At 65.5% G+C, this 40,466-nt stretch carries 38 protein-coding genes; 19 read left to right on the top strand and 19 right to left on the bottom strand.

What is annotated here, in order from left to right; genetic code table 11:
• From N5D48_RS12745 to N5D48_RS12735, 3 genes are all read right to left on the bottom strand, one after another.
• Positions 1-760, bottom strand: a 760-nt coding sequence (locus N5D48_RS12745) for a MetQ/NlpA family ABC transporter substrate-binding protein (protein ID WP_279884662.1), incomplete at its 3' end; no start/stop codon positions are given.
• A 64-nt stretch (positions 761-824) separates the two neighbouring features.
• Positions 825-1,496, bottom strand: coding sequence for an ABC transporter permease (locus N5D48_RS12740; RefSeq protein ID WP_279884659.1), 672 nt, complete (start codon positions 1,494-1,496; stop codon positions 825-827).
• Entirely contained in the window at positions 1,496-2,503 is a 1,008-nt protein-coding gene (locus tag N5D48_RS12735) for a methionine ABC transporter ATP-binding protein (protein WP_279884657.1), read from the bottom strand. The genes N5D48_RS12740 and N5D48_RS12735 overlap by 1 nt, the downstream gene beginning before the upstream one ends.
• 224 nt (positions 2,504-2,727) lie before the next feature.
• On the opposite strand from N5D48_RS12735, the gene katE reads away from it, so the two are divergent.
• Positions 2,728-4,872 carry a catalase HPII gene (gene katE / locus N5D48_RS12730; RefSeq protein WP_279884655.1) on the top strand — a complete coding sequence of 715 codons (2,145 nt, stop codon included), beginning with the start codon at positions 2,728-2,730 and terminating at the stop codon, positions 4,870-4,872.
• Between the two features lie 75 nt (positions 4,873-4,947).
• On the opposite strand, the gene N5D48_RS12725 is transcribed toward katE, so the two are convergent.
• The 4 genes from N5D48_RS12725 to zur all read right to left on the bottom strand — a co-directional run bounded on the left by N5D48_RS12725 (position 4,948) and on the right by zur (position 7,815).
• The gene (locus N5D48_RS12725; protein WP_279884652.1) at positions 4,948-5,655 is read right to left on the bottom strand and encodes a PA5502 family lipoprotein; all 708 of its coding nucleotides are present in this window, start codon (positions 5,653-5,655) and stop codon (positions 4,948-4,950) included.
• A gap of 129 nt (positions 5,656-5,784) precedes the next feature.
• Positions 5,785-6,567 carry a zinc ABC transporter permease subunit ZnuB gene (znuB, locus tag N5D48_RS12720; protein WP_279884649.1) on the bottom strand — a complete coding sequence of 261 codons (783 nt, stop codon included), beginning with the start codon at positions 6,565-6,567 and terminating at the stop codon, positions 5,785-5,787.
• Positions 6,560-7,333 (bottom strand): zinc ABC transporter ATP-binding protein ZnuC, encoded by a 774-nt coding sequence (gene znuC, locus N5D48_RS12715; protein ID WP_279884647.1) that lies wholly within the window; start codon positions 7,331-7,333, stop codon positions 6,560-6,562. Before znuC ends, znuB begins: the two co-directional genes overlap by 8 nt.
• Entirely contained in the window at positions 7,330-7,815 is a 486-nt protein-coding gene (zur, locus tag N5D48_RS12710) for a zinc uptake transcriptional repressor Zur (RefSeq protein ID WP_279884645.1), read from the bottom strand. The genes znuC and zur overlap by 4 nt, the downstream gene beginning before the upstream one ends.
• Before the next feature lie 18 nt (positions 7,816-7,833).
• Here zur and N5D48_RS12705 point away from each other — a divergent pair, with 18 nt between their 5' ends.
• On the top strand, positions 7,834-8,790 hold the full coding sequence (locus N5D48_RS12705; protein ID WP_279884642.1) for a zinc ABC transporter substrate-binding protein: 957 nt from the start codon (positions 7,834-7,836) through the stop codon (positions 8,788-8,790).
• A gap of 146 nt (positions 8,791-8,936) precedes the next feature.
• On the opposite strand, the gene N5D48_RS12700 is transcribed toward N5D48_RS12705, so the two are convergent.
• Both N5D48_RS12700 and N5D48_RS12695 read right to left on the bottom strand, forming a co-directional pair.
• The gene (locus N5D48_RS12700; protein ID WP_279884639.1) at positions 8,937-9,887 is read right to left on the bottom strand and encodes a homoserine kinase; all 951 of its coding nucleotides are present in this window, start codon (positions 9,885-9,887) and stop codon (positions 8,937-8,939) included.
• Between the two features lie 72 nt (positions 9,888-9,959).
• Positions 9,960-10,247 (bottom strand): DUF2782 domain-containing protein, encoded by a 288-nt coding sequence (locus N5D48_RS12695; protein ID WP_279884637.1) that lies wholly within the window; start codon positions 10,245-10,247, stop codon positions 9,960-9,962.
• A gap of 74 nt (positions 10,248-10,321) precedes the next feature.
• Here N5D48_RS12695 and polA point away from each other — a divergent pair, with 74 nt between their 5' ends.
• The gene (gene polA / locus N5D48_RS12690) at positions 10,322-13,072 is read left to right on the top strand and encodes a DNA polymerase I (protein WP_279884635.1); all 2,751 of its coding nucleotides are present in this window, start codon (positions 10,322-10,324) and stop codon (positions 13,070-13,072) included.
• Between the two features lie 370 nt (positions 13,073-13,442).
• On the opposite strand, the gene yihA is transcribed toward polA, so the two are convergent.
• Positions 13,443-14,075: a ribosome biogenesis GTP-binding protein YihA/YsxC gene (gene yihA, locus N5D48_RS12685; RefSeq protein WP_279884633.1), complete on the bottom strand. Its 633-nt coding sequence runs from the start codon at positions 14,073-14,075 to the stop codon at positions 13,443-13,445.
• Between the two features lie 208 nt (positions 14,076-14,283).
• On the opposite strand from yihA, the gene N5D48_RS12680 reads away from it, so the two are divergent.
• From N5D48_RS12680 to N5D48_RS12645, 8 genes are all read left to right on the top strand, one after another.
• Positions 14,284-14,586, top strand: a complete 303-nt coding sequence (locus N5D48_RS12680; RefSeq protein WP_279808597.1) for a c-type cytochrome — start codon at positions 14,284-14,286, stop codon at positions 14,584-14,586.
• Between the two features lie 31 nt (positions 14,587-14,617).
• Positions 14,618-15,235 (top strand): c-type cytochrome, encoded by a 618-nt coding sequence (locus N5D48_RS12675; protein WP_279884631.1) that lies wholly within the window; start codon positions 14,618-14,620, stop codon positions 15,233-15,235.
• 210 nt (positions 15,236-15,445) lie between these two features.
• Entirely contained in the window at positions 15,446-16,081 is a 636-nt protein-coding gene (gene dsbA / locus N5D48_RS12670; protein WP_279884628.1) for a thiol:disulfide interchange protein DsbA, read from the top strand.
• A 12-nt stretch (positions 16,082-16,093) separates the two neighbouring features.
• A complete protein-coding gene (locus N5D48_RS12665) occupies positions 16,094-16,945 on the top strand; it encodes an endonuclease/exonuclease/phosphatase family protein (RefSeq protein WP_279884626.1) in 852 nt (283 codons plus the stop codon).
• A gap of 96 nt (positions 16,946-17,041) precedes the next feature.
• Positions 17,042-19,021 carry a diguanylate cyclase gene (locus N5D48_RS12660; RefSeq protein ID WP_279884624.1) on the top strand — a complete coding sequence of 660 codons (1,980 nt, stop codon included), beginning with the start codon at positions 17,042-17,044 and terminating at the stop codon, positions 19,019-19,021.
• A gap of 99 nt (positions 19,022-19,120) precedes the next feature.
• Positions 19,121-19,516 carry a hypothetical protein gene (locus N5D48_RS12655; protein ID WP_279884622.1) on the top strand — a complete coding sequence of 132 codons (396 nt, stop codon included), beginning with the start codon at positions 19,121-19,123 and terminating at the stop codon, positions 19,514-19,516.
• A gap of 84 nt (positions 19,517-19,600) precedes the next feature.
• Positions 19,601-20,377 (top strand): N-acetylmuramoyl-L-alanine amidase, encoded by a 777-nt coding sequence (locus tag N5D48_RS12650; protein ID WP_279884619.1) that lies wholly within the window; start codon positions 19,601-19,603, stop codon positions 20,375-20,377.
• A 94-nt stretch (positions 20,378-20,471) separates the two neighbouring features.
• On the top strand, positions 20,472-22,091 hold the full coding sequence (locus N5D48_RS12645) for an EAL domain-containing protein (protein ID WP_279884616.1): 1,620 nt from the start codon (positions 20,472-20,474) through the stop codon (positions 22,089-22,091).
• Between the two features lie 22 nt (positions 22,092-22,113).
• Here N5D48_RS12645 and N5D48_RS12640 read toward each other — a convergent pair whose 3' ends face one another.
• Both N5D48_RS12640 and algB read right to left on the bottom strand, forming a co-directional pair.
• The gene (locus N5D48_RS12640) at positions 22,114-23,880 is read right to left on the bottom strand and encodes a KinB sensor domain-containing domain (RefSeq protein WP_279884614.1); all 1,767 of its coding nucleotides are present in this window, start codon (positions 23,878-23,880) and stop codon (positions 22,114-22,116) included.
• 8 nt (positions 23,881-23,888) lie between these two features.
• Complete coding sequence (gene algB, locus N5D48_RS12635) at positions 23,889-25,235, bottom strand: sigma-54-dependent response regulator transcription factor AlgB (protein WP_279884611.1); 1,347 nt, start codon at positions 25,233-25,235, stop codon at positions 23,889-23,891.
• 335 nt (positions 25,236-25,570) lie between these two features.
• On the opposite strand from algB, the gene N5D48_RS12630 reads away from it, so the two are divergent.
• The 5 genes from N5D48_RS12630 to N5D48_RS12610 all read left to right on the top strand — a co-directional run bounded on the left by N5D48_RS12630 (position 25,571) and on the right by N5D48_RS12610 (position 30,099).
• A complete protein-coding gene (locus N5D48_RS12630) occupies positions 25,571-25,855 on the top strand; it encodes a hypothetical protein (protein ID WP_279884609.1) in 285 nt (94 codons plus the stop codon).
• 45 nt (positions 25,856-25,900) lie between these two features.
• Positions 25,901-26,062 carry a DUF1328 domain-containing protein gene (locus N5D48_RS12625; protein ID WP_028688664.1) on the top strand — a complete coding sequence of 54 codons (162 nt, stop codon included), beginning with the start codon at positions 25,901-25,903 and terminating at the stop codon, positions 26,060-26,062.
• A gap of 5 nt (positions 26,063-26,067) precedes the next feature.
• Positions 26,068-26,538 (top strand): inhibitor of vertebrate lysozyme family protein, encoded by a 471-nt coding sequence (locus tag N5D48_RS12620; RefSeq protein WP_279884607.1) that lies wholly within the window; start codon positions 26,068-26,070, stop codon positions 26,536-26,538.
• A 731-nt stretch (positions 26,539-27,269) separates the two neighbouring features.
• Positions 27,270-28,604, top strand: coding sequence for a glutamate/aspartate:proton symporter GltP (gene gltP / locus N5D48_RS12615; protein ID WP_186732102.1), 1,335 nt, complete (start codon positions 27,270-27,272; stop codon positions 28,602-28,604).
• A 265-nt stretch (positions 28,605-28,869) separates the two neighbouring features.
• A complete protein-coding gene (locus N5D48_RS12610; RefSeq protein ID WP_279884605.1) occupies positions 28,870-30,099 on the top strand; it encodes a spore maturation protein in 1,230 nt (409 codons plus the stop codon).
• Here N5D48_RS12610 and N5D48_RS12605 read toward each other — a convergent pair.
• From N5D48_RS12605 to N5D48_RS12585, 5 genes are all read right to left on the bottom strand, one after another.
• Positions 30,081-30,695 (bottom strand): ABC-type transport auxiliary lipoprotein family protein, encoded by a 615-nt coding sequence (locus N5D48_RS12605; protein WP_279884603.1) that lies wholly within the window; start codon positions 30,693-30,695, stop codon positions 30,081-30,083. The genes N5D48_RS12610 and N5D48_RS12605 overlap by 19 nt on opposite strands.
• Positions 30,692-31,630 (bottom strand): MlaD family protein, encoded by a 939-nt coding sequence (locus N5D48_RS12600; RefSeq protein WP_279884602.1) that lies wholly within the window; start codon positions 31,628-31,630, stop codon positions 30,692-30,694. Before N5D48_RS12600 ends, N5D48_RS12605 begins: the two co-directional genes overlap by 4 nt.
• 3 nt (positions 31,631-31,633) lie before the next feature.
• Positions 31,634-32,425: an ABC transporter ATP-binding protein gene (locus N5D48_RS12595; RefSeq protein WP_279884600.1), complete on the bottom strand. Its 792-nt coding sequence runs from the start codon at positions 32,423-32,425 to the stop codon at positions 31,634-31,636.
• The gene (locus N5D48_RS12590) at positions 32,422-33,555 is read right to left on the bottom strand and encodes an MlaE family lipid ABC transporter permease subunit (protein WP_279884598.1); all 1,134 of its coding nucleotides are present in this window, start codon (positions 33,553-33,555) and stop codon (positions 32,422-32,424) included. The genes N5D48_RS12595 and N5D48_RS12590 overlap by 4 nt, the downstream gene beginning before the upstream one ends.
• Positions 33,556-33,645: 90 nt before the next feature.
• Positions 33,646-34,164, bottom strand: coding sequence for a dihydrofolate reductase (locus tag N5D48_RS12585; protein ID WP_279884596.1), 519 nt, complete (start codon positions 34,162-34,164; stop codon positions 33,646-33,648).
• Between the two features lie 54 nt (positions 34,165-34,218).
• Here N5D48_RS12585 and N5D48_RS12580 point away from each other — a divergent pair, with 54 nt between their 5' ends.
• Both N5D48_RS12580 and N5D48_RS12575 read left to right on the top strand, forming a co-directional pair.
• A complete protein-coding gene (locus N5D48_RS12580) occupies positions 34,219-35,610 on the top strand; it encodes a DUF2868 domain-containing protein (RefSeq protein ID WP_279884594.1) in 1,392 nt (463 codons plus the stop codon).
• Positions 35,603-36,967: a GTPase/DUF3482 domain-containing protein gene (locus N5D48_RS12575; protein WP_279884592.1), complete on the top strand. Its 1,365-nt coding sequence runs from the start codon at positions 35,603-35,605 to the stop codon at positions 36,965-36,967. Before N5D48_RS12580 ends, N5D48_RS12575 begins: the two co-directional genes overlap by 8 nt.
• Positions 36,968-37,011: 44 nt before the next feature.
• On the opposite strand, the gene N5D48_RS12570 is transcribed toward N5D48_RS12575, so the two are convergent.
• Together N5D48_RS12570 and N5D48_RS12565 are read right to left on the bottom strand one after the other, a co-directional pair.
• Complete coding sequence (locus N5D48_RS12570) at positions 37,012-38,562, bottom strand: phospholipase D family protein (RefSeq protein ID WP_279884591.1); 1,551 nt, start codon at positions 38,560-38,562, stop codon at positions 37,012-37,014.
• 52 nt (positions 38,563-38,614) lie between these two features.
• Entirely contained in the window at positions 38,615-40,045 is a 1,431-nt protein-coding gene (locus N5D48_RS12565) for a PLP-dependent aminotransferase family protein (RefSeq protein WP_279884589.1), read from the bottom strand.
• Between the two features lie 178 nt (positions 40,046-40,223).
• On the opposite strand from N5D48_RS12565, the gene N5D48_RS12560 reads away from it, so the two are divergent.
• Positions 40,224-40,454, top strand: coding sequence for a DUF1127 domain-containing protein (locus tag N5D48_RS12560; RefSeq protein ID WP_279884586.1), 231 nt, complete (start codon positions 40,224-40,226; stop codon positions 40,452-40,454).
• The last annotated feature ends 12 nt before the right edge of the window (positions 40,455-40,466 follow it).

Below are 40,466 nucleotides of genomic sequence, written 5' to 3'. Positions count from 1 at the left end.
TCACCGCGCCCTTGTACTTCTCGGTGATGAACTGCTTCACCTCAGGCGAATGCAGGGCCGCAGCCAGCTTCTTCATGGCATCGGCGTCCTTGTTGTCCGGACGGGCCACCAGGATGTTCACGTAAGGCGAATCGCTGCCTTCGATCACCAGGGCGTCCTTCTCCGGATTCAGCTTGGCTTCCAGCGCATAGTTGGTGTTGATCAGCGCCAGGTCGACCTGGGTCAGCACGCGCGGGATGGTGGCCGCTTCCAGTTCGCGGAATTTCAGCTTCTTGTCGTTGCCGGTGATGTCCTTCACGGTCGACAGGATATTCTTGCTGTCCTTGAGCTTGATCACGCCAGCCTTGTCCAGCAGCAGCAGGGCACGGCCGCCGTTGGTGGCGTCGTTGGGGATGACCACGGTGGCGCCGGATGGCAGTTCGTCGAGCTTCTTGTACTTGCTCGAGTAGGCGCCCAGCGGCTCCAGGTGCACGCCGGCAACACTGACCAGCTGCGTGCCCTTGGCCTTGTTGAACTCATCCAGGTACGGCTGGTGCTGGAAGAAGTTGGCGTCCAGGCGCTTTTCGGCTACCTGCACGTTGGGCTGGATGTAATCGGTGAATTCCTTGACCTTCAGCTCCACGCCTTCCTTGGCCAGTTGCGGCTTGACGAAGTTGAGGATCTCGGCGTGCGGCACCGGGGTGGCGGCGACGGTCAGGGTCTCGGCGGCGTTGGCCGAGAAGGCCGCGACGGCGGCGACAACAGCAAGCAGCTTCTTCATTGATCACTCCTTGTGAGGGCCGCGACGGCCCCCGAACGGGTCGGCTGGGCCGACCCCATTGGGGTTACTTACGGGAAAAATGCACCACCAGCTTGTCGCCGACGCTTTGCAGCACTTGCACCAGCACCAGCAACAGGACCACGGTGACCACCATCACGTCGGTCTGGAAGCGCTGGTAGCCGAAGCGGATGGCCAGGTCGCCCAGGCCGCCCGCGCCGACCACGCCGGCCATGGCGGTGTACGAGACCAGGGTGATGGCGGTGACGGTGATGGCGGCGAAGATGCCCGGACGGGCTTCCGGCAGCAAGGCATTGGTGATGATCTGGCGCGTGGTGGCGCCCATCGACTGGGTGGCTTCGATGATGCCGCGATCCACCTCGCGCAGGGCGGTTTCCACCAGGCGGGCGAAGAACGGCGTGGCACCGACCACCAGCGGCGGAATGGCGCCGGCCACGCCCAGCGAGGTGCCGGTGATCAGCACGGTGACCGGGATCATCACGATCAGCAGGATGATGAACGGCAGCGAACGCAGGATGTTCACCAGCAGCGACAGCAAGGCGTACACGCCCTTCTGCTCGAACATCTGCCGTGGTCCGCAGAGGAACAGCAGCACGCCCAGCGGCAGGCCCAGCAGCACGGTGAAGAACAGCGAGCCGAACAGCATGATCAGGGTGTCGACGCTGGCCAGCCAGATTTCGGCCCAGTCGACGTTGGCGAAGAAATTCAGGGCGTCCATCAACGCAGTACCTCCATATGTACGTCAGCTGCCTTGAAGCGGGCGAACGCCGCTTCCATGTCTCCGCCGATCAGGGCGAGGGTGAGCTGGCCATAGGGGACGTCCTTGATGCGGTCGATGCGCCCGGCGAGGATGCTGTAGTCCACGCCGGTCTCGCGGGCCACGGTGCCCAGCAGCGGCGCGTAGGTGGCGTCGCCCTGGAAGGTCAGGCGCACGATGCGGCCCGGCACGTGGGCGAAGTCGTCACGTTGCTCGTTCTCGTCGACCTGCTCGTCTTCCTGGACGAAACGCTTGGTGGTGGCGTGCTGCGGATGCAGGAACACGTCGGCCACCGGGCCCTGCTCGACGATCTGCCCGGCGTCCATCACCGCCACGCAGTCGCAGACCCGACGGATCACGTCCATCTCGTGGGTGATCAGCACGATGGTCAGCTTCAGTTCGCGGTTGATCTCGGCCAGCAGCTGCAGGACCGAGGCGGTGGTCTGCGGGTCGAGGGCGCTGGTGGCCTCGTCGCACAGCAGGATCTTCGGGTTGGTGGCCAGGGCGCGGGCGATGCCGACGCGCTGCTTCTGCCCGCCCGACAGCTGGGCCGGGTACTTCTTCGCGTGCTCGGCCAGGCCGACACGGGCCAGCAGCTCGCTGACGCGCTTGTCGATCGCGGCGCGGGACAACTCGCCGGCCAGCACCAGCGGCAGGGCGACGTTGTCGGCGACGGTCTTGGAGGCCAGCAGGTTGAAGTGCTGGAAGATCATCCCGACCTGCTGGCGGAAGCGGCGCAACTGGTTGGCGTCGAAGGCGGTGACGTCTTCGCCGTCGACGATGATCTTGCCGCCGGACGGCTCCTCGAGACGGTTGATCAGGCGCAGCATGGTGCTCTTGCCGGCACCGGAGTGGCCGATCAGGCCGAACACCTGGCCATCTTCGATGGTCAGGCTGGTCGGGTTCAGGGCCGGGATATCCCTACCGGCGACGCGGTAGGTCTTGTGGACGTTTTGAAACTCGATCACTGAGCGAACCTTGTGGGGCGCATGGAATTTGGGCTGGCTGTTAGCCGGGGTCGCGCATTTTAGCCTTTTCCCCTGAGGGTTCTTAGCATTTATTTCGTATGGGTCCAATCCGATGGGCATAACGCGACGGTCGGCAATCCCGATTGAACGCTGGCAACGGCCTCCCAGTCACTTGTTGAACAAGCCCCAACGGGCAGCCTGAAGACTGATGAGGAGAGCCGAAGATGCCCAGCAACAAGCCCCAGGCGCCGCAGCCGAGCCCGGTCGCCGGCACCGACACCCCCGACAAGGCCAACACCAACGCCAAGTTACAGAGCCTGGAAACCTTTCGCAGCGACGCCAGTGGCCAGGCGCTGCGCACCAACCAGGGGGTGAAGATCGCCGACAACCAGAACAGCCTCAAGGCCGGCGCGCGCGGGCCGTCGCTGCTCGAAGACTTCATCATGCGCGAGAAGATCACCCACTTCGACCATGAGCGCATCCCTGAACGCATCGTCCATGCCCGGGGGTGCGGGGCGCACGGCTACTTCCAGAGCTACGGCTGCCATGCCGGGCTGACCAAGGCCGGCTTCCTGCAGGACCCGGAAAAGGTCACCCCGGTATTCGTGCGCTTCTCCACCGTGCAGGGTCCGCGTGGTTCGGGCGACACGGTGCGCGATGTGCGCGGCTTTGCGGTGAAGTTCTATACCGACGAAGGCAACTTCGACCTGGTCGGCAACAACATGCCGGTGTTCTTCATTCAGGATGCGATCAAGTTTCCCGATTTCGTCCACGCGGTGAAGCCCGAGCCGCACAACGAGATGCCTACCGGCGGCTCGGCCCACGACACTTTCTGGGACTTCGTCTCGCTGGTGCCGGAGTCGGCGCACATGGTCATGTGGGCCATGTCCGACCGCGCCATCCCACGCAGTTTGCGCATGATGGAAGGCTTCGGCGTGCACACCTTCCGCCTGATCAACGCCGAGGGCGTGGCCAGCTTCGTCAAGTTCCACTGGAAGCCGCGCCAGGGCGTGCATTCGCTGCTGTGGGACGAAGCCCAGAAGCTGGCGGGCAAGGATACCGACTACCACCGTCGCGACCTGTGGGAGGCCATCGAGACCGGGCATTACCCGGAGTGGGAGCTGGGTGTGCAGGTCGTGCCCGAGGCCGACGAGCACACGTTCGACTTCGACCTGCTCGACCCGACCAAGCTCATCCCCGAGGAACTGGTGCCGGTCACGCCGCTGGGCAGGATGGTGCTCGACCGCAACCCGGACAATTTCTTCGCCGAAGTGGAGCAGGTCGCTTTCTGTCCGGGGCATATCGTGCCAGGCATCGACTTCAGCAACGACCCGTTGCTGCAAGGGCGGTTGTTCTCCTATACCGATACCCAGATCAGCCGCCTGGGCGGGCCGAACTTCCACGAGATCCCGATCAACCGGCCCGTCGCGCCCAATCACAGCAGCCAGCGCGACGCCATGCACCGGATGACCCTGGACAAGGGCCGTGCGGCGTACGAGCCCAACTCGATCGATGGCGGTTGGCCGAAGGAAACGCCGCCGGCCGCGCGGGACGGCGGTTTCGAGAGCTACCAGGAGCGCATCGACGCGGACAAGATCCGCCAGCGCAGCGAGTCGTTCGGCGACCACTTCTCCCAGGCGCGGCTGTTCTTCCAGAGCATGAGCCCCAGCGAACAGCAGCACATCGTCAAGGCCTACAGTTTCGAGCTGGGCAAGGTCGAGCGCGAGGCGATCCGGGCGCGGGAGGTGGACGAAATCCTCGCCAACATCGACCTGAAGCTGGCGGCGGCGGTGGCGGCCAACCTCGGACTGCCGGCGCCCAAGGCCGGCACGGTCAAGGTCAAGGGCAGCAAACCCGCGCAATCAAAAGCCTTGAGCCAGATGAACCATTCCGCTGAGATCGGCATCAGCGGACGCAAGGTCGCCATTCTGCTGGCCGATGGTGTGGAGGCCGGGAGTGTCGACAAGGTAGTCAAGGCGCTGGAGGCACAACGCGCGCGGCCCATGTTGCTGGGGCCGACCTCGGCGCCGGTGAAGACCGTCGACGGCAAGCCACTGGCGGTGGATGCGTCGATGGAAGGCATGCCGTCGGTGATGTTCGACGGGGTGTGGGTGCCGGCGGGCAAGGCGTCGCTGGAGGCGCTGGAGAAAAGCGGCGTGGCCAGGCACTTCCTGCTGGAGGCTTATAAGCACCTCAAGCCCATTGGGCTGAGCCAGGACGGCAAACCGTTGCTGGAAACGCTTGGGCTGAAGAAGGATGAGGGGGTGCTGCTGGGGGATGCGCAGAAAGTCTTCGATGCCTTTTTCAAGGCCGTCGAGGCGCATCGGATATGGGCTCGGGAGGCGGCCGCCGAGGCGATACCGGCCTAACCATGCATCGCGGGGCAAGCCCGCTCCCACGAGCCATTACCCGGCTTCGTGGGAGCGGGCTTGCCCCGCGATCGTTCACTGCTGATGGGGGACCAGTACCACCTGGGCCGGCAGCGCGCGCTGAATCTCATGCTTTTGCTGTAGCGCGAACCCGCTGTCGAGCTTGCGCACCCGTTTCTCCAGCAGGGTCTTGAGCCATGGTGCGTCCTGGGTGCGCGGCACCTGGAATACCACTTCACACTGGTAATTGACCACGTCGGCGGCGATGTCATCGAGCTGTCGGCGCAGGGCGCGGCTGTCGGTGGTCTTCAAGGCCACCACGGTATTCGGCGCGGTCGGGTCGATCAGCCGGGCCTTGGGCTTGGCTTCAGCCGCCTTCAGCGCCGCCTCGGCCTTTTCCAGCTCGGCCTTGCGCGCCTGGGCCATGGCATCGCCACCGGTCAGCGCCGGGGCCTGGGGCATCAGTGCGCGGGCGCGGGCCAGGGCGGTGGCGGCGGCATTCACGTCGCCCTTCTGCAGGACGATCTGGCTGCGCCGCAGGTAAGCTTCGGCGAGTTGGCGCTGGTGCGCTTCCACCCGTGCATCGTCAGGCGCCTGGGCCTGCAAGGCGGCCAGTTGGTCCTCGGCGGTGGCCAGCTCGTTGCTGGCGATGCTTTGCTCCAGTTGCTGCCAGGCGTCCGGCTGGGCAGGCGCCGACGGCTGCTCGACCGGCTTGCCGGAGCAGGCGGCCAGGAACAGGGAAAACGCGGCAACAAGCAGATAACGTGAGGCGAACGGCTTCATTCCTGCGACTCTCTAATTGCGCAAAAAGCGAGCAAGTCTACACCCAGGGGCGCCCGCTCGAAAACTGGTCCTTTATGACCCGAAAGCGACGCAAAGGTTGCAGGATGCGCCTGCGCGCACCCTGAAAATTCAGCGTTTCGGCAACGCCAGGCTCAGCAAGAATAGCACCGCCGCGCAGACCACGATCGACGGCCCGGCCGGGGTGTCCTTGAACCAGGACAGGGCCAGCCCGCCGCAGACCGCGGTCACGCCCAGCAAACTGGCGCCCAGCGCCATCTGCTCCGGCGAGCGGGCGTGACGCTGTGCCGCGGCTGCCGGGATGATCAGCAGCGAGGTGATCAGCAGCACGCCGACGATCTTCATCGCCACCGCGATCACCACGGCGATCAACAGCATCAGCGCCAGGCGCAGGCCGGTCACCGGCAGGCCCTCGACCATCGCCAGCTCCTCGTGCACGGTGACCGCCAGCAGCGGTCGCCAGAACATCGCCAGCAGTACCAGCACCAAGGCACTGCCGCCGAGGATCCAGGCAAGGTCGGTGGTGCTGATCGCCAGCAGGTCGCCGAACAGGTAGGCCATCAGGTCGATGCGCACATCGTGCATGAAGCTCAGCACCACCAGGCCCAGCGACAGGGTGCTGGGGGCGAGGATGCCGAGCAGGGTGTCCGAGGCCAGCGGCTGGCGCTGTTGCAGGGTCACCAGCAGGATCGCCAGCAGCAGGCAGCCGATGGTCACCGCCAGCGCCGGGCTGACGTCCAGGGCGAAGCCCAGGGCCACGCCCAGCAGCGCGGCATGGGACAGGGTGTCGCCGAAGTAGGCCATGCGCCGCCACACCACGAACGAGCCCAGCGGGCCGGCGACGAGCGCCAGCGACAGGCCGGCAAGCAGGGCGTAGAGAAGAAAATCAGCCATGCTTGCAGTGCTCTCCATGAACATGGGTGCCCGGGGCGATCACCGAGCCATGCAGGTCGTGGCTGTGATCGTGATGGTGGTGGTAGATGGCCAGGCTCGGCGCGTTCTGGCCGAACAGCTCGACGAACGCCGGGTCGTTGCTGACCTGTTCCGGATGGCCCGAACAGCACACGTGACGGTTGAGGCAGACGACCTGGTCGGTGGCGCTCATCACCAGGTGCAGGTCGTGGGAGACCATCAGCACGCCGCAGCCATGGCGATCGCGCAGGCGGGTGATCAGGTTGTACAGCTCGGTCTGACCGACCACGTCGACACCCTGCACCGGCTCATCCAGCACCAGCAGCTCGGGTTCGCGCAGCAGCGCGCGAGCCAGCAGCACGCGCTGCATTTCGCCGCCGGAGATGGTCTGGATCGGGCTGTCGATCACCTGCTCGGCGCCGACTTCCTGCAGCGCCGCCAAGGCCGCCGCGCGGTCCACCCCGGGCACCAGGCGCAGGAAGCGCAGCACCGACAGCGGCAGCGTGGCGTCCACCTGGATCTTCTGCGGCATGTAGCCGATGCGTAGCTTGGGCTTGCGCCACACCTTGCCCTGGTGCGGCTTGAGCAGGCCGAGCACGGCGCGTACCAGGGTGGTCTTGCCGGCGCCGTTGGGGCCGATCAGGGTGACGATCTGGCCCGGCGCGACCGACAGGTCGATGTTGTCGAGCACCGCCTCGCCAGCGAAGCTGACACCGACCTGCTCGAGGCGGATCAGGGCTTCGCTCATGCCTTGCCCCGGCAGTTGCCGCACAGGCCGACCACCTCGACCGTCTGCGTCTCGACGGCGAAGCCGACGGCCTTGGCGCTGCTGACGATGGCGTCGCTGATGCTGTTCTGCTCCAGCTCGATGGCCACGTGGCATGCCCGGCAGATCAGGAATTGGCCCTGGTGCGCATGTTCGGGGTGGCTGCAGCCGATGAAGGCGTTGAGCGAGGCGATGCGGTGCACCAGGCCGTTTTCCAGCAGGAAGTCCAAGGCCCGATAGACGGTGGGCGGCGCGGCGCGGCGGCCATCCTGCTCGCTGAGCACGGCAAGGATGTCGTAGGCGCCCAGCGGCTTGTGGCTCTGCCACACCAGCTCCAGCACGCGGCGGCGCAGGGCGGTCAGGCGCAGGCCCTGACGGTTGCACAGCGCGTCGGCCTCGGCCAGCGCGCTGTGGACGCAATGGGAATGATCGTGGGGGCGGTTGGCCAGCGGCGTGATGGACATGGGCAGCGACGGTTCAGGATGGAGACGTTATTATGTTACCTGTTTCTGACGACCCGAGTATCCACCGTGTCCCGATTCCTTGTCCTCTTTGTCGCTTTCATCGCGTTCTCGGCCCACGCCGACGTGCGCGTGCTGACCAGCATCAAGCCCCTGCAACAGATCGCCGCCGCCGTTCAGGACGGTGTCGGCAGCCCCGATGTGCTGCTGCCGCCGGGCGCCTCCCCGCACAACTACGCGTTGCGCCCGTCCGATGTGCGCAAGGTCGGCGATGCCGACCTGCTGTACTGGATCGGCCCGGACATGGAAGGCTTCCTGCCCCGTGTGCTGAACAGCCGCGCCAAGCCGACCGTGGCCGTGCAGTCGCTGCCGGGCCTGCAGTTGCGTCACTTCGGCGAGGACAGCCATTCCCACGACGAAGAAGACCATGACGATCACGACCATGATCACCGTCCAGGCAGCCTCGATGCGCACCTGTGGCTGTCGTCGGTGAATGCCCGGGTGATCGCGACGAAGATGGCCGGTGACCTGGCGGCTGCGGATCCGGCCAATGCGCCGCGCTACCAGGCCAACCTCAAGCTGTTCGTCGAGCGCATGGATGCCCTGGATGGGCGCATCAAGCAGCGGGTGGCGGGGATCGCCGGCAAGCCGTACTTCGTGTTCCACGAAGCCTTCGACTACTTCGAGGCCGCCTATGGCCTGAAGCACGCCGGCGTGTTCAGCGTCGCCTCGGAAGTGCAGCCGGGGGCGCAGCATGTCGCCGCCATGCGCAAGCGCCTGCAGGCGGTGGGCAAGACCTGTGTGTTCAGCGAGCCGCCGCTGCGCCCGCGCCTGGCCGAGACGCTGACTGCCGGCTTGCCGGTGCGCCTGGCCGAGCTGGATGCGCTGGGGGGCAGCGATGCGGTGGATTCCAGGGGCTATGAGCGCTTGCTGGAGAAGCTTGGCAGCGACCTGACCGGCTGCCTGGAACAGCTCTAACGCCTGGGCTGGTTTCTTCGCGGGTAAACCCGCTCCCACAGGAGTGGACTGCCCCCAAGAAGTTGGACACCAATCCAACCCTTGGGGCAGTCCAGGAGCATGCCATCCCTGTGGGAGCGGGTTTACCCGCGAAGAAGCCGGCGCGGTTACAAGGCGAACGGCAGGTGCAACGCTACCTGCTGGCGCTGTGCCAGGCGCACCTCGAACTCGCTCGGGTCATGGATCATCACATCCATCCCGGCAAAATCCCGCGCCGCGATCAGCCGCGACAGCCAGAAGCGCACGCAGGCCACCCGCAGCATCACCGGCCACAGCTCGGCCTCGGCGGCGGTGAACGGTCGCAGCTTCGCATAGGCGCCCAGCAGGGCCTGGGCGTGCGGCAGGTCGATACCGCCCTGCTCGTCCAGGCACCAGTCGTTCACGGTGATGGCGATGTCATACAGCATCGGCCCGGAGCAGGCGTTGTAGAAGTCGATCAGCCCGGCCAGGTGAGTGCCTTCGAACATCACGTTGTCGCGGAACAGGTCGGCGTGCAGGTTGGCCTTGGGCAGGGCGAGGATCTGCGCCTTGTGCGCGCGGATTTCGTCCAGCGCCGGAGTCAGCAGCGCGGCCTGTTCGGCGTTCAGCCCCGGCAGCAGCTCGGCGCCCGATTGCAGCATCCAGTCCAGGCCTCGGTCGGTGCGGCGCTCGATGATGCGTTCGCGGGTGGCCAGGTGGATGTGCGCCTGCAGCTCGCCGACCTGGGCGCAGTGCTGGTTGTTCGGCTGCTTGACGTGCTTGCCCGACAGCCTTGGTTGCAGCAGCGCCGGCTTGCCGCATAGCTCGCGCAGGCCGTTACCGTCGCGATCGCGCACGGCATAGGGCACCGGCATCTCGGCCTCGTGCAGCACGTCGAGCAGCTCGATGAAGAACGGCATGTCTTCGGCCGGTCCGCGCTCGATCAGCGTGAGGACGAACTCCCCTTTTTCCAGGCTGACGAAGAAATTGCTGTTTTCGGTACCGGCGGCGATGCCCTGGAAGTCGAGCAGGCGGCCCAGCTCGTACGGCGCCAGAAAGGTTTCCAGCTCAGGCCGGGTCACAGGGGTGAAGACTGACATGTTGAGAAGTTGCCCATGCGGGCACTTCCGCCGGGAAGTGCCTGGTTGATAAGAACGATACGCGCTATTGCATTACCACTCGAAGATCTTCCACGACGGAATCAGCATGTCCGGCTGGTCGGATCGAATGAAGTTGCCTTCGGAGCCATCGGCGCGTACCAGGAAATAAGGCTTTCCGCCCTTCGGCGTGACCTTGATCGCATACAGGAAGCCGTTTTGCCGGTACTCCTGGATGGTCTTGTCGCCTTCCGTGCGAATGGTTACATCGGGATCGGCCGATGGGGCTTCGTCCGCCGCCAGGGTGACGACTGGCATGGTGGCCAGCAGACCGAGCAGTAACAGGCGATTGAGTGTGCGCATGATAACCTAGTCCCTTTGTCGTCATTGATCCGGCTATTCTAGCGCCGGACCCGCCGAAAAGGTTGATTCTCCTCATGAGCCAAGCGCCCCTCGTCCTGGTGGACGGTTCCTCCTACCTCTACCGCGCCTTCCACGCGCTGCCGCCGCTGACCACCTCCAAAGGCATGCCCACCGGCGCGGTCAAGGGCGTGCTGAACATGCTCAAGAGCCTGCGCAAGCAGTACCCGGACAGCCTGTTCGCGGTGGTCTTCGACGCCAAGGGCGGGACCTTCCGCGACGCCATGTTCGCCGAATACAAGGCCAACCGCCCGAGCATGCCCGACGACCTGCGGGTGCAGGTCGAGCCGCTGCACGCCAGCGTCCGCGCCCTTGGCTACCCACTGCTGTGCGTCGAAGGCGTGGAGGCCGACGATGTCATCGGCACCCTGGCGCGCAGCAGCGCGGCGAACGGCCGGCCGGTGATCATCTCGACTGGCGACAAGGACATGGCCCAGTTGGTGGATGGCCACGTCACGTTGGTCAACACCATGACCGGGAGCGTGCTGGACGTTGCTGGCGTGCACGAGAAATTCGGCGTCGGCCCGGAGCACATCATCGATTTTCTCGCCCTGATGGGCGACAAGGTCGACAACATCCCCGGCGTGCCGGGTGTCGGCGAAAAGACCGCCGTCGGTCTGCTGACCGGCATCGGCGGTGGTCTGAGCGACCTGTACCAGAACCTCGACAAAGTGCCGAGCCTGGCCATTCGCGGTGCCAAGACCCTGCCGGCCAAGCTGGAGGAACACCGCGACGCGGCCTTCCTGTCCTACGAGCTGGCGACCATCAAGTGCGATGTGGAGCTGGATGTCGAGGTCGACGCGCTGGTCTGCGGCGAGCCCGACCGTGAAACCTTGCTGGCGCTGTACACCGAGATGGAGTTCAAGAGCTGGATCGCCGACGTGCAGCGCGATGCCGCCCAGGCGGGCGCCAGCGTCGCGGCCAGCGACACGCCTGCAGCCGTCCAGGCCGAGCCGAAGTACGAGACCATCCTCGACCAGGCCCGTTTCGACGCCTGGCTGGAAAAGCTGCGCCAGGCGCCGCTGTTCGCCTTCGACACCGAGACCACCGGCCTCGACGCGCAGCAGGCGCAACTGGTCGGCCTGTCGTTCGCGGTCGAGCCCCATGAGGCGGCCTACGTGCCGCTGGCCCACGACTACGAAGGCGCCCCCGCCCAGTTGGACCGTGACGCCGTGCTGCTGGCCCTGAAGCCTCTGCTGGAGGACCCGGCCAAGGGCAAGATCGGCCAGAATGCCAAGTACGACATCAATATCCTGGCCAACGGCAGCCCGGCCATCGACATGCGCGGCGTGGCCTACGACACCATGCTCGAGTCCTACGTGCTCGACTCCACCGCCACCCGTCACGACATGGACAGCCTGGCGCAGAAGTACCTGGATCACACCACCATCGGCTTCGAGGACATTGCTGGCAAGGGCGCCAAGCAACTGACCTTCAACCAGATCGCCCTGGAAAAGGCCGGCCCCTACGCGGCCGAGGACGCCGACATCACCCTGCGCCTGCACCAGGCGCTGCAGGCGCGATTGGCGAAGACACCGAGTGTGCTGCCGGTGCTGATGGAAATCGAAATGCCACTGGTGCCGGTGCTGGCCAAGATCGAGCGCCAGGGCGCGCTGGTCGATGCCGCGCTGCTGGGCGTGCAGAGTGGCGAGCTGGGGGCCAAGCTGGTCGAACTGGAGCGCGAGGCGTTCGCGCTGGCCGGCGAGGCGTTCAACCTCGGCTCGCCCAAGCAGCTCGGCGCGATTCTCTACGACAAGCTGGGCATGCCGGTGCTGAGCAAGACCGCCAAGGGCCAGCCGTCCACCGCCGAGGCGGTGCTCGACGACCTGGCCGAACAAGGCTACCCGCTGCCCAAGGTGCTGATGCAGTACCGCAGCCTGAGCAAGCTCAAGAGCACCTATACCGACAAGCTGCCGGGGCAGATCAACCCGCGCACCGGACGTATCCACACCTCGTACCAGCAGGCCGTGGCCGCCACCGGCCGGCTGTCGTCCAGCGACCCGAACCTGCAGAACATCCCGATTCGCACCGCCGAAGGCCGCCGTATTCGCCAGGCCTTCGTCGCCAGCCCCGGTTATAAGCTGCTGGCGGCGGACTACTCGCAGATCGAGCTGCGTATCATGGCTCATTTGGCCAAGGACGAAGGCCTGCTGCATGCCTTCCGCAACGATCTCGACGTGCACCGCGCCACCGCCGCCGAAGTGTTCGGCGTGGCCTTGGAGGCCGTCACCCTTGACCAGCGTCGCAGCGCCAAGGCGATCAACTTCGGCCTGATCTACGGCATGAGCGCGTTCGGCCTGGCCAAGCAGATCGGCGTCGATCGCAAGCAATCGCAGGACTACATCGACCGCTACTTCGCCCGCTACCCCGGCGTGCTGGCATACATGGAGCGCACCCGTGCCCAGGCCGCCGAGCAGGGCTTCGTCGAAACCCTGTTCGGTCGGCGTCTGTACCTGCCGGACATCAACGCCAAGAACCCGGCCCTGCGCAAGGGCGCCGAGCGTACGGCGATCAACGCGCCGATGCAGGGCACGGCGGCGGACATCATCAAGCGCGCCATGGTCGCGGTGGACAACTGGCTGAACCAGAGCGGGCTGGATGCGCGGGTGATCCTGCAGGTCCATGACGAACTGGTGCTGGAAGTGCGCGAGGACCTGGTCGAACAGGTCAAGGATGAAATTCGCGCGCACATGAGCAATGCCGCCCAGCTGGATGTGCCGCTGCTGGTGGAAGTGGGTGTTGGCTCGAATTGGGACGAAGCTCACTAAACGACGCGGGAAAGCTGTGTAGGATCTGCGGCGTGGTGTCGCGGATCCGGCGCTTAGATCGAGAGTTTCATGAAACTATCGCAAATAGTTTCGAGGGGCTCGGAACTAAACCGGTGAACCGCCACTCAGAGGTACTGAATGGCTGGTGAAGCCTTTCGATGCTCCTATGTTGTGTTAAGTGTTGGCAGATACCCGGACCCCGCCCTAGCGGTCCGGACTTAAACCCCGAACTTCCCCCTCCCCATACGAAGTCCGGGGTTTTTTTTGCCCGGAGTTCGGCGTGAAGTCTGGGAAATCCGTGGGAGCGGGCTTGCCCCGCGATCGACTGATCGCGGGGCAAGCCCGCTCCCACGAAAGTATCCCTTGGCCTTCAGACAGCTGGCTTGTCTTCCAGCTCCATCCAATCCGCCAGTACCCGGTACGCCTCTTCCAGCCCCAGGCGCTTGGGCGCCGAGAACAGCTGGATGGTCGCGCCGTCGCCCCAGCCCTTGCGGATCTCCGACTGCACCTTGAGCAGGGTATTCTTGCCGGCGCCGTGGGTCAGCTTGTCGGCCTTGGTCAGCAGGATATGCATGGGCATGGCGCTGGCCTTGGCCCAGTCGAGCATCATCTTGTCGAAGTCGGTCATCGGGTGGCGCACGTCCATCATCAGGATCACCCCGCGCAGGCACTCGCGGCTGCCCAGGTAGGCCTCCAGGTGCTTCTGCCAGTGCTGCTTGAGCGGAATCGGGACTTTTGCATATCCGTAACCCGGCAGGTCGACCAAACGCCGTTCATCGTCCAGACTGAAGAAATTCAGCAGCTGGGTGCGGCCGGGAGTCTTCGAGGTACGCGCCAGGCTGGCATGGGTCAGGGTGTTGAGGGCGCTGGATTTGCCGGCGTTGGAACGGCCGGCGAAAGCCACCTCGTAACCCTGGTCTTCGGGGCATTGTTCGACCTTGGCGGCGCTGAGGGCGAATTTGGCTTTCTGGCAGAGGCCGAGGATGGGGTTCTTGACTTGCATGGGATATCCGATGTGGGTGTTGCCCAGCACTGGAACGGTTGGCCCAGGCGCGGCAAGCGGTGTCGTTTCCGTTTGGATGGCGGAAGTATATAATGCCCCAGTTTTTGTGTGCTCATTCTCCCAGCGAAGGAGCATGAGCATGGGGTGTCGAACAATAGCTCGCGCAACAGAACGCAGCGCGGCCCCCAACCCTGTCAGGTCGTTCCGCTTGGCGAAATGGCTGCTTGCTGTCGGTTTGTTCCTACCGTTTTTCAGCGCACAGGCTACACAGGATCCCGAGGCGTTGTACAACCGCACGTGCGCGGCCTGTCACGCCGGACAGTTGCCACAGGCACCCAGAAGCGGTGACCGGGCAGCCTGGGAACCGAGGCTGGCGCAAGGCATGGAACAGCTGGTGACGCATGTGACGCAGGGTTTCAAGGCTATGCCGCCGCGTGGATTGTGCATGGACTGCAGTGCCGAGGACTACCGTTTGGTCATCCTTTGGATGAGCGGCAGTCCCGATACATAACATTTCACCCTTAGCCGTGTTGGATTAGCTGATGAACAAACTATTCGTGAGTCTGCTGTTGACCATGGGGGTCGCAGGTGCGGCAAGTGCTGCGGGACCGATCAAAGGCGATGCTGCTGCCGGTCAGGCCAAAACAGCTGTCTGTGGGGCCTGCCACAACCCTGACGGCAACAGCCTGGCACCGAACTTCCCGAAACTCGCCGGCCAAGGTGAGCCCTACCTGAACAAGCAACTGCATGACATCAAGGACGGCAAGCGTACCGTGCTGGAGATGACCGGCATGCTGGCCAACTTCAACGACCAGGACCTGGCCGATATCGCCGCCTACTTCGCCAGCCAGAAAGGCAGCGTGGGCGCCGCCGACCCGAAACTGGTCGAGCGCGGCCGTGCCCTGTTCAATGGCGGCAACCTCGAGAAAGGCATGCCCGCCTGCACCGGCTGCCACTCGCCCAACGGCGCGGGCATCGCCCTGGCGAAATTCCCGCACCTGAGCGGCCAGCACGCGCAGTACGTCAGCAAGCAGCTGACCGACTTCCGCGAAGGCAACCGCACCAACGACGGCGACGCCATGACCATGCGCACCATCGCCGGCAAACTGAGCAACAAGGACATCGAAGCCCTGTCCAGCTACATCCAGGGCCTGCACTGATCTCATCCTCTCGGTGGGAGCGGGCTTGCCCCGCGATGCGGCATGAACATGCGTTAACACTCGGTTAATGCTTCAGCGCTAAAGATGAAAAGGGCAGCCCAGGCTGCCCTTTTTTCTGTCCATAGCCGTTACACTACAGAACTCGAGCCCTTCCCGGCCTGTCCTACGCAGGTCGCGTCGAGGCGACCAAAGACTGCTCAGGAGTAAAGCATGCGTAAACTGATTCTCAGCGCTGCGCTGGTCGCCGCCAGCGTATTCGGTATGGCCGCCGTGCAGGCCGCGGAGCCTGCCACCGCCGGCAAGGAATATGTCGAGCTGAGCAACCCCGTGCCGGTATCCGTGCCGGGCAAGATCGAAGTCGTCGAGCTGTTCTGGTACGGCTGCCCGCACTGCTACCACTTCGAACCGGTCATCAACCCCTGGGCTGAAAAACTGCCGAAGGACGTCAACTTCAAGCGCATCCCGGCCATGTTCGGCGGCCCATGGGATGCCCATGGCCAGATGTTCCTGACCCTCGAAGCCATGGGTGTGGAGCACAAGGTTCACGCCGCAGTGTTCGACGCCATCCAGAACCAGCGCAAGCGCCTGACCGACCCGAACGACATGGCCGACTTCCTGGCCACCCAGGGCGTGGACAAGGACAAGTTCCTCGCCACTTTCAACTCCTTCGCCATCAAGGGTCAGGTCAACCAGGCCAAGGAACTGGCCAAGAAGTACGAAATCACCGGCGTTCCGAGCATGGTCGTCAACGGCAAGTACCGCTTCGACCTGGGCACCGCCGGTGGTCCGGAAGGCGTGCTGAACGTCGCCGACCAGCTGATCGCCAAGGAGCGCGCCGCTAAGTAAGCGGCGACCGCCATGCGCTTGCGTGCCACGCGAGGCATCGGCCTGCACCAACCGCAGGTCAACGAGCATCACCTGCGGGCCCCCGGCCTGCCGGAAGATGGTCGCCTGCGGCTGCTCAGCTTCAATATCCAGGTCGGCATCAGCACCGAGCGCTACCGCCACTATGTGACGCGCAGCTGGCAGCACCTGCTGCCGCACAACGGGCGTGCCGGCAACTTGCAGAAGATCGGCGATTTGCTCGGCGACTTCGACTTGGTGGCCCTGCAGGAGGCCGATGGCGGCAGCCTGCGCTCGGGCTTCGTCAACCAGGTGGAGCACCTGGCCCAGCTGGGCGCCTTCCCTTACTGGTACCAGCAGCTCAACCGCAACCTCGGGCGTTTCGCCCAGCACAGCAATGGCGTGCTCAGCCGCCTCAAGCCCCAGCGCCTGGAAGACCACCCGCTGCCCGGCCCGTCCGGTCGTGGGGCGATCCTGGTGCGCTTCGGCGAAGGCGAGGATGCGTTGATCGTGGTCATGATGCACCTGGCCCTTGGCGCCAAGACCCGGGCCCGCCAACTGGCCTACATCCGCGAGCTCATCGGTGGCTACCGCCACCAGATCCTCATGGGCGACATGAACACCCATGCCACCGACCTGCTCGACCACTCGCCCCTGCGCGACCTTGGCCTGATCGCCCCGCAGGTCGAGGCCACCTTCCCCAGCTGGCGTCCGCAGCGCTGCCTGGACCATATCCTGCTCAGCTCGAGCCTGACGCTGGAGCGTGTCGAGGTGCTGGCCCAGCCAATCTCGGACCACCTCCCCGTCGCCGTCGAGATCCGATTGCCTGACGCCCTGACTGTGGATACGCTGCCGGTCCTGAGCTAGGCCTGCTGGCGCGAACCGGGCACTCAAGTGTTCGAGTTTTCCGCCGAAACCCAGTCATCACAGGGCTAGATGCCATCACCCGTCGCGGATCCAGGCATGACCGAAGAAGCCGAGCGCTGGAAAGAAAAATACCTCAAGAGCATCGAGCGCCAGGAAAAGCTCGAGCGGCGCTGGGAAGCCCGCCTCGACCTGCTGCGCCGTGGCCTGGTGCGCAGCACCCTGGCGGCGGAGGGCAGTGACAAGACCGTCGATCAGTGCATGAAGGAAATGCGCGAGGTGATCCGCAGCGACAACATGGACGCCGGCCTCGCCGGGCTGATTCCGCGCCTGGAAAAGGCCGTGCTCGACTCCGAGCAGCGCCGCGAGACCCGCATGAACCAGGTCAGCGAGGCGCTCACTGCGCTGGTCACCCAGCTGCAGACCTTGCCCTTGCCTGGCGATGTATCGCGGCCCCTGAAGAAACTGGCGAAGAAACTCGATGGTGGCGTCAGTCAGTCGCGGGAACTTCCGCCCTTGCTGGGCGAGCTCAGTGGCTTGCAGGGGCAGGCCTTGAGCTCACTGCACAGACCCGCCGAGGAGGCCCGCCCAGGGTTCCTGCAGCGCCTGTTCGGTGGGCGCGACGAGCCCCAGGGTGAGGCAGTGGGCGACGAGACGCCTGCGCCGCCAGCGCAGAAAGCACCCACCGTGCAAGCCAGCGCGCCCGAGGCACGGGATGCCGACGAGTTGCAGGCATTGCCTGCCCCTGCTGCCCAGGCCGAGCATGAGCCGATCCGGCATGTGGACGAGGCCGTATCAGCGCCTGAGGTCGAAGCACCGGGGCCGGCGCTGGTCGATACCACGCCGTTGCCCGTCGTTGAGCCGCTGCCTGAGGCGCCTCCCGTGGCAGTGCCGAAAGAGGACAGCGAGACCGCCCCTGAGTTGGCGGCGATCACCGAGGATACGCAGGCCCTGCAGGATCTCCAGGAGCCCGAGCCCGTGGTGGCTGTCGAGGAAGAAGGCCCCTACGCCCTCCCCGACGCCCTCGAACCGCCTTATAGCCAGGTCGCCGCCCATATCGAGCAAACCCTGATCGGCCTGCTCGACGACCTCAGCCTGCCCGAGCGCCACAAGGCCCAAGCCCTGGAAATGCGCGAGCGGGTTGCCCGCGGCCTGAACTGGTACGAACTGATTCCGGTGCTGGATGACCTGGCCGTGCTCATGCTGGCGATCACCGACAGTGGCCAGCATGAGTTCGAAGCCTACCTGCAACAGCTCAACGTGCGCCTGGAGACCTTCCAGAGCCACCTGCACGAAGCCAGCGCTGGCCATGCCGACAACAGCTCCGCCGCCCGCGAGCTCGACAGCCAGTTGCGCGAGCAGGTCGATGGCCTGCAGAACAGCGTGCAGGGCGCCGTCGATGTGGACAGCCTCAAGCACATCCTGGAAAACCGCCTCGAAGGCCTGCTGGTGACCATGGACGAGCACCAGCATGAGCGCGACCGCCGCGAGCAGGAGCTGGCCGGTCGCCTGCAGGGGCTGGCGGCCCGCGTGGCGAGCATGGAGCAGGAGGCGCTTGGCTACCGCGAGCACCTCGAGGAACAGCGGCAAAAGGCGATGATCGACCCGCTGACCGGGTTGCCGAACCGTGCGGCCTGGAGCGAGCAGGTCGAGCGCGAAATGCTCGACTGGCAGGAGAACGGTGGCCACCTGGCCATGGCCATCCTCGACCTCGACCATTTCAAGCGAATCAACGATGGCTACGGTCACCTGGCGGGCGACAAGGTGCTGAAGATCGTCGCCGAGCAACTGCGCAAGCGCCTGCGTGGCCGTGACTTCATCGCCCGTTTCGGCGGCGAGGAGTTCGTGCTGCTGCTGCCTCAGACCTCGCCTCCCGCGGCGGCACAGGTGGCAGAAGCGTTGCGCGCGGCGGTCGAGGCTTGTCCGTTTCACTTCAAGGGCGAACGGGTGGTGATCACCACGTCCATCGGCATCAGCGCCTTCCGTTCCGGCGAGCGTGGTGATCAGGTGCTCAAGCGTGCGGACGAGGCGCTGTACCGAGCCAAGGACCAGGGGCGCAATCGCGTCGTGCAGGCATAAATAGTTACCGCTTCTTCGGCTCCCGAGGGCTCGACACTGATGGCCAGCGCTGCTTGCGCAGCGCATCGCCAACAGATCGATCTTGAAAGGAGCTACAGAATGAAAATGACCAAGTGGATCATGCCACTGCTGCTGGGCCTGGCGTTCCAGGCAAGTGCAATGGCCAAGGACATGATCCTCACCGCCCACGTGGGTGCCGATGGCAGCGTGCTGCGCCAGTGGCCTGAGTGGATCGCCCAGGTCGAGCGCCAACCGCAGGCCAACTACTTCACCCAGTACAAGCTGAAGTTCAATCCCCGCATCGTGCATCAGGATCCAGGCTTCTGCTCGGTGTCGCCGATCGATGCCAGCAGCTACGACCGGCAGATGCACGGCCAGGCCAAGGTGATCGGCAAGCCGCTGGCCGAGCAGGTGACCGTGATGACCCAGCTGGTGGACAAGAAAGGCCCGAGCGGTGACAACTCGCTGGAGTTTCTGCTGATGTGCGTGCGCTGAGTCGATAGCCGATCGTCAACGACAGGCCCAGAGCACGTTATACTGTAGCGCTGTTGTCGCCTACTCAATGACGTGCTCTGTGCAATGAAAAAACTCCTCACCGCCCTGTTCCTGCTGGCTCTGGCTGGTTGCTCCAGTGGCTTGCGCATCGATCGCAGCCACCCTTCGGCCAACCAGGACAGCCGTATCCAGTTCGTCGTCGTGCATTACACCAACGCTTCGCTCGAGCGGTCGCTTGCGCTGCTGACCCACGGCGAGGTCAGTGCCCACTACCTGATCGGCGACGGACCGGCCACGGTCTACCAGCTGGTGGACGAAAGCCGTCGCGCCTGGCACGCCGGCGACAGCCAATGGCAGGGCCGTACCTGGCTCAACTCCAGCTCCATCGGCATCGAAATCGTCAACCCGGGCTATACCGACACGCCGGCCGGCCGGGTCTGGCACCCCTACAGCGAAGCGCAGGTCCAGGCGCTGATCGCCCTGCTCAGGGACATCGTCCAGCGTAACCACATCGATCCGCGCCATATCATCGGCCATAGCGACATCGCGCCATTGCGCAAGCTCGATCCGGGGCCGCTGTTCCCCTGGAAGCGCCTGGCCGACGCCGGGCTGGGTATATGGCCGGATGCCGCCGCCGTGGCGCGGCAGCAGGCCTACTTCGAGGTCAACCCGCCTACCATCAGCTGGTATCAGCAGCAACTGGCGCGCTTCGGCTATGCCATCGAGCAGACCGGCGAGCTGGATGTGGCCACGCGGCATGTGATTGCCGCCTTCCAGATGCGTTTCCGTCCCCAGCGCTTCGACGGCATGCCGGATGCGCAGACCGCCGCGATGCTGCAGGTGCTCAACCGCAAGGGTTAAGCCCTGCATAGGCCCCAGGGCGCTTTAGCGCCCAACGGCCGCGCCAATCGTTCATTCCGTTGCTATACCTTTTGTATTCAACTGGATGCCGCGCATGTCTGCCCTGCTCGCTACATTGCGTCAATTTTTTCACCGTCCCTGGCTGATGGCCGCAATCGCGGCCCTGGCCAGCGCCTCGCTGTTGCTCGCAGCCAGCGTCGGCGTGACGTTGCAGCAGATGAAACACAGCGAAAGCGACCAGATGAACGCCCAGGGCGAGCGCTTTCTCGAGCGCCTGGAGCAGGTCTTCGGCCAGCTGCGCGAGGCGGTCGACCAGCTTCAGGCGCAACCCTTGCGTGGCTGTGACGCGTCGATGCTGGCCGAGCTGCAGCAGGTCGCCCTGAAATCGCGGTTCATCTACGAGGCGGCTTACGTGAACGGTACGCTGGCCTGCTCAAATCGTGGCGGCGGGCGGGTCATCGAGCCGCTGCGTGCCCCGGATATCCAGGGGCCGACCTACAGCTACTGGCTCAACACCACCACCGAACCCAATGAAAACCTGGCGGCGCTGATGCTGGGGCGCGGCAACTTCCTGGTGTCCACGTCCCGCGGTCATCTCAGTGATGTGGTCGACCTGCCGCCCGGCGGCAGCTTGCTGGTGCTGTTGGATCGCGGCACTCGGGCCATTCCGGTACTTGGGCCGACTCAGGCCTGGCCCCCGGTCACCGATTGGCCGCCACCTTCGCACAAGTCGTTGATCGAACTACCTGACCGGCTGGTCTATCGCATGGCGACCAAGTCGCCGGACTACCAGTTGGTCCTGATCGCGCCCCGTGCCAGCTTGCCGCTGAAGCTCAACGGCATGCTCTGGCTGCTGTTCCCGGGCAGCCTGGTGCTGGCCTGCTGCATCGGCTGGCTGGTGTTGCAACTGATCCTGCAACGGCGCTCGATGAGTTCGGAGCTGCAGCAGGCACTGCGCCGTGGTGAGTTGCAGGTGCTCTACCAGCCGATCTTCGAACTGGACAGCCGCCGCTGTGTCGGTGCCGAGGCCCTGGTGCGCTGGCGTCGCCCGGACGGCAGCCTGACCAGTCCGGAGCTGTTCATCCCGCTGGCGGAAAACACCGGGCAGATCCGCCAGATCACCGACTTCGTCCTGCAGCGGGTGCTGGAGCAACTGGGGGCGCTGCTGCGGGCCAACCGCCAGCTGTACATCTCGGTGAACCTGGCGGCCTGCGACGTGATGGCGCCGCGTATCGGCCGGGTGGCCGCGCGTCTGCTCGCCCACCATCGGGTGGCTGCCAGCCAGATCGCCTTCGAGGTGACCGAGCGCGGCCTGATCGATGTGGTGGTGGCCCGGGACAACCTGCAGGCGCTGCGGGCGGTGGGGCACCAGGTGCTGATCGACGACTTCGGCACGGGCTACAGCAGCCTGGCGTACCTGCAGACCCTGCCGGTGGACTGCCTGAAGATCGACAAGTCGTTCATAGACGCCCTGGGCCATGACGCGGCCAGCAGCGGCGTGGCGCCGCACATCATCCGCATGGCCCACGACCTGCACCTGCGGGTGATCGCCGAGGGCATCGAATGCGAGGACCAGGCCGTGCTGCTCAATGCCGAAGGGGTCAATTACGGGCAGGGCTGGTTGTTCGCCCACCCGCTGAACGCCCGCCAGTTCGCCGAGCTGATCACGCGCGGGCGGCGGGTGTCGAGGCGGCGGATCGATGACGAGCCCTGAAGGCAGGGCTTGTCCCGTGACGTCAGGCCGGCAATGTCATGTAGAACTGAGTGCCTTGCCCCGGACGCGAGAACACGCCCATGCGCCCACCGTGCAGCTGCACGATTTCCTTGCACAGCGCCAGGCCCAGCCCGGCCCCGCCTTTCTTGCGCCCCACCTGTACGAACGGCTCGAAGATCCGCCCCTGCTGCCCATAGGCGATGCCTTCGCCGTTGTCCTCGACGCTGATGATCACGCGTTCGGCATGGCGCCGAGCATGCAGGCGGATGTGCCCGCCGCTGGCGGTATGGCGCACGGCGTTGTGCAACAGGTTGTCGAGTACCCGGTCGAGCTGGGCAACATCGGCCTGTATGCGCGGCAGCGGCGGCTCCAGTTCACTGAGCAGCTCGATCTGCTTGGCCGCCGCCTGCTCGGCGAAGCGTGACACGGCGCGCTCGAACAGCTCGTCGAGCGCGCATGGCGCCAGCTCCAGCTTCTGCAGGCCACTCTGGTAGCGGGAGAAGTTGAGCAGGTCGTTGATCAGTTGAGTCAGGCGCTGCATTTCCTCGCCGATGGTGTCCAGCAGGTCGTTCTCCCGCGCTTCGGGCGGGAAGCTGATCCGCTCGCGCAACAGGCCGAAGGCCATGTGCATGCCGGTGACCGGTGTGCGCAGCTCGTGGGAGGCGCGCAGCACGAACTCGCTGCGCACCCGCTCGAAGGCGCGCTGTTCGGTGACGTCGTGCAGCACCATCACCGCGCCAAGAATGGGGCCTTGGGGATGACTGACCGGGGTCAGGCTGTAGGTCAGCAGGCGGGTTTCCTCGTCCACCTCCAGACTCAGGTCTTCGGGCGGGCGGTCCAGGCCACCGCCGCGCAGGACCTGGCGCAGCTGCTGTTCGAGTTCCGGGCGCTGCAAAGCCTCGGCCAGGCTTGCGCCGAGGCGGCTCGGGTCCCAGCCCAATTGACGCTGGGCCACCGGGTTGAGGTGTTCCAGGCGGCCCTGGCGATCGATGATCAGCAGGCCGTCGTCGATGCTGTCGAGCACGGCCTGCAGGCGCTGCTGGCCCGCGAGCAACTCGTCGACATTGGTCGCTTGGTGTTTGCGCAGGGCATCGGCCATCAGGCCGAAGCGGCGGGTCAGCTGGTTGAGCTCGGTCGCCTGGGTGATCGGCAAGGTCACCTCGAAATTGCCCTGGCCCACCTGGTCGGCGGCCTTGGCCAGCGCCTCGATCGGTTGGCCGAGGCGCCGGGCGATGTTGTGCGCGGTAACGAAGCCCAGCACCAGCACGGCCAAGCCCACCAGGCCGAGCACGCCGCCGACCATGAGGGCGTGGTGGCGGGATTGCTCTTCGCTGCGCACGATGTGTTCCAGTGCCTGGCGGTGAGAGTCGAGCAGGTCGGTGCGGACCTGGTTGAACGCGGCGCCCAGGGGCTGGTCAACGCCCATGCTCAGCGCCGGTGTCGGGCTCTCCCGATACGCTTGAATGAACGCCTGGTAGTTGCTGCTGGCCTTGCTGAAACCGGTGCGCTCACCGCCTTGCTCCAGCCCCTGGTTGAGCAGGCTTTGGAACTGGTTCTGCAGGGTGACCAGGTTCTTCGGGTCGGTGCCATCGTCGAGCATGAGGTTCAGTTGCTCGCCCAGGTTCTGTCGCAGCTTCAGGCCCAGCTCCAGGGTGTGGGACGTGTCCTGCACCAGGCGCTGCTGCACCGTTGCCATCTGCAGCACGCTGATCAGCCCCAGCAACAGGCCGAGCAGCGCCACCGTCACCAGCGCCGAGATGCTGAGGAACAACCGTGTGCGCAGCTTCATCGGCCACCTCACAAGTTGAACTGCTTGCGCTTGCGATACAGCGTCGAGGCATCGATACCGAGGGTCTTGGCGGCTTGGTCGAGGGTGTCGCTGGCGGCCAGTACCGCGGCGATGTGGGCGCGCTCAAGCTCGTCCAGGCTCAGCGCCGCGCCTACCCTGGGGGCGTTGCTGGTCGGGGCTTCGGTCATGCCCAGGTGGCTGATTTCCACCCGTTCCTGTGGGCAGATGATGCTGGCCCGTTCGATCACGTTGCGCAGTTCGCGGATGTTGCCCGGCCAGCGATAGTTGAGCAGCGCGGTGCGGGCTTCGTCGCTGAAGCCTCGGGCCGGCCGCGAGTACTCCTTGACGAAGCGGGCCAGGAAGCGGTCGGCCAGGGTCAGGATGTCCTCGCTGCGTTCGCGCAGCGGCGGCAGGTGCAGGGTGATGACGTTGAGGCGATACAGCAGGTCTTCGCGGAAGCGGTTTTCGCGGACCATTTCCTCGAGGTTGAGATTGGTCGCCGCAAGAATGCGCACATCGGCGCGGCGGGTGATCGGATCGCCGACCCGCTCGTATTCCTTGTCCTGGATGAAGCGCAGCAATTTTGGTTGCAGCGTGAGGGGAAAGTCGCCGATCTCGTCAAGAAACAGCGTGCCGCCGTCCGCCTGGCTCACGCGCCCCAAGGTGCTTTCGCTGGCACCGGTGAACGCGCCTCGGGTATGACCGAACAGCTCGCTTTCCATCAGCTCGGCGTTCAGCGACGGGCAGTTGATGGTCACGCAGGCCTTGCGCGCGCGCTTGCTCCAGCCGTGGATGGCCCGCGCCAGCTCGCCCTTGCCGGTGCCGGATTCGCCGAGGATGAGAATGTTGGCGTCGGTGGTGGCCACCTGACGGGCGGTTTCCAGTACCGCCATCATTGCCGGGCTGTGGGAGTCCAGGCCGTCCTTGGGCTTGCGCACTTCGCCCTCGAGGGCTTCCAGTCGCGCCGACAGCTGGCGCACTTCCAGCTGCTTGGCCGTGGCCAGGCGCAGTTGGTCGGGGCTGCAGGGCTTGACCAGGTAATCGGCGGCGCCGGCCTGGATCGCGTCCACCGCGGTGTCGATCGCCGAGTGGGCGGTGACGATCACCACCCGCATCCAGGGGGCCTGGATACGCATCTGCGCCAGCACGTCCAGGCCATTGTCCTCGCCCAGGCGCAGATCGAGGAAGCACAGGTCGAACACCTGGCGCTGCAGCAGGGTCTCGGCCTGGGTGGCGCTGTTGGCGGTGGCCACGCTGTAGCCTTCGTCCTCGAGGCAGTAGCGGAAGGTGCGCAGGATGGCGGACTCATCGTCCACCAGCAGAATGCGGCCTTGGTTGTCCGGGGCTGATTCCATTTCCTACGCTCCTTTGGGGTGAATCTCAATTAGTGTCGGAAAAATCGGGCAAGTTGCATGGTTGATTCTGATTGATTCGACGCGATGCATGCTAGCCGAAAGGCAGACAGCGATAGCCTCCCAGGATTCACTGGGCAGGAGCAGACGAAGGAGCCAGCCTGATCGTGCAAATCGCACGGTAATCCAGCAGGCATCGTGCAGTATGCGTTCCTGCAGAATCTTGTCCGATTCATAAGTTATTGATTTTAAACGGTTAAATAGAATTCATAATGCTGGCACACAGGCTGCAACAGCCCCTCCAGGTTTGCATAACAAGTACAGCAGGAGGAACCGGCATGAATCGCCAGCACGTCAACCGCACGCAGTCCGCCGTTTTGCCCGTGCATCAGCTGCTGTTCCTCGGCATGGCATTGCTGCTCACCCTGGCGGCCGGCCTGTTCCACTACAGCTGGCAGACCGCCCGCCTCGCCGAGCAGGTGGCGGCACAGACCGCTCTGTTGACGCAATTGAGGACGAACCATGCCAGCACATTGGTAAAGGCGGCGCAGCCGTTGCCGTCCGCTGACACCGCCCCTGCCGTGCTCGAGCGTACCGTGCCCCAGGATCGCTGGGTGTTCTGACGCCGAAGCACACGACCGATTTCGCACGAGAAAAGGAGAAACATCATGCTGAGTTGGGCCATCACCTTCCTGATCATCGCCATCATCGCCGCGGTCCTGGGCTTCGGTGGTATCGCCGGTGCAGCGACGGGTATCGCGAAGATTCTGTTCATCATCTTCCTGGTGCTGTTCGTTGCCTCCTTCTTCTTCGGACGCGGCAGGGGTTGAAGACCATGAGCAGGATGCTCTCCAAGGCCTTGGTCGTTGCCCTGCTGCTGGGCAGTGGCGCGACGGCGATGGCTGCCAATGACGGACAGGTCCGAGCCAACCAGTTGCTTGGCTCGGACCCGCAGTACCGGGAAACCTGGCAGAAGACCATCAAGAACGAAGAACGACTGCCTGAATGGGTGATCAACCTGAGCGGCAGCTCGGCGCAACAGATGTCGGCGCTGACCGAGGACGGTGACCAGTACCTTGTCGGGCCGCTGTGCGAGTCCGCAGGCAACTGCACCTACAAGCGCCTGATCGTGGCGTTCAGTTGGGACAAGGACGAAGCCTACGGCATGCTCGTGGAGGTGCCCGAGGGGCTGCCCGCCGACAAGTCGCCGACCCGCCATGCAGACTATCGCTGGCTGGGCAAGCCGGACGAGGGCATGAAAGCCCTGCTGCAGGAGCAGCTCAAGCGTGACCCGAACTGGTACTGACCAACGGTCGCGCGCTGTAACGCAATAGAAGCTGAACCTTTTTATCTTTCAGGCTTCTATGATGCGCGGCCCCGAGGAGGGGCCGTGCATGACCAGGGGGCCGGGCCGTTCTGACTGTTGCAGGGTCGGAGTGGCCTAGGGGTACAGGGAGTACCTCCGCGACGGGCCAGGTCAGGAGAGGGTGGCATCGGAAGTTGCAGGTCGGCCAGGTTCGCTCGAAATCGTGTGACCGATCTGGCTTCCGAAGCGCCTTATGTGGGAATCCTTCCTTATATATGCGCGACTTTCCTTCTGGACACATTTTGTCGCGACCGTATATCGAAATATTTTTACCTGTCCGACAGGTCAGCTCGCGTGGCATTTCAGCCATTCGGATTGTCGAACATGCCATCCAACACCCATCCGTCCCCCTGCTAGATCTGCCGAAAAATGGCGCTTTGGCCATGTTCGGAAATCCGAACGTTGAAAATCAAGGGCTTGCCGATGGCTGATTCTGGCTTTTGCTCTCATGCCGATTGTGCATAGGGTAGTCGTTTCCGGCATTAGACTGCCCCTCCCCGCGTCGCAATAGTTGCCGCCTTTTTTCTCGGCCCGAGCGCCAGAAATGCTCGCTCGCGGTGTCCTTACAGTGGGACGTCGAACGGACCAGGCGCAACCGGAATGGCTACAAGCCGCTCTGGAATGCGCCTTTTCGGTCGACGCCCGTGACCACTACAACAAAGGGTAATGACATGAAGAAGGCAAAACTGAGCCTCGCCTGGCAGATCGTCATCGGTCTGTTGCTGGGCGTTGCAGTCGGCGCGCTACTGAATCATTTCAGTGCAGAAAAGGCATGGTGGATCAGCAACGTTCTCCAGCCCGCCGGCGACATCTTCATTCGCCTGATCAAGATGATCGTCGTCCCGATCGTGATTTCGTCGCTGATCGTGGGCATCGCCGGGGTAGGCGACGCGAAGAAACTGGGCAGCATCGGCCTGAAGACCATCATCTACTTCGAGGTGGTGACCACCATCGCCATCGTCGTCGGCCTGGTCCTGGCCAACGTGTTCCACCCGGGCGCCGGCATCGACATGAGCACCCTGGGCACCGTCGATATCTCCAAGTACCAGGCCACCGCGGCCGAGGTGCAGCATGAGCACGCGTTCATCGAGACCCTGCTCAACCTGATCCCGTCGAACATCTTCGCGGCGCTGATGCGTGGCGAGATGCTGCCGATCATCTTCTTCTCGGTGATGTTCGGCATGGGCCTGTCGAGCCTCAACGCCGACCTGCGCGAGCCGCTGGTGCGCACCTTCCAGGGCGTGTCGGAGACCATGTTCAAGGTCACCCACATGATCATGAACTACGCCCCGATCGGCGTGTTCGCCCTGATCGCCGCCACCGTCGCCAACTTCGGCTTCGCCTCCCTGCTGCCGCTGGCCAAGCTGGTGCTGCTGGTGTACTTCGCCATCGCCTTCTTCGCCTTCATGGTGCTGGGCCTGGTGGCGCGCGTGTTCGGCTTCTCGATCATCAAGATCATGCGCATCATGAAGGACGAGCTGATCCTCGCCTACTCCACCTCCAGCTCCGAGACCGTGCTGCCGCGCGTGATCGAGAAGATGGAGAAGTACGGCGCGCCGAAGTCGATCTGCTCGTTCGTGGTGCCGACCGGCTACTCGTTCAACCTCGACGGCTCGACCCTGTACCAGAGCATCGCGGCGATCTTCATCGCCCAGCTGTACGGCATCGACCTGTCGTGGAGCCAGCAGTTGCTGCTGGTGCTGACCCTGATGGTCACCTCCAAGGGTATCGCCGGCGTGCCGGGCGTGTCCTTCGTGGTGCTGCTGGCCACCCTGGGCAGCGTGGGCATTCCGCTGGAAGGTCTGGCCTTCATCGCCGGTGTCGACCGCATCATGGACATGGCCCGTACCGCGCTGAACGTGGTGGGCAACGCCCTGGCGGCGGTGGTCATCGCCAAGTGGCAAGGCATGTACGACGCCGAGAAAGGCGCGGCGTACTACCAGTCGCTGGTGCTGGACAAAGGCAAGAAAGAAGCCGTGGTGGCGGGCAAGACCGTCAACCAGTAAGCCCTTGAGCTGAACGAAGAGCCCCGACTTGTCGGGGCTTTTTGTTTTATAGACGATCACTCCCCCTGTAGGAGCGGCCTTGCCGAGGCGTCGGACCGGTCGGAAAGGGCCGCAAAGCGGCCCCAGCTATTTCTGCCTTGGCGCTGAGATCCTGGGGCCGCTACGCGCCCCATCGCGACACAAGGCCGCTCCTACAGGTACGCGGCCTCCAGCCAGGCATCGGCATGCGCTATCATTCGGGCATTTTTCACGGGGGAACACACGGATGCTCAACGGCCTGTGGCTCGGCTTTTTCCTGGTGGCGGCCATCTCCGCCCTGGCCCAATGGCTGGTTGGCGGCAACGCTGGCATCTTCGCCGCGATGGTCGAGAGCATCTTCGCCATGGCCAAGCTGTCGGTGGAGGTCATGGTCCTGCTGTTCGGCACCCTGACCCTGTGGCTGGGTTTTCTCAAGATCGCCGAGAAGGCCGGCATCGTCGAATGGCTGGCCAAGGTGCTCGGCCCGCTGTTCGCCCGGCTGATGCCGGAAGTGCCACCCGGCCACCCCGCCCTGGGCCTGATCACCATGAACTTCGCCGCCAACGGCCTGGGCCTGGACAACGCCGCCACGCCCATCGGCCTGAAGGCCATGCGCTCGCTGCAGGAGCTCAACCCCAGCAGCACCACGGCGAGCAACGCGCAGATCCTGTTCCTGGTGCTCAACGCTTCGTCGCTGACCCTGCTGCCGGTGACCATCTTCATGTACCGCGCCCAGCAAGGCGCTCCGGACCCGACCATGGTGTTCCTGCCGATCCTGCTGGCCACCAGTTGCTCGACCCTGGTCGGCCTGCTGTCGGTGGCGGTGATGCAGCGCCTGCGCCTGTGGGACCCGGTGGTGCTCGCCTACCTGGTTCCGGGCGCCCTGCTGCTGGGTGGCTTCATGGCCTTCCTTGGCACACTGTCGGCGGCCGCGCTGGCCAGCTTGTCGTCGATCCTCGGCAACCTGACGCTGTTCGGCGTGATCATGCTGTTCCTGGTGATCGGCGCGCTGAGGCGGGTGCAGGTGTACGAGGCCTTCGTCGAGGGCGCCAAGGAAGGCTTCGACGTGGCCAAGGGGCTGCTGCCCTACCTGGTGGCGATGCTGGTGGCGGTGGGCGTGCTGCGCGCCTCGGGCGCCCTGGAGCTGGCCCTGGACGGTATTCGCCACACGGTGAACTGGATGGGCCTGGACACCCGCTTCGTCGAGGGCCTGCCCACCGCGCTGGTCAAGCCGTTCTCCGGCAGTGCGGCGCGGGCCATGCTGATCGAGACCATGCAGACCCAGGGCGTGGACAGCTTCCCGGCGCTGGTGGCGGCGACCGTGCAGGGCAGCACCGAGACCACCTTCTACGTGCTGGCGGTGTACTTCGGCGCGGTGGGCATCCAGCGCGTGCGTCACGCGGTGGGTTGTGCCCTGCTGGCCGAGCTGGCCGGGGTGATCGCGGCGATCCTGGTCTGCTACTGGTTCTTCGCCTGAGCCTGGCCGACGGTCCAGTCGATCACCTGCCGCGCCAGCTGGTCGCTGGCCGCGCCGAAGCCGGCGACCACCGCCGGCACTTTCTGCTCGGTCAATGGCTGGCGCACCTCGAAGCGCTTGCTGGCGAGGATGCGCTGGCTGCGGCCCTGCACCAGCCTGGCGTCGTAGCGGATCACCACCTCCACCACCCCACCGGTCCGGTATTCGCTCTGGAACGCCTGTAGTTCTCCGCCCAGTTCGTAGTCGGCCTGCAGGTTGCTGTCATCGGCGCTCAGGCGCGGCACCCGGCCATCGCGCTGGAAACCGTCGAGCAGGCGGTTGCGCACCAGCATCGGCACCGGGTCGCTCCAGCGCGCGCCCTTGTAGCTGCTGATCACGTCACCCTGGGGGACTACCGCGATACGCGGCCCGGCCAAGGCTTCGCTGGCCAGCGGCTTGTTCAGGCGCAGCGACCAGTCCAGCGGCGCGGCGGCGCGGGCCGGCTGGTTCACCGGCAGGCGATAGATATCCACAGGCTCGCTCTGTGGCAGGATCGAACAGGCCGAAACCAGGCTCAGCGTGGCGGCGGCGAAGGCCAGGCGCAGCGACGGGGTCATGGCTGGAACTCCTTGTTGTTGTCGCGGCCCAGCAGGTAGCCGCTGGGGTCGGCTTCCAGGCGCCGGGAGATGCCCTTGAGCGAGTTGAGGGTCTCACGCAGTTCGCGGATCGCCGGGGCGATCTGGTTCAGTCCCTGGGCGCCGTCGTCCAGGGACTGACGGTTGTCCTGCAGCAGACTGTTGATGGTGGCGGTGCTCTCGGCCAGCGACTGCATGGCCTGCTCGGCACTGCCGATGGCCTGCTTGCCCTGGTTGCCGAGCAGGCCGTTGGCGTTGCGCATCAGCGCCTGGGTTTCGGCGAGGGTGGCATTGGCCTGCTTGCCGACCAGGGACAGCTGCTCGATGGCCTCGGCGATCCCGCCCTTGTGGCTGGCGAAGGCGCCGGTGGTCTGGTCGAGATTGGCCAGGGTGTTGCTCAAGTGCTCGATGTTGCGCTCGGAGAACATCTGGTTGGCGTTGTGCAACAGCAGGTTGATGTTGGTCACCAGGTCGCTGCTGTCGTTGAGCAGGCGCGAGATCGGCGAGGGCGAGGCGACGATCACCGGCAGCTTGCCGCCCTTGCCCTTGAGCTCGGGGCTTTGCGGAGTGCCGCCGCTGAGCTGGATGAACGAGTTGCCGGTCACCCCGGCGAGGGTGAGCTTGGCCTGGGTGTCCTCCTTGACCGGCGTGTCGCCGTTCAGGCGCACCCGGGCCAGCACCCGGCGCGGGTCCTGCGGATCCAGGCGCAGGCTGCTGACGTCGCCGACCTTGATGCCGTTGTACTGCACCGGGCTGCCTCGGGACAGGCCCGAGACGGCCTCGTTGAACACCACTTCGTAGTCCTTGAAGGCGTCGTCGACGCTGGACTTGGCTAGCCACAGGCCGAACAGCATGGCACCGGCCACCACCAGCACGGTGACCAGGCCGATCAGGACATGATGAGCTCGGGTTTCCATCGTTCAGCGCTCCTGGCGGGCGCGCAGGGCGGCGTCTTCGGCCGCCCGGCCGCGCGGGCCGTGAAAGTATTCGTGGATCCAGGGGTCGTCGGTGCGCTCGACTTCGCTGAGCGGGCCGGCCACCAGCACCTTCTTCTGTGACAGCACTGCCACCCGGTCGGTGATGGTGTACAGCGTGTCCAGGTCGTGGGTGATGAGGAACACCGACAGGCCCAGGGCGTCGCGCAGGGTGAGGATCAACTGGTCGAAGGCGGCGGCGCCGATCGGATCGAGGCCGGCGGTGGGCTCGTCGAGGAACAGGATGTCCGGGTCCAGCGCCAGTGCCCGGGCCAGGGCGGCGCGCTTGATCATGCCGCCGGACAGTGAGGACGGGTACTTGTCGGCGGCGCTGATCGGCAGGCCGGCCAGGGCCAGCTTCACCCCGGCCAGGTGTTCCGCGTCGGCCCGCGACAGCCCGGCGTGTTCGATCAGCGGCAGGGCGACGTTCTCGGTGACGGTCAGCGACGAGAACAGCGCGCCCCTCTGGAACAGCACGCCGAAGCGCTGTTCGACCTTGGAGCGCTGCGCCTCGTCGAGCGTGGCCAGGTCCTGGCCGAAGACCTTGACCTGGCCTTCGTCGGGGCGGCGCAGACCGATGATGCTGCGCAGCAGCACCGACTTGCCGCTGCCCGAGCCGCCGACCACGGCGAGGATCTCGCCACGGTACAGGTCCAGGTCGAGGTTCTCGTGTACCACCTGGCTGCCGAAACGGTTGCAGATGCCTCGTGCCTCGATCACCGCTTGCCGACCGGTCACCAGCCCATCTCCATGAAGAACAGCGCGGCTACCGCATCCAGCACGATCACCACGAAGATCGACTGGACCACCGCGGAGGTGGTGTGGGCGCCGACCGATTCAGCGCTGCCGCTGACCTTGAAGCCCTCCAGGCAGCCGATGGTGGCGATCAGGAAGGCGAAGAACGGTGCCTTGACCATGCCCACCAGGAAGTGCTGCACGCCGATGTCGCTCTGCAGCAGCGACAGGAACATCGCCGGCGAGATATCCAAGGTCAGGGCGCAGACCACGGCGCCGCCGATCATGCCGCAGAGCATCGCGATGAACGTCAGCAGCGGCAGTGCGATCAGCAGCGCCAGCACCCTTGGCACCACCAGCAGCTCGATGGGGTTCAGGCCCAGGGTGCGGATGGCGTCGATCTCTTCGTTGGCCTTCATCGAGCCGATCTGCGCGGTGAAGGCGCTGGCGGTGCGGCCGGCCATGAGGATGGCCGTGAGCAGCACGGCGAACTCACGCAGGAAGGAGAACGCCACCAGGTCGACGGTGAAGATGGTCGCGCCGAAGTCGGCCAGCACCGTCGCGCCGAGGAACGCCACCACCGCGCCTACCAGGAAGGTCAGCAAGGCGACGATGGGCGCGGCATCCAGGCCGGTCTGCTCGAGGTGGGCGACCACCGGGGTGATGCGCCAGCGGTGCGGCTGGAACAGGCGCAGCAAAAGGGTTTCGAGGATCAGGCCGATGAAACCCAGGACCTGCCGGGTGTCCTGCCACAGCTGGTCGACGGCGCAGCCGATGCGCGCCAGCAGCAGGATCAGCACCGGACGCTCGGGTTCGCGCAGCGGAATGCAGTAGTCCTGCACCGAGCGGTAGACGTTGCAGAGCAGGGCGCGGTCGGCCTCGGGGAGCGCGTCGGTGCAGTGCGACAGGCGTTCGGCCCCCAGCAACTCGGCCAGCAGCGAGGCGCCAGCGGTGTCCAGCCGGCCAAGCTGGCTGAGGTCGGCGAGGGTGTCGTTGCCGTACTGGCCCTGCAGTCGCTCGCATTCGCGCTTGAGGCTGGCGTAGTGGGCCAGGGTCCAGTCGCCGACGATGCGCAGGCGGGATGGCTGCTGGCTGGTGTCCAGGGTGGCGCTCGGAATGGTCATAGGCTCCATGCATCTGACTCGGTGCTGGGGGGCGAGTCAGATCATAGCGCAGCGGGCCACGATGAACAGCGCATTCCTGCCATGCGACCCCGGGTCGTCTCAGACCTTTTCCCACACCTCGAAGTGGTAGGCCGGCTTATCGTCTTGCGCCGGTTGCGGCTCACTCGAGGCCAGTCGCCAGTGCTGCCGATCGAACTCGGGGAACCACGCATCGCCTGGCACGGACAGCTCGACCCGGGTCAGGTACATGCGGCTCACCAGGTCTTTTTCCAGGGCCTGCCGGTACAACTGCGCGCCGCCGATCAGCATCAGCTCTTCGACACCTTGTTCGCGGGCCCACTGCTCGGCGCGGGCCCGCGCGGCCTCCAGCGAGGCGAACACCTCGGCGCCGGCCAGGACCAGGCCCGGTTGGCGGCTGACGACGATGTTCAGGCGCCCCGGCAGTGGCCGGCCCAGCGAATCCCAGGTCTTGCGCCCCATGATGATCGGCTTGCCCAGGGTCGTGGCCTTGAAGTACTTGAAGTCACCCGGCAGGTGCCAGGGCATGGAGTTGTCGATGCCGATCACACGGTTCTCGGCGAACGCCGCGATCAGGCTGAGAGGGAGTGATGTAGTCATGCCGGCGAGGATAGCACCGGGCACGTGGGTTATGCTTGCGCCCTGACCTGTGCAATGGAAGAGCTTGTGACCGCACCGACTCCACTCGACAAGCGCTGGCTCACCGAAGCGGTGCGCCTGCGCGAGGAACACGCCGGGCCCCTGGAGGATCAGGAAGCCAATCGCCGTGCCCGCCAGCTGGGCGGCGACCTGGCGACACGCATCGAGCGGCGCGCCTTGTGGCTGGCCGAGCGCGACGGCATGACGACGGCGCTGCGCCACTGGAAACAGGGCGCGCGCCTGGCACTGCTGGCGCTCATGGCGTTCGCCGTGCTCAGTGGCGCCGGCCTGGGGTTGGCCGCGCTGGGCGATGGCCTGCGGCCAGTGAACGTGTTCTGGGCCCTGGGTAGCCTGCTCGGGTTGAACCTGGCACTGCTGGTCGGCTGGGCCGCTGGCTTTTTCTTCGCTGGCGAGCAGGGCGCGGCGCTGGGCCGCCTGTGGCTGTGGCTGAGCGAGCGCCTGGCCCGCGATGCCAAGGCTGCGCAGCTGGCCCCGGCCCTGCTCGTCCTGTTGCAGCGCCAGCGTCTGAATCGCTGGCTGCTCGGCCTGCTGGTGCACGGTCTGTGGTGCCTGGTCATGCTCGCGGCGCTGGTGATGCTGCTGGCGTTGCTGGCGACCCGGCGCTATGGCTTCGTCTGGGAAACCACCCTGCTCGCCGCCGAACCCTTCATCGCCCTCACCCAAGCCCTCGGTGCCCTGCCCGCGCTGCTTGGCTTCGCCGTGCCGGATGAGGCGATGATCCGCGCCAGCGGCGACAGCTTGCCGGCGCTGGAACTGGCGCGCCAGGCCTGGGCCAGCTGGTTGCTTGGCGTGGTGCTGGTCTATGGCCTGCTGCCGCGCCTGGTCCTGGCTGTGCTGTGCCTGTGGCGCTGGCGCCAAGGTCGCGATCGCCTGAGCCTGGATCTCAACCTGCCCGGCTATGCGCAATTGCGTGAAGCACTGATGCCCCGTAGCGAGCGCATCGGCGTGCAGGACGCGGCCCCCGAGACTTTGCCGCGTTTCGAGGCTGGCCAGCTCGAGAGCGGCAGCAGCGGCGCCCTGCTGGTGGGCCTGGAGTTGGACGACCAGCGCCCCTGGCCCCCGGCATTGCCGAACAGCGTGACCGATGCCGGCGTGCTCGACAGCCGTGAGTCACGCAACAAGCTGCTCGAACAGCTTGGCCGCTTTCCGCCGGCACGCCTGGCCATCGCTTGCGACCCACGCCGCTCCCCCGACCGTGGCAGCCTGGCATTGCTGGCGGAGCTGGCGCGCAACGCCGGCGCCACGCGCATCTGGCTGCTGCAGGCGCAACCTGGCCAGGCCCTGGACGCCGCGCGCCTGGGCGACTGGCACGACGCTCTCGATCGCCTCGGCCTGCCCCACGCCGACACCTCGCCCCTGACCTGGCTGGAGCATGGCCATGACTGAGCCGCTGAAACTGGCCGTGGTCGGCCACACCAACGTCGGCAAGACTTCGCTGCTGCGCACCCTCACCCGTGACGTCGGCTTCGGCGAGGTCTCGCACCGGCCCAGTACCACCCGCCATGTGGAGGGCGCGCGCCTTTCGGTGGATGGCCAGCCCCTGCTCGAGCTCTACGACACCCCCGGCCTGGAAGACGCCATCGCCCTGCTCGATTACCTCGAGCGTCTGGAGCGTCCAGGCGAGCGCCTGGACGGCCCGGCCCGCCTGCAACGCTTCCTGCTGGGCAGCGAGGCGCGTCAGCGCTTTGAGCAGGAGGCCAAGGTGCTGCGCCAACTGCTGGCGAGCAACGCCGGGCTGTACGTGATCGACGCTCGCGAACCGGTGCTGGCCAAGTACCGCGACGAACTGGAAGTGCTGGCCAGCTGCGGCAAGCCCTTGCTGCCGGTGCTCAACTTCGTCGCCAGCAGCCAGCACCGCGAGCCGGAGTGGCGCGAGGCCCTGGCGCGCCTGGGCCTGCATGCGCTGGTGCGGTTCGACAGCGTGGCCCCGCCCGAGGATGGCGAGCGCCGCCTCTACGAAAGCCTGGCCTTGCTGCTGGAGGATGCCCGCCCGGCCCTGCAGCGCCTGATCGATGACCAGCAGGCCCAGCGCCTGGCCCGCCAGCGCAGCGGCAAGCGCCTGATCGCCGAACTGCTGCTCGATTGCGCCGCTTGCCGGCGCAGTGTCGAGGCCGAGCCCGCCGCCGAGGCCCGTGCCACCGAGGCCTTGCGCCAGGATGTGCGGCAACGCGAGCAGCGCTGCGTCGAGGCCCTGCTCAAGCTCTATGCCTTTCGCCGTGAAGATGCCAATGCCGGCGACCTGCCGTTACTCGACGGACGCTGGGGCGATGACCTGTTCAATCCGGAAACCCTGAGACTGCTGGGTGTGCGCCTGGGCGGCGGCGTGGCTGCCGGGGCGGCGGCGGGCGCGGGCGTGGACCTGCTGGTCGGCGGCCTGACCCTCGGCGCCGCTGCTCTGGCCGGGGCGATTGCCGGTGGCGCCCTGCAGACCGCGCGCAACTATGGTTCGCGGTTGATGGGCAAGCTCAAGGGGCAGCGTGAGCTGACCGTGGACGACACCGTGCTGCGCCTGCTGGCGCTGCGTCAGCAGCAGTTGATGGTGGCGCTGGACGGGCGCGGGCATGCGGCGCAGGACAGCATTCTCCTGGCGGCCCCGGATGAGAAAGCCTGGCGCCAGGGCAAGCTGCCCGAGGCCCTGATCAAGGCGCGCGCGCATCCGCAATGGTCGACGCTCAATCCCGGAGCGAAGGTGAACCAGGCGCAGCGGCAAGAACAGCTGGAGGCATTGGTTTTACAGATTTGAGATGACAGGGGCGGCCCTTTCGCGGACCTGCCCCGCGATGCGTCCTACAGCATCTTCTCCAGCCCGACCGCCTTGCTGATCCAGGCATTGAAGCGTCGCCATATCCCCCCGGGCTCGGTCACCAGCAGGTGCCGCTGGCCGTTGTCCTCGGTGGCCCACGCCAGTTTCCCGTCCACCAGCTTCACCTGGTAGCTCAGTGCCGGCGCCATGCCCTGCACGGCCAGGTCACGGGTGTATTCGGCCAGCTCCGGGCTGTCCACCAGCACCCCGACCTCGGTGTTCCACAGCACCGAGCGCGGATCGAAGTTGAACGAGCCGATGAAGGTCTTGCGCCGGTCGAACACCATGGCCTTGCTATGCAGGCTCGAATCGGAACTGCCATGCAAGCCTAGGCGCGGCCGTGGTGCGCCTGGTTGGCGGCGCAGTTCGTACAGTTGCACGCCATGTTCGAGCAGGGCGCGGCGATAGGGCGCGTAGCCACCATGCACGGCGGGCACGTCGGTGGCTTCCAGGGAGTTGGTCAGCAGCTTCACCGAAGTGCCGGCGTCGGCGCGGCTGGTCAGGTACAGCAAGCCCGGTTCGCCCGGAACGAAGTAGGCCGACACCAGGATCAGCTCCTTGTGCACGCCGTTCAGCTCCGGGGCCAGCTGCTGGCTCATCAGCAAGCGCGGGTCCGGCTCGTCGTCTGCCAGCACCTTGCTCGGCGCATCCCACAGGGCCTGGCTGTGAGCCCAGATCAGTTCGTTGCGCCACACGTCCAGGCGCGGCTGTGATTGATAAGCCATCAGGCGGTCATACAGCGCCTTGCGCCTGACCCGCGCCTCGGCCAGGGAGATTTCCAGGCGCTGGCGGCTGGCGAACAGGTCGCGGGCGTCGGGTTGGCGCCAGAGAAAGTCACCGATCGGACGACTCAGAGCGCTGTTCCAGTACTGGTCGAAACTGTGCCCGAGCTGCTCGGCCACAGGCCCGACACCCAGCAGGTCGATGTCGGTGAAGTTGAGGTTGGGCTCGGCGTCGAAATACTCGTCGCCCAGGTTGCGGCCACCAACGATCGCCATGCTGTTGTCCACCAGGAACAGCTTGTTGTGCATGCGCCGGTGCTGGCGCGACAGGTTGAACAGCCGCCCCGCGGCGCGACTCACGCCAGTGCTGCGCCCCAGGTGCAGCGGATTGAACACGCGGATATGGATGTTCGGGTGGGCGGCGAGGGTGCCCATCAGGCTGTCCAGGCCGTCGCTGGTGGTGTCGTCGAGCAGGATGCGCACGCGCACGCCGCGATCGGCGGCGCGCAGCAGTTCGTGGACCAGGGCACGGGTGCTGAGGCCGTCGTGGACGATGTAGTACTGCAGGTCGATGCTCGCCTGGGCGTTGCGGATCAGCTCGGCGCGGGCGCGGAACGCCTCGTTGCTGTTGGGCAGCAGGCGAAAGCCCGAGCGTCCCGCGTAGGGGGCGGCCTGGCGCTGCACCGAACGACCGAACGCCGAGTCGGCCGCCGGCAGGGCCTGGCTGACTTCACGCGGGGTGCCGATGCTGGCGCAGCCCGACAGGCCGAGCAGCAGCGCCAGCAGCAGGGGCAGGGCTCGCTGGAGTTTCAAGGAAGGATCGTCCTGTACAGCAAGGGCTCATGGGTTGGACCGCGGCGCAACGTTAACCGCCGATGTGCTCGGCCTCCAGTAGACGAAGGGCGGTTTCACCGACCTTGCGCACCGCGGCTTCGATCTGCGGCGTCGGGCGGGCGGCGAAGTTCATGCGCAGGCAGTTCCGGTACTTGCCCGAAGCCGAGAAGATGCTGCCCACGGCGATCTGCACGCCTTGCTCCATCAACGCGCGGTTCAGGCGCAGCGTATCGAAACTCTCCGGCAATTCAACCCAGAGCATGAAGCCGCCCTGAGGCCGGCTGGCGCGTGTGCCGGACGGGAAGTAGCGGGTGATCCAATCGCACATCTGGTCGCGACCACGTTGGTACTGGTTACGCATGCGGCGCAGGTGGGGCTGGTAGTGGCCTTCGGCGATGAAATCGGCGATCGCCAGCTGTGGCTGGCAGGCGGTGCTGCCCGTGCTGATGTACTTCATGTGCAGCACCCGCTCCAGGTAGCGTCCCGGCGCCACCCAGCCGACCCGCAGTCCCGGCGCCAGGGTCTTGGAGAACGAGCTGCAGAGCAGCACGCGGCCGTCGTCGTCGAACGACTTGATGGTGCGCGGGCGAGGGTAGGTGTAGGCCAGGTCGCCGTAGACATCGTCTTCGAGGATCGCCACGTCGTAGCGCTGGGCGAGGGTCAGCAGGGCCTTCTTGCGCGACTCGGGCATGATGTAGCCCATCGGATTGTTGCAGCTGGGGGTGATCTGGATGAGCTTGATCGGCCACTGTTCCAGGGCCAGTTCCAGGGCTTCCAGGCTGATGCCGGTGATGGGGTCGGTGGGGATCTCCAGGGCTTTCATACCCAGGCCCTTCAGCGTCTGCATGGCGCCATGGAAGCTGGGCGAGTCGACCGCGACGATGTCGCCGGGCGCGCACACCGCGCGAATGCTGCATGACAGCGCCTCATGGCAGCCGGTGGTCACCATCAGGTCGGTCGGGCCCAGGCGGCAGCCGGAGTCGAGCATCAGCCGAGCGATCTGTTCGCGCAACAGGGCATTGCCGTGGATGTTGTCGTAGTACAGGCCGGGCATGTCCATGCGCCGGCTGATCTGCGCCAGGCTGCGCAGCAGCGGCTTGAGCGTGGGGCTGTCGACGTCGGGCATGCCACGGCCGAGCTGGATCACGTCCGGGCGCGGGGTGGCCCGGACCAGTTCCAGTACCTGTTCCCATTGCGAGATATCCACAGGCCGCTGGGCCGGGCGGCTGATATCGGGCAGGGCGGGGAGCTGGCGATCCTCGGCGACGAAGTAGCCAGACTTGGGCCGTGGCGATACCAGGCCGTTGTCCTCCAGCAGGCGGTAGGCCTGCTGCACGGTGCTCAGGCTGACGCCGTGTTCCACGCTCAGGGCGCGTACCGAGGGCAGGCGCTGGCCGGGGCGGTAGAGGCCTTGCTCGATGCGCGAGCCGAGCAGTTCGGCCAGGTTGAGGTAGAGGGTCACGGCATACTCCTGGGCGTTGTGCGGGTCAATGACCAATACAGATTGTTGGAAAATACTTCATTCAGCCGACTTTCTGCCAATTCTGTATGGAAATAATAACTGCCTGTTGGATCTGTATTGTCGAGAGCAGGAACGCGCATGCTTTCTCCACGGTATCAACTGATGGGAGAACGCAGTGATGGGGGGCTTGAGCGATGTGCGCGTGCAACTGTTGGCCAAGGAACTGGAGGCCGGAGAGCGAGCCAAGGTCTACAGCGTGTCTATCGGCTTGAGCCGCTGGGGCCTGATGCTGCATCGCTGGCGTACCCGCAGGGCGTTGCTGCAACTGGATGATCGGCAGTTGCGCGATATCGGGCTGACCTGGGAACAGGCGTGGCGGGAAGGGCGTAAACCTTTCTGGAAAGACTGAGCCGATCTCCTG

It is taken from the genome of Pseudomonas sp. GD03858 (genome assembly GCF_029840925.1).
Classification (GTDB): Bacteria; Pseudomonadota; Gammaproteobacteria; order Pseudomonadales; family Pseudomonadaceae; genus Aquipseudomonas.
This window is presented reverse-complemented; position numbering and strand designations above follow the sequence as displayed.

What these genes read in the sequence shown, in the direction of transcription:
- N5D48_RS12560 (WP_279884586.1), top strand. Translation starts at nt 40,224, where the DNA reads ATGGGGGGCTTGAGCGATGTGCGCGTGCAACTGTTGGCCAAGGAACTG.
- katE (WP_279884655.1), top strand. Translation starts at nt 2,728, where the DNA reads ATGCCCAGCAACAAGCCCCAGGCGCCGCAGCCGAGCCCGGTCGCCGGC.
- dsbA (WP_279884628.1), top strand. Translation starts at nt 15,446, where the DNA reads ATGCGTAAACTGATTCTCAGCGCTGCGCTGGTCGCCGCCAGCGTATTC.
- N5D48_RS12705 (WP_279884642.1), top strand. Translation starts at nt 7,834, where the DNA reads ATGGAGACGTTATTATGTTACCTGTTTCTGACGACCCGAGTATCCACC.
- N5D48_RS12600 (WP_279884602.1), bottom strand. Translation starts at nt 31,630, where the DNA reads ATGGAAACCCGAGCTCATCATGTCCTGATCGGCCTGGTCACCGTGCTG.
- N5D48_RS12665 (WP_279884626.1), top strand. Translation starts at nt 16,094, where the DNA reads ATGCGCTTGCGTGCCACGCGAGGCATCGGCCTGCACCAACCGCAGGTC.
- yihA (WP_279884633.1), bottom strand. Translation starts at nt 14,075, where the DNA reads ATGCAAGTCAAGAACCCCATCCTCGGCCTCTGCCAGAAAGCCAAATTC.
- N5D48_RS12725 (WP_279884652.1), bottom strand. Translation starts at nt 5,655, where the DNA reads ATGAAGCCGTTCGCCTCACGTTATCTGCTTGTTGCCGCGTTTTCCCTG.
- N5D48_RS12605 (WP_279884603.1), bottom strand. Translation starts at nt 30,695, where the DNA reads ATGACCCCGTCGCTGCGCCTGGCCTTCGCCGCCGCCACGCTGAGCCTG.
- N5D48_RS12625 (WP_028688664.1), top strand. Translation starts at nt 25,901, where the DNA reads ATGCTGAGTTGGGCCATCACCTTCCTGATCATCGCCATCATCGCCGCG.
- gltP (WP_186732102.1), top strand. Translation starts at nt 27,270, where the DNA reads ATGAAGAAGGCAAAACTGAGCCTCGCCTGGCAGATCGTCATCGGTCTG.
- N5D48_RS12655 (WP_279884622.1), top strand. Translation starts at nt 19,121, where the DNA reads ATGAAAATGACCAAGTGGATCATGCCACTGCTGCTGGGCCTGGCGTTC.
- N5D48_RS12650 (WP_279884619.1), top strand. Translation starts at nt 19,601, where the DNA reads ATGAAAAAACTCCTCACCGCCCTGTTCCTGCTGGCTCTGGCTGGTTGC.
- N5D48_RS12620 (WP_279884607.1), top strand. Translation starts at nt 26,068, where the DNA reads ATGAGCAGGATGCTCTCCAAGGCCTTGGTCGTTGCCCTGCTGCTGGGC.
- zur (WP_279884645.1), bottom strand. Translation starts at nt 7,815, where the DNA reads ATGTCCATCACGCCGCTGGCCAACCGCCCCCACGATCATTCCCATTGC.
- N5D48_RS12740 (WP_279884659.1), bottom strand. Translation starts at nt 1,496, where the DNA reads ATGGACGCCCTGAATTTCTTCGCCAACGTCGACTGGGCCGAAATCTGG.
- N5D48_RS12645 (WP_279884616.1), top strand. Translation starts at nt 20,472, where the DNA reads ATGTCTGCCCTGCTCGCTACATTGCGTCAATTTTTTCACCGTCCCTGG.
- znuC (WP_279884647.1), bottom strand. Translation starts at nt 7,333, where the DNA reads ATGAGCGAAGCCCTGATCCGCCTCGAGCAGGTCGGTGTCAGCTTCGCT.
- N5D48_RS12675 (WP_279884631.1), top strand. Translation starts at nt 14,618, where the DNA reads ATGAACAAACTATTCGTGAGTCTGCTGTTGACCATGGGGGTCGCAGGT.
- N5D48_RS12585 (WP_279884596.1), bottom strand. Translation starts at nt 34,164, where the DNA reads ATGACTACATCACTCCCTCTCAGCCTGATCGCGGCGTTCGCCGAGAAC.
- N5D48_RS12580 (WP_279884594.1), top strand. Translation starts at nt 34,219, where the DNA reads ATGGAAGAGCTTGTGACCGCACCGACTCCACTCGACAAGCGCTGGCTC.
- N5D48_RS12695 (WP_279884637.1), bottom strand. Translation starts at nt 10,247, where the DNA reads ATGCGCACACTCAATCGCCTGTTACTGCTCGGTCTGCTGGCCACCATG.
- znuB (WP_279884649.1), bottom strand. Translation starts at nt 6,567, where the DNA reads ATGGCTGATTTTCTTCTCTACGCCCTGCTTGCCGGCCTGTCGCTGGCG.
- N5D48_RS12630 (WP_279884609.1), top strand. Translation starts at nt 25,571, where the DNA reads ATGAATCGCCAGCACGTCAACCGCACGCAGTCCGCCGTTTTGCCCGTG.
- N5D48_RS12640 (WP_279884614.1), bottom strand. Translation starts at nt 23,880, where the DNA reads ATGAAGCTGCGCACACGGTTGTTCCTCAGCATCTCGGCGCTGGTGACG.
- N5D48_RS12660 (WP_279884624.1), top strand. Translation starts at nt 17,042, where the DNA reads ATGACCGAAGAAGCCGAGCGCTGGAAAGAAAAATACCTCAAGAGCATC.
- algB (WP_279884611.1), bottom strand. Translation starts at nt 25,235, where the DNA reads ATGGAATCAGCCCCGGACAACCAAGGCCGCATTCTGCTGGTGGACGAT.
- polA (WP_279884635.1), top strand. Translation starts at nt 10,322, where the DNA reads ATGAGCCAAGCGCCCCTCGTCCTGGTGGACGGTTCCTCCTACCTCTAC.
- N5D48_RS12575 (WP_279884592.1), top strand. Translation starts at nt 35,603, where the DNA reads ATGACTGAGCCGCTGAAACTGGCCGTGGTCGGCCACACCAACGTCGGC.
- N5D48_RS12700 (WP_279884639.1), bottom strand. Translation starts at nt 9,887, where the DNA reads ATGTCAGTCTTCACCCCTGTGACCCGGCCTGAGCTGGAAACCTTTCTG.
- N5D48_RS12590 (WP_279884598.1), bottom strand. Translation starts at nt 33,555, where the DNA reads ATGGAGCCTATGACCATTCCGAGCGCCACCCTGGACACCAGCCAGCAG.
- N5D48_RS12610 (WP_279884605.1), top strand. Translation starts at nt 28,870, where the DNA reads ATGCTCAACGGCCTGTGGCTCGGCTTTTTCCTGGTGGCGGCCATCTCC.